Below are 53,723 nucleotides of genomic sequence, written 5' to 3' on the forward strand. Positions count from 1 at the left end.
CATCCGCCGCGTCAAGGCGCTGAAAAACCTGCTCGCCACCTCGGTCAGCATGGCAGCCGTTATCATTTTCATCGTCCAGCGCGCCGTCCACTGGCCCGAAACGTTGACGATGCTGTCAGGCGCCCTGGTGGGCGGCTATCTTGGCGGTTACCTCGTGCGCGTGCTGCCGGCCACCATCGTCCGCTGGTTCGTCATCCTCACCGGCGCCGTCATGACTGTTGTTTATGCCGTCAAATATTGGAGCTGAGGTCCGCCCCTATCTTCACTTCCGCAGCCACAGCCGCTTCAACCCTTGCCACCGTTTCACGAGGCGGATCACGACAGGCGGTGGGATTTTCCTGTTGTCGGCCACCGTCCCCTGCCTCGTGACAGGCGACCGGGGATCGAGCAGGAAGGCCACCATCACGCAGGCGCTCGTCGCCTCCACGGTCAACATCTCATCCGACAGCAGCAGACCTTGCTCGCCTTCGCCAAACGCCTGCCCGCCGGCCAGAACCGCGCCGCTAAACACATAGAAATACAGGTCGCACCCCTGCTTATGCGGGAAGTCCACCCGCACGCCTGCCTCCAGCCGGATATCGAAGAAATCGATCCGGTTGCGCACGAAAAAGGGTGCATCGCCCCCTTCCGGCCCGACAAGGTGCCGCCAACGATTGGGCATGATTTCAGGCATTGCCCCATACTGGATGCCAGGTTCGAGATCGACAGCATCGGGCCGCACGAGGATCTGCAGCATGCGCAGCGGCGGATCGGAGGCCAGCGTTTCCTCGGAGTGCCAGAAGCCGCGCCCGGCATTCATCACCATCAGATGCCCGCTGTCGCAAACCAGCCGGCCACGGGCTCTGTCTTCATGGCGCATCACGCCTTCAGGCACCCAGGAGATGATCTCGTCATTGCAGTGCTCGTGCATGGCAATGAACCGGCCCGGATGCAGGATGGATTCGACCACCATCGCCAGCGGCCCGTGCCCATGATCCCCAGGCTTCGGCTTCACCCATCCCGGCATGTTGATATGCGCGATGAACCCTCCCATGTCGCGCACGACGAAGGTACGTTCCCCCTTGAGCAGCATCGCGTCCTCCTTGCCTGCAAGCAGTGACGATACCGGTCCATTAGCGCCCCGATAGCATCAGAGGTCAATGAAGCGGCCTGCCATTGACCTGTCCCGCCCCGGCCTTAAATGCCTGCGCCGTACTTGCAACAAGGAAACCCATCGTGAGCAACGACAACACAATTCCGTTCCGGCGCCCTGACGCCCTCGCCAGATTTGCGAAGTCCCCTCTCGTCGCAGCCCGCTATGGCGGCGCGGATGAAGCGCGGCTCTCGGCATTCGAGACGCAGCACGAGGTCAGTCTTTCCGATGGCTATCGCGATTTCCTGATGCGGGAAAACGGCCTTGACTATCATATCCCCCACACCACCATCGCCACCCTGCCCGCAGAGGCGCAGCGCGATGCCTTCGTTCTCTCGGACATCAACACCCTGTTTGGCATCGGCAACGGGCATCCGTATTTCGATCTCGAGGAACTCGCCCCGGACATGGATTTCCACGACTACGGTTTCACTCCCTTCGCACATGTCGTCGGCCTCGGCGGCGACTTCTGCACCCTCGTCGAACTCACCGAAGGCAAACATACAGGCGCGATCATGTACACCGATGGCGAGCTTTTCCATGGCATGCGCAGCGGCGGCATCGCCGGAAAGTCCGCTGACGAAGCGATCGATTATTTCATCGAGAGCGGTTACTACTATCGGATCGCGACGAACTTCTCCGACCTCTTCGAAAAATATGCCCGACTGACCTGAGGCTTCGCACCGTTCCGATCATTCCCACAGATACAAAGTGCTAGGCGGCCAATATCAGACCTCCCGTGTTTTCTGATAGCGGCCAGTTTCAAGCTTCGATAGCAACGCGACAACAGCCTCATCCACACCCTGCTTCGCAGTGTCGATGGTGACGGGGCTTTGCCCCCAAGCCTCATAGTCGCGTGCAGTCACCTCTTCCCAGCGAGGCTTTACCAACCCCGGAACATCGCTTACCCGCGTTTCCACCCGTCGGCGATGTTCATTCCGGTCCGAGCAGATGATTTCTATCTCAACGGCCGGCACACCTGATCGCGCTGCGACCGACAGCCAGGCATCCCGTGTCACCTTCAGGGGATTCACGGAATCCGCAACGACAATGTTGCCGAGCGTGAGATTGTCTTCGGCAATCCCGTATCCGACCAAGTAACCTGCCGGGCCGACCTCCGAGCTCAACATGCCCGAGGCCCGGATATTCTGTTCGATCGTATCGATACGCAGATGGACGGCCCCAAGCTCCTTCGCCAGGGCACGCGCAATCGTCGTCTTCCCCGAACCCGGCAAACCGCCGAAAATGATCAGCATGAATTGGCACCTCCCGCTTGCTGATGGACTTCACGAATCCGATTTTTGTACATCCGTTGCGTCGCCCGAGGCAGCAAGAATATCATCGAGCGCCTGACGGCGCGCCCCGGCGTGGGACAATCGCCAGCGAACTGCGTCATCCGCGCCAGCCCCTTCCTTGATGTCGAGATCCACCGGGCTCACCGGTTCGCCGGTCTTCTGATCGATGAAACCCCAGCGTATCTCGGCACCCGTCTTGCGATTGACGAAGGTCATGGGCGGACCCGAAGCACCTGACATGCCGAGGCTGTCGCCGATCTGGGCGAGCACCGGCATAATGGGCGCGATCTGCCAGCCCTTCCGGGTCAGGAGATATTCGAACCTTTCCGGGTTCACCTGATAGCGCCGCCGCTCGATGAGGCCATTGGCTTCCAGATGCTTCAGCCGGTCACTGAGCGTCGCATTGGTCACGCCAGACGATTGGCGAAAATCCTCATAGCGGCTGAGGCCACAGACAAGATCGCGCAAGATAAGCATACCCCACCGATCGCCGATCGCCGCCATGACGCCGGCGATCGAGCATACCATTCCATCGAAACCCTTCGAGCGCATCGAACCCTTTCCGAAGCCCGTGAAATCGCCTGGCTCCTCTGATCATGAGAGCCACATTAGTTTGCCGGAACGGCCGTTTCAAGAAAGCCCGGCAAACAACCGCCCTGCGACAAACCGGGCGGATAATTCGCTTGCCTGACCAGTTACTCTTATTATAAGAGTTACCATATCTTTGGAGCGTGACACGCCTCCGAATGAATGCAGCGCAGGCCTGAAGCTCGATGTGGATCGGGCGCCGATTGCTGCAACGCATCACCGGTTTTGCCAAAACGGGAGGATCTCACCTTGGCGCCGAACACCACCGCTAACTTCACCAGCCCGACACTTGCATTCGCCGGCAGCGCAGTCGCAACAGGCCTCTGGTTCGCTGCCCTTGTCGCAATACCGGAGCTTCAACGCTCGGACCTGTCCATCATCGTCGCGCGCATCGCAGTGCACCTCATCGTGCTCGGCGGAACCTGGGCAGGATTGTCGCGCACCTCCCTCACCGCGTCGGAGCGGACATGGACCTGGCTGGCGATCGACGTTCCGCTCACCCTCTGGCACGGCGCGGCCTGGATTATTGTCGCAGATGGCCTTCTCCTGCCGGGAGCAGTCTCAATCCCCTTGCTGCCGCTGATGATCGTCGTGCCGACGGCCATCGTGATCACGCTTTTGTCGCGGTCAGACCGGATCGGTGTGCTGCTCGATGTTATGCCCGCCAACTGGCTGATCGGCCTCCAGGCCTACAGGGTGATCGGCGGTGTGTTCCTCGCCAACTGGCTGACCGGGACGACGCCGGGCGTTTTCGCCCTTCCCGCCGGCACGGGTGACGTGATCACCGGGCTGATGGCCTTGCCGACGGCAGCAATGCTCGCAAGCGGCCGTCCAGGCAGCACCCGGGCGGCTCTGTTCTGGAACCTCTTCGGCATAGCCGATCTGGTCGTTGCGGTCACGATGGGCGCCCTTACCACGCCCGGCCCCCTGCAGCAGCTCGCCCTTGATCATCCCAATCTGACGACCGGCACCTACCCCACCGCCATCATTCCGGCCTTCACCGTCCCCACGTCTCTCGTCCTGCACGCCCTGTCACTGCGCCAATTGCTGAGGCGCACGCGAGGCGCGGCGGCAATTGCCGTGTGACGGCGAAATATCTCCGGGTCTAGGCGCGATCCACTGGCCCGGAGCCTCCTCAGATAGGAACGCTGAGACCTACCTTGATCCTATCCATGGCGACGAACGTCCGAAACCGCTTCACATTGTTGTTGCCGAAGAATAGCCGCCGCGTCAGCGCCTCGTAATCGGCCATCGCGGGCACGGTGATGACGAGCACGAAGTCGGCTTCCCCCGTCACGTAGTAACACTGCTGGATTTCCGGGGCGGCGGCGAATTCGCGTTTGGCTGCCTCGATCTGCTCCGCCGTTTCGCTAATGACCTCGACCTCGACAAAGATGGTGATCGCCTGGCCGACGGCGGCCGGATCGATCACCGCGATATTGGCCTTGATGACGCCCTCCTCCGTCATCCGCCTGATGCGCCGCTGCACGGATGGCGCCGACAGGTTGACGGCCTCGCCGATCGTCCTTTGCGGCGTGGTATTGTCGCGCTGGAGGATCTCAAGGATCTTGCGGTCGAAGGCATCGAGCGCGGATGTCGAAGAGACAGGCATGGGCGGCGGCCCTCATGAAACAAACTTGCAAAAACGGCTCTTAATATCAGCGCAATTTTCGCCGGCTCTGCAATATGTTTCCATAACAGAGCAGCGAGGCCTTCATGTTCATCCTCAACACGACAAGCGATTATCGACATCAGCTCGAAACGGCAGATGCCGATACGCTCGGCATTGCCGCTGCCGCAGGCGTGGAAGACCACCTGCGCCACCGCGACGACAATGCCGAAACACCGCTCGTCTCCCTGCCGGCGCTGGCAGCCGCGTCAGGCGTTGCCGCGATCCATGTGAAGGATGAGGGAAAACGCCTGGGGCTCGGCAGCTTCAAGGCGCTCGGCGGCGCCTATGCCGTCATTCGCCTCGTTCTGGAGGCCGCCGAGGCAAGACTCGGACGCAAGATCGGCATGGCCGAACTGCACTCTCCGGACGTGCGAAAAGTCGCGGAAGCCATGACCTTTGCCTGCGCCACCGATGGCAATCATGGCCGCTCGGTCGCCCAGGGTGCATCCCTCGTTGGTGCGCGGGCGTCGATTTTTGTCCATGCCGGTGTAAGCGACGAACGCGTCGCCGCGATTGCCCGCTTTGGGGCAGAGATGATCCGGGTGGCGGGAAGCTACGACGACTCCGTGAAGGAAGCCACCCGCGTCGCGAAAGAACGCGGCTGGACCATCGTGTCCGACACCTCATGGCCCGGCTATGAGCGCATCCCCGGCCTCGTCATGCAGGGTTATACGGCGCTGGTGCGCGAGGCGCTGAAACAGATGCCGCAGCCGCCCACCCATGTCTTCATCCAGTCCGGTGTTGGCGGCATCGCCGCTGCCGTCGCAGGCCATCTGGCGATTGTGCTCAGGCACCAGCGTCCGGTCTTCACCGTCGTCGATCCCGCCCGTGCCGCCTGCCTGTTCGAAACCGCGCGTGCCGGCCATCCGGTCACCATTGCCCATGGCGAACCGACCGTCATGGCGATGCTGGAATGCTACGAGCCCTCCCTCGTCGCCTGGCGCATCCTGTCGCGCACAGCCGATGCCTTCATGACCGTCGATGAGGAGGATGCGATCTCCATCATGCGGCAGCTTGCCAACCCCTTGGGCAGCGATCCCGCCATCGTCTCGGGCGAAAGCGGCGGCGTCGGCCTTGCCGGCCTGTTGCAGGCGCTCGCCGATCCCGATGCGAAAGCCGCCCTTTCCCTCGGCGCGGATTCGCGCATCTTCGTGGTGAACACGGAAGGCGCCACCGACCCCGGCCGATATCACGAGATCGTCGGCCGCTCGCCTGACGCGGTCCTGTTGCGAGGCGCAGCATGAGCAACATCTCCATCGATGCATCGAGGCTCCTCGGCCGGCTTGCCGAACTCGGCGCGATCGGCCGCGATGCGGATGGCAGGCTGATCCGCCTTGCCGCCTCCGACACGGACAAGCTCGGCCGCGACCGCCTCGTCACCTGGATCGAAGCTGCCGGACTGGAACTCGCCATCGACCGCATCGGCAACATCTTCGGCATCTGGGCGCCCGCCGGCACGGAGGATCGCCCGCCGCTGCTGCTCGGCTCGCATATCGATACCGTCATCGACGCCGGCATCTATGACGGCTGTTACGGCGTGCTCTCGGCCCTCGAAGTCATCGAAACGCTGAAGGCATCAGGTCTCATCCCCTCCCGCCCTATCGCCGTCGCGGCCTTCACCAATGAGGAAGGCGTGCGTTATGCGCCCGATATGATGGGCTCGCTCGTCTATGCCGGCGGGCTTGATGTAGAGACGGCGCTTGCGGCAACAGGAACCGACGGGTCACTGCTCGGTGACGAGCTGAAACGCATCGGCTATGCCGGTGAGAAAGAGCCGGGTTTCCTGAAGCCCCACGCCTATATCGAACTCCATATCGAGCAAGGCCCGGTGCTGGAGCGCGAGGGCATCCCGCTTGGCGCGGTCGAAAACCTGCAGGGCATTTCCTGGCAGCGCGTGACGATCGAAGGTGACGCCAACCATGCCGGCACCACGCCGATGACGATGCGTCGCGATGCCGGCCATGCGAGCGCCCGCGTCATCACTTTCCTGCGCGAGCGCGCCATGGCGTCGAACACGCCGACGGTCGCGACCGTCGGCTGCATGGAATTCCAACCCAACGCCATCAACGTCATCCCCTCGCGGGCGATCTTCACGGTCGACCTGCGCGACCCGGATGAAGATCGGCTGAGAGAGGAAGAGGCAGCCCTTGCCCGCTTCCTCGAAAGCCTCGCTGTCGAAGAGCAGGTTACGATATCGGCGGAGCGGCTCGCCCGCTTCGAGCCGGTCAAATTCGACGAACAGATCGTCGCCGCGATCGAGGACGCCGCAAGAGCCCGCGCCCTGCCGTGCAAGCGCATGACCTCCGGCGCCGGCCACGATGCCCAGATGATCGCCCGCATCGCGCCATCAGCCATGATCTTCGTGCCGAGCAAGGGCGGCATCAGCCATAATCCAAGGGAATTCACCTCTCATGACGATCTCGTCGCAGGCGCCAACATCCTGCTCGATGTCGTCAGCACACTGGCGCAGGAGGAATAGCGATGGATCTCGATCAATTGGTCGCGGACATGCGCGCATGGAGACGCCACCTCCACGCCCACCCGGAATTCGGCTTCGAGGAAAAGCAGACCTCGGCCTTTGTCGCCGAAAAGCTCCGTGAATTCGGCCTCGATGATGTCGCGGAAGGCATCGGCGGCACGGGCGTCGTCGGCACACTGAAACGCGGCAGCGGCAACCGCTCGATTGCACTGAGAGCCGATATGGACGCCCTGCGCATCCCGGAGCAGGCCGACCGGCTCTATGCCTCGCGCAACCCAGGCATCATGCACGCCTGCGGCCATGACGGCCACACCGCCATGCTGCTCGGTGCGGCCAGAATGCTTGCCGAAGACGGCGGTTTCGACGGCACTGTGCGCTTCATCTTTCAGCCCGCCGAGGAATGGGGCAAGGGCGCGCTGGCGATGATCGAGGACGGCATTTTCGAGCGCTTCCCCTTCGATGAGATCTACGGCATCCACAACCTGCCGGGCCTTCCCGTCGGTCATTTCCAGACGCGTCCCGGCGCCTTCATGTCGGCGGAGGATAATTTCGAGATCGTGCTCAAGGGCACCGGCGGCCACGCCGCCCGCCCGCATGCGACGAACGAGGTGCTGGTCGCCGCCTGCGCGCTGGTCCTGAACCTGCAGACCATTGTTTCCCGCCGCCTCGACCCAACCGATATCGGCGTCGTCTCCGTCACCGAACTTCTGACCGACGGCACCCGCAACGCCCTGCCGGGCCTCGCCCGCATTCTTGGAGATGCTAGAAGTTTCCACTCCGACGTCAGCGCCGAAATCGAAAGGCAGATGCGCATCATCGCCGAAGGCACCGCACTGACCTACAATCTCTCGGCCGAAGTCACCTACACAAGGGAATTCATCCCCCTATTGAACGACCCTGCCCTTACCGAAGAGGCCTTCGCTGCCGCCCGCGACATCTTTGAGCCCGGCAGCATCGAGGTCCGAAAGGAACCGATGACGGCCTCGGAAGATTTCGCCCGTTTCCTCGATGTCGTTCCCGGCTGTTTCGTCTTCCTCGGCAATGGCGAGGCCTCCGCGCCGCTCCACAATCCGACCTTCGATTTCAACGATGACGGCCTCCTTTACGGCGCAAAATTCCACACCGGCATCGTCCGCCGACGCCTGCCGCAAAGCGGCGCCTGACCGGCGGCTCCAAGCCTTTCCGCCGTCGACGCCGCCGGCGCGGTTACCGATCGGGACGAATCCCGTTTCGCAAATCAACGTCATCAGCAGTCTTGCTCCTTGAGCCTCCTGCCCTAACTCCTTGGCTGATATAGGAGACGGCATGGACCAAGTTTTGAGCAAGAAGGCGGAGACCGGAATCGAAGGACTGGACGATGTATTATTCGGCGGGTTTACACGTCGTCATGTATTCCTGCTGGAAGGCTCGCCCGGCACCGGAAAAACAACCATCGCCTTGCAGTTTTTACTTGAAGGCGCTGATCTCGGTGAGAGCTGCCTTTACATAAGTCTTTCCGAAACCGAGGAAGAGTTGCGCGACAGCGCCGCCTCGCATGGAATGGAACTCGGCGACGGCATAAAAATCTTCGAACTCGTGCCGCCCGAAAGCCTGCTCGACGCCGATCAGCAGCAGAGCCTCCTCTATTCGTCGGACCTGGAGCTGGGCGAGACCACCAAGCTGATCTTCGAGGCCTTCGAGCGGATAAAGCCGCAGAGGGTCGTCATCGACAGCCTCTCGGAAATCAGGCTTCTCGCCCAAAGCTCGCTACGTTATCGCCGGCAGATCCTGGCGCTGAAGCATTTCTTTGCCCGGTCGGATGCCACAGTCCTGCTCCTCGACGACATGACGTCAGATAATCTCGACAAGACCGTTCACAGTGTCGTTCATGGCGTGATCCATCTCGAACAGCTTGCACCCGATTACGGCTCGGAGCGTCGGCGGCTGCGGGTCATCAAATATCGCGGCCAGTCCTTTCGCGGCGGATACCACGACTTCGTCATCAAGACCGGCGGTGTGGCGGTATTTCCAAGGCTGCGCGCAATCGAGCACAAGAAGGGCTTCGAGCGAACGACCCTCTCGAGCGGCATCAAGGAATTCGATGATCTCCTGGGCGGCGGGATCGAGCGCGGCTCCAGCACGCTGCTGATCGGCCCGGCAGGTACGGGCAAGAGCCTGTTTACTCTGCAGTTCGTCGATGCGGCGGTCAAGCGCGGCGAAAAGGCGGCTGTTTTTATCTTCGATGAAGAGCTTGGGCTGCTGTTTTCGCGCACGAGATCGATGGGTATCGATCTGGAGAAGATGCACGACGACAGACTGATCCATATCGAGCAACTGGATGCCGCCGAGCTGTCGCCCGGAGAGTTTGCGCAACGTGTCAGGGATCGGGTCGCCAGCTACGACGCCAAGACCGTCGTCATCGACAGTATCAACGGCTATCAAGCATCGATGCCGGAGGAAAACGCGCTCATCCTTCACATGCATGAGCTTCTCCAATATCTGAACCGCCAGGGCGCCAACACCTTCCTCACCGTTGCCCAGCACGGCCTCGTTGGCGACATGAAATCACCGGTCGATGTTACCTATCTCGCCGATAGCGTGGTCCTGCTGCGCTATTTCGAGGCGCTCGGAAAAGTGCGCCGCGCGGTTTCCGTCATCAAGAAACGCACCGGCAGCCACGAAGAGACTATCAGAGAATTCCACATCACCAATGAAGGGCTGACTCTTGGCGAGCCGCTCTCCGGTTTCCAGGGCGTGCTTCGCGGCGTTCCGACATTTGTCGGCGAAAGACAGCCGCTTCTTGAAAACTCAGACGAGGACGGCCACCATTCCTAACAGCGATGTCATCGGCCTGATCCACGCTCCAATCGGGCGTGATGCGCAGATTGCAGCTTCGCTCCTGCGGGAAGCGGGCGTACAACCAAAAGCGACGACCGATCTATCCTCCTTGGTCGAAAGCCTTAATGACGACGTCGCCTTTGCTGTCGTCACTGAAGAGGCGTTGCGTTCCGCCGATCTGCGCGCCATCTCCGCCTGGATCGAGCAGCAGCCGAGCTGGTCCGATCTGCCCTTCATCATCCTGACAAACAGGGGCGGCGGTCCCGAGCGCAATCCCGCAGCCGCCAGGCTGTCAGAGGTCCTTGGCAATGTCAGCTTCGTCGAACGCCCGTTCCACGCAACCACCTTCATCAGCGTTGCCCGCTCTGCCATGCGCGGACGCCGGCGGCAGTACGATGCGCGTTTGCGCATGGAGGCCCTCGATGCAGGCGAGCGCCGGCTTCAGACGGCTCTGGAAGCCGGGCGGCTCGGCGCATGGGAACTCGACCTTGCGTCAGGCGTGCTGACGACCTCGTCGACCTGCAAGGCCATTTTCGGCCACCGTCCCGAAGACCCGTTTACCTACAAGGATCTGCTAAGCTCCGTTCACCCCGAGGACCGGGAGCGCATGGAGGCGGCAGTAAGCAAGACTGTTGAAACCGGTGCCGATTATTCCATCGAATACCGGACCATATGGGCCGATGGTTCCGTTCATTGGGCCGAAATCCGGGCGCAGCTCTACAAGGATCGCTCCGGCGAGGCGATCAAGATGGTGGGTGTCTCTGCCGACATCACGGCGCGGCTGAAGGCCGAGGAGCACCAGCGGCAGCTTAATGAAATACTGGAGGAAAAGGTCGCTGAGCGCACGCGCGAGCTGGAACAGGCGCATGCCGTGGTGATGGCGGAAGTCAGCCAGCGCGAGCGCGCCGAAGAGCAGCTTCGCCAGGCCCAGAAGATGGAGGCGATCGGCCAGCTCACCGGCGGCGTGGCGCACGACTTCAACAATCTGCTGATGGCCGTCCTCGGCAACCTTGAACTGCTGCGTAAATATGTTGGAGACGACATCAGGGCCGCCCGCCTGATCGACGGCGCCCTGCAGGGGGCGAAACGCGGCGCCTCCCTCACCCAGAGACTGCTGGCCTTTGCGCGGCGACAGGACCTGCGCATTGACCCGGTCGACATGCGCGCCCTGGTGCTCGGCATGGCGGACCTGCTGAAGCGCTCCGTCGGCTCCACCGTCCTGATCGAAACCACCGTTCCCGAGAATCTTCCTCTCGTCTCGGCCGATGCGAACCAGATCGAGCTTGCCCTGCTCAATCTCGCCGTCAACGCACGCGACGCAATGCCAGATGGCGGCACGATCCGCATCGAGCTGAAGGAGGCGGAGCAGATTGCGCCGACCGATGAACTCGCCGCCGGCAGCTACGTCGTCTTGACCGTCGCCGACCACGGCTATGGCATGGACAAGGAAACGTTGCAAAAGGCGATCGAGCCATTCTTTTCGACAAAGGAGCTCGGAAAGGGAACTGGCCTCGGGCTCTCTATGATCCATGGTCTCGCCCTGCAATTGAAAGGCGACCTGAAACTTCAAAGCACGCCCAGCAAGGGCACGACCGCTGAACTCTGGATCCCCGTCTCCACATCGACCAGTGTCCATACCGAGCCTGATGACGCGATGCCGGCGGACGCAGACAAGGTCTCCGGCCCGAAGCGCATATTGCTCGTCGACGACGACATCCTGATCGCCATGAGCTCTGCCGATATGCTCACCGATCTCGGTCATGAAGTGGTCGAGGCCCATTCGGGAAAAGAAGCTCTCGAGTGCCTGGGCAGCGGCGCGGACTTCGATCTGATGATCACCGATTACTCCATGCCCGGCATGACGGGCGGAGACCTCGCCAAAGCCGTCCGCACCATAGCCCCCGGCTTGCCGATCCTCATTGCATCGGGATATGCCGAACTCCCGCCCGGGCTAGACCTTGACGTCGCCAAGCTCGGAAAGCCCTACACCCAGGATCAACTGGCCCAGGAGATCGGCAAGCTGATGGTCGCGCCCTGAGCAGGCCTGCAAACCGGTTGCCGACACGCAAATGCCTGCTGCGTCACCATGCCGGCCATTTTGCAGAAGACGGCTCATCGCTTTCGCGCTATGAAGATTATCGATAATCCTGCCCCATCCGACACGGAGATCCCTTATGGCTTTGAAGATCCTTTTCATTGGCGGCACCGGCCAGATTTCCTATCCCTGCGTCGAGCGCGCCGTGGCTCAAGGCCATGATGTCAGCGTGTTTAACCGCGGCCTGAGGGGCGATCCCCTGCCCGCTGGCGTCACCTCCATCGTGGGCGAGCTGGGATCGTCGGCCTATGTCGATCTCGCCAAGGCCAATTACGATGTCGTCGCCCAGTTCATCGCCTTCACGCCGGATCAGATCGCCCGCGATATCGAGATCTTCTCGGGCCATTGCGGCCAGTACATCTTCATCTCTTCCGCCTCGGTCTATGAAAAGCCGGCCCGCCATTATGTGATCACCGAGGAGAAGACACCGGCGGTCAACCCCTACTGGCCCTATAGCCAGGCCAAAATCGCCTGCGAGGAACTGCTGAAGAAGGCCGACAAGCTCGCCTGGACGATCGTGCGCCCCAGCCACACCGTCCGCACCGGCCTGCCCATCATGATGGGCGACAGCGACGTCATGGCCCGGCGCATGCTGGACGGCGAGCCGACCATCGTTGCCGGCGACGGCCATACGCCCTGGACGCTGACCCGCTCGGTCGATTTCGCCGTGCCCTTCGTCGGCCTGTTCGGCAAGCAGAAGGCGCTGCGCGATATCTTTCACATCACCAACGACCACGCCCATATCTGGGATCACATCCAGAAGGCGATCGCCAGGTTGCTGGGCGTCGAGGCGAAGATCGTCCATGTGCCGACAGACACGCTAGTCAAATATAATCCGGAATGGATCGGCCCGCTGACCGGCGACAAGGCCTGGACAGCGATTTTCGATAATTCCAAGGCCAAGAGTGTAGCCGGCGATTTCACCTGCGCCACAAGCCTGGACGAAATTCTGGAAGAGCCGATCATGCACCTGAAGCAGCGTTTCGCGAAGGGCCGCCCACCGAAGGGCGATTTCGATGCCCTGATCGATCGGATCTGCGCCGAGCAAAGCGCTCTCGGAGCTGCCGCATGACAGCTTAGTCAAAAGCCGTTACGCCTCGAATGCGCGAAGGCACTTCATCACCTCGCGCAGTCCCCGCGTCAGATGTTTGTCGCGCCGGATGACCATGCCGAGCTGGCGCACGAGCGGCGGCTGAACGGGTGACGTCACGAACCGGCCCCGGTCACGCTTCAGGGCAAGCCCCGGAAGTATCGACCATCCGAGTCCCGCCGCAATCAGTTCCTTGATCGCCTCGACGCTGCCGAACTCCATGGTGGGCTGGCTCCTGATGCCCGCAGCCTCAAACCATTCGTCGGTGGCCCGGCGCGTATTGCCGCCCTCATAGAGCATCATGATCTTGTCCGTGAAGAAATCAGCCGTCGGCCCACCCTCAGGCATCGCGCTCCCCTTGGGAGCCACGGCGACGAGCTCGTCCTCGTAAAAGGGTTCCATCTCGATGGAGCGGCCGGACGCCGGCAGCGTCACGACGGCGATATCGAGCGCATTGATTTCGAGATCGCGGACCATCTCGTCGGTGTTGCCGACACGAACCACGATTTCCAGACCGGGCATGCGTTTCTTGACGGCGGCGATCGCGCGGGGAAGCAGATGGATCGAGGCGGTGCCGCCGCTGCCGATCCGCACGCGCCCCACCGCACCTTGCCTGTAAGGCGTCATCGCCTCCTCGGCCGACGCGCATTCGCCGAGGATCCGGCGCGCATGGGCCAGCAGTTCGACGCCCGCCGCAGATGGCTGCGCCCGGCGGCCGACCCGCTCGATCAGCCGAACCCCCATCCTCTGTTCCAGCAATTTCACCTGCAGGCTGACGGCCGGCTGCGTCAGGCCCGCTCTTTCGGCAGCAGCCGTAAAGCTACCGAGATCGATGACGCTGACGAAGGCGGCAAGCTGGTCGAGATTCAGCATCAGAAAAATTCCTTATGGATTGCATAAGAACCATAAGCTTCCTTGCGGGCATGTGCCAGTCCATTTTGAGGCGTCCAAGACGAGTGCTGGAGATGCCTGATGACGACTAACGTGGAAATATCGAGAACTCTAGATCGCGCCCCGACCGGTGGCGTCGTACGCCGCTGCCTGATGGGCATCCGCCTTTACCTGAACAAGCGCCGCGAGAGGCTGGCGCTCTCCTGCCTGTCCGACGACGCGCTCCGCGATATCGGCCTCACCCCATCAGAGGCGAGGACGGAGGTCAACAAATCATGGTTCTGGGGATAGCAGCCGCAATTTTTTAAAATGGCGCGCTTGGACTGGAGAAAACCGCTTTGTCCCTTATGTCACTGCCATCAGGGGAAAACACCAAAGGACCGCGCGATGCACAAGAACACGATCTGTGTCTGGTATGACAAGCACGCCGAGGAGGCCGCCCGCTTTTACGCCGGGATCTTTCCGGACAGCAAAGTCGGCGCCATTCATCGCGCCCCCGGCGACTATCCGGCCGGCCAGCAGGGAGAGGTGCTGGTTGTGGAATTCACGGTTGCCGGCATTCCCTGCATCGGCCTGAATGGCGGCCCCTCGATCAAGCATAGCGAGGCCTTTTCGTTCCAGATCTCGACGGAAAATCAGGAAGAAACCGACCGCTACTGGAACGCAATCGTCGGCAATGGCGGCCAGGAAAGCGAATGCGGCTGGTGCAAGGATAAATGGGGCGTCTCCTGGCAGATCACACCGCGCGCCCTGATGGAAGCGATACAGGCAGGCGGGGCCGAGGCAAAGCGTGCTTTCGACGCGATGATGACCATGCGCAAGATCGACGTCGCGGCAATAGAGGCAGCTCGTCGCGGCTGAGGCGGCAGGTCCTGCAATTGCAGGATCACGATGCCAGGCCGACTGGTCTGATCCGTCGAACAAAAGCCGGGCCTGTTCCACGGGCATCGGCTTTCCGAGCAGAATCGCTTCGAGCATGGTCTATTATCGGCGTGTTCAGCTTGATCTCTCGCTTATGGCACTTCCGGAAAGGTGCCGCCGCTGACGGCACTGCCGTCATTTCAAGGTGAGCGAATTCAGCTCCGCGCCCCGGCATCTCCCCACAAACCCCGAAATCTTCCCCCCTCGCGAAACAGGAGTCTCCCGATGGCCAATGCCCAATGCAGTTGCGGCGCGCTCAGACTGGCGCTGCCGGAGAAACCAAATGTGGTGATCGCCTGTCACTGCATCGAATGCCAGAGACGAACAGGCGCCCCCTTCGGCGCCGGCGCCTTCTATCCGGCCGAAGCCGTCACCGTGTGTGGCTTCGGCAAGCAATACACCCGCGATGCGGCAAGCGGCGGAAAGGTGCATACCTACTTCTGCCCGAATTGCGGCTCATCGGTCTACTGGAAGGCCGAAAACCTGCCCTCAATGATCGGCGTCGCTCTCGGAGCGCTGACCGACGGGAGTCAATTCCCGGCGCCCGCCAAATCGATCTTCGAGCAGTCAAAGCACCATTGGGTGCAGCTCGAAGCTGCCGGCGAGCACTTCCAGCAAGGCAGCGCTGCGCGGCGGTCGAGCTGATGTTTCGCCCTGTGATCACAAAGATTTCTAAAATTTCTAATTGAGATTGCAGCCGGAAGATGATTCCATGCGGCCTGCGTCGCCTGATACGCCCGCCCTTCTCCGATGTCAGACCCAAAAGGCTTAAGTCGATTATGTCGATTTCAGATGCGATCTACCGCCCCTTCGAAAACCTGATCCGCCCACTCGATATTCCCTACCGACCGTTGCCGTCGAAAGGGCCGGTGACAGTGCTCCTGCACTTCATCTCGATGTTTCGCGGCATCCTGATCGCGCTCGCCCTTTGCACCATGGCGATCGAGGCCATGAATCTGACGATCGTCTGGGGCCTGTCGGTCATCGTCGATGGCGTCACGCAGCAGGGTGCCTCCGCTTTCCTGCACAATGACCGGCCGCTGCTGATCTTGCTCGGCCTGATGCTTTTCCCCGCCATCCCGATTGCCTCCTTCCTCGTCAATACGCTGAATTCGCATACGCTCGGCATCGGCATGCCGGCGGCCATCCAGTGGCAGGGCCACAGAGCGGTGGAGCGGCAGGATCTCGCCTTCTTCCACGATCTCTATGCCGGCCAGGTCGCCTCGCGCCTGCAGCAGGTGGCGTCCGCCGTCCAGCAGCAGGTTATGTCCGCCTTCCAGTCCATCCCGCGCTTCATCATGCAGATGGTCGGCTCCGTCATCCTTCTGAGCGCACTCTCCTGGCAGCTTGCGCTGCCGACCATCGTATGGATCACGCTCAACGTGCTGCTCGCGGTCAGACTGGCACCTGTCTTCACCGAACGAGCACGCCGCTCCGCCAAGCGCCGCAGCCTGATTTCCGGCGCCGTTACCGATCTCTACGCCAATATGCAGATGGTGAAACAATTCGCCGCCGAAGACAGCGAGGCGGGCGCTATCCGAGGTATCATCGGCAAGGCGATCAAGGCCCAACAAAGCGAACAGCGCATCTATCGGACCGCAGAGGTCATCGTCGTCGTCCTCAACGTGATGCACTGGCTGGCCATCCTGTCGATCGGCTTTACCGGGCTCGTTGATGGCTTCGTCACGATCGGCGAATTCACTGCCGCCGTTTATGTTCTCAACCGGCTATCCGGTCACACGTTTACGTTCCTGCAAATGGGCCAGCAGATTTTCCAGGCGATCGGTACGATCAAGGACGCCATGCCGGTCATGACGACACCGCCCACCATCACCGACCGGCCGGATGCGCAGGACCTTGTCGTCCCGAACGGTGAAATCCGCTTCGACGACGTTCGTTTCGCCTACAAATCCGGCAAGCCCGTCATCGACAACCTGTCATTGACCGTCCGTCCCGGCGAAAAAGTCGGCCTCGTCGGCCTCTCTGGCGCGGGTAAGACGACGCTCGCCAATCTGCTCCTGCGCTTCTATGACATCAAGGACGGCGCGATCCTCATCGACGGCCAGGATATCCGCTCAGTCACCCAGTCGAGCCTTCGCCGCGCCATCGGCGTCATCGCCCAGGATGTTGCGCTGCTGCACCGCTCGGTCGGCGACAACATCCGCTACGGCCGCCCGGAGGCAACGCAGGAGGAGATCGAGAGTGTCGCGAAGATGGCGAGCGCCGATATCTTCATCGCCGACCTCGCCGACAGCGAGGGCCGCAAGGGCTACGAGGCCTATGTCGGCGACCGCGGCATCAAGCTCTCGGGCGGCCAGCGCCAGCGCGTGGCGATCGCCCGCGTACTTTTGAAGAACGCACCAATCCTGGTGCTCGACGAGGCAACCTCGGCCCTCGACAGCGAATCCGAAGCCGCCATCCAGGAGCGTCTGAACCTGGTGATGGAAGGCAAAACCGTCATCGCCATCGCCCACCGCCTCTCCACCATATCGAGCATGGACCGCATCGTCGTGCTCGACCACGGCCGCATCATCGAAGAAGGCCGGCCGGAAGAACTGATCGAAGGCAACGGCCTCTTCGCGCGCCTATGGAAACGCCAGACCGGTGGCTTCATTCCGGAGGAGATTGAGGAGACAACGTCGGAATAATTGGCTCCTCTGGGGGCTGCCGGAGCTCAGTCCGGCTTCGTCGCACAGATCGCAAAACGGTCCTGCACCATGCGCTCCAGCCCGCGCAGGAAGGGCATCTTGCGCGCCTGCGCCAAGTGAATATCGGAGAGCTTGCGGTCTACGACGATATTGTCGAAGCCCGCCCGGCGCAGCAGCTCGACGATCGCTTCGGCCGGCATCTGTTTGGGGAAATAGACGCGCGAGCGGATGGCTTGATGGCGAGCCATCATCTCGGGCTTCATGTGGCTCGCCGGCGCCTTGCCGGTCAACTTCGTCCAGACCTTCTGCAGGCCCTTGACCCAGGTCTCCTTGCCCATGTTGCCGTCGACGATCAGGACCTTGCCGCCGGGCTTCAGCACGGAGAACCACTCGCGGAAGGCCGAGGGTGGATCGACCAGCGTCCAGACGAGATGGCGGTTGGTGATCACGTCGTAGCTTTCCTTGGCCTCCATGGTGTTTTCCGCATCGCCCGAGACGAAGCGGATATCGGTGCCGCGCTTCTTCGCCTTGGCGCGCGCCTGCGCCAGCATGGCATCCGACCAGTCGAGCCCGGTCACCTTGAAGCCCGCCCCATGCATGAGATGGGAAATGACCGCCGTGCCGCAGGCGAGGTCGAGTGCCGCACGCCCCTGCCCCTCGCCGAGATGCTTGCGGATCAGCCGCTGCCAGCCCTTTCGCTCAGCTTCGGAAAAGATTTCGTGGCCGACGCTCTCGTCGAACGTGGCCGCCCTTTCCGACCAGAAGTCCCGGATTTCATCGCGAATAGAATAATTTGTGTTCATCGTGTTCATCATCTTCACCCCGGCACTGCACTACTTTGGAAAAGCTCTAAAACATAAAACTTGATTCCAAAAGTCAATTTTTCTATGCCTCGAGACATTACCAAGGACGGGGAGAGTTTCCAGATGAAATTTATGAAATTGCTTGCGGTATCCGCAGTTGCAGTTGCGGGCCTGCTGCCACTTTCGGCTTTTGCCGATCCCTTCACTATCAAGGATGTGGCGGGCCGTGATGTCACCTTCGACAAGCCGGTCGAGCGCGTGATCCTTGGCGAAGGCCGCATGCTCTATGCCGTCGCCCCGATCGAGAAGGACGATCCTTTCGCCAAGATCGTCGGCTGGCGCAATGATCTCTGGACGACCGACAAGGATGGCTTCAACGCCTATGTCGGGAAATTCCCTAGGGGTAAGGACCTGCCCTTCCTCGGCAACCTGACGGATGGCACGCTGCAGACCGAGACGGTTGTGGCGCTTCACCCCGATGTCATGCTGCTGCCGATCGGCAACAAGAAGGCCGCCGACGAGGTGAAGCTCGAGGACACGCTGAACAAGATCGGGGTGAAGATCGTCTATATCGATTTCCGCGAGCACATTCTCGACAATACCGAGCCGAGCCTGGAGATCCTCGGCAAGCTTTTCGGCCATGAAGACCGCGCCCAGGCCGTCGCCGCTTACTGGAAGCAGCAGATGGCACGCGTCACCGACAAGCTGAAGGAAGCCAACCCCAAGAAGCCTAATGTCTTCATGTATCGCGCCGCCGGCCTCGTCGAGTGCTGCGGCACCTTCGGCCCCGACAATTTCGGCCTGATGGTGGATTGGGCCGGCGGCCACAATCTCGGTTCCGATTTCCTGCCCGGCTATACCGGCTCGATCAACGCCGAACAGGTCGTCGCTTCCAATCCTGACGTCGTCGTCGTCACTGGCTCGAACTGGAGCCAGACCAAGGATGCCAAGGATTTCGTCAATGTCGGTCCGGCCGCTGCCGCCACCATCGACGACAGCCGCAAGGCGCTCGACGCACTGATGCAGAACCCGGCCTTCACCGGTTCCAAGGCCGTTGCCGACGGCAATGTGCATGCGATCTGGCACCAGTTCTACACGAGCCCCTACCAGTTCGTCGCCGTGCAGCAGATGGCCAAGTGGTTCCACCCGGACCTCTTTGCCGATCTCGACCCGGATGCGACCTTCAAGGAATTCCACGAGAAGTTCCTGCCCGTCGCCTATCAGCCGGGTTACTGGGTCGACGCCAAGGCCGGAAAGTAAGGCGAGATGGCAGAGATCGCCGCCGTGCCGATCGAAGCAGAAGCAGGCGGGGCGCGTTACCGCGCCCTCGCCCGCCGCAAGCTTGTGATCCTCTTTGCCATGACGGCAGCGCTCTGCCTGTCCTTCGCCGTCGATCTCGCCTGGGGGCCGGCCCGCTACGGCCTCGGTGAGGTCGTCACCGCCCTCCTCTATCCCGACTCCGTCTCGGCGCAGGTCCGCGCCGTCGTCTGGGATATCCGCATGCCGGTCGCCGTCATGGCGATCGTCGTCGGCGCATCGCTCTCGGTTGCCGGGGCGCAGATGCAGACGATCCTCGCCAATCCGCTGGCAAGCCCCTTCACGTTAGGCATTTCCGCCGCCGCAAGCTTCGGTGCGGCCCTTGCCATCGTCACCAGCGTGCCAATCCTGCCGGTCGCGGCTGGCCTTCTGGTGCCGGTCAATGCCTTCATCATGGCGCTCGTCGCCACGCTCTTCATCCATTTCATCTCGCAGGCGCGCGGCGTTTCGGTGCAAACAGTCGTGCTGCTCGGCATCGCCCTCGTCTTCACCTTCAATGCGGCTCTCGCCTTCCTGCAATATCTTGCGTCCGAACAGGCGCTCTCGGCCGTCGTCTTCTGGACCATGGGCAGCCTCACCAAGGCCACCTGGCCGAAGATCTGGATCACGCTTGCCGTGCTGCTTTTCGCCCTGCCGCTCTTTGCCCGCCATGCCTGGGCGCTGACGGCGATCCGCCTCGGCGAGGACAAGGCGGCGAGCTTCGGCGTCAATGTGCGCCGCATCCGGCTGGAAACGATGCTCATCGTCTCGCTGCTGGCGGCCGTTCCCGTCAGCTTCGTCGGCACGATCGGCTTCGTCGGCCTCGTCGGCCCGCATATCGCCCGCATGATCCTCGGCGAAGACCAGCGCTTCTTCCTGCCAGGTTCGATCCTTTCAGGCGCCCTGCTGCTCTCGCTGACCTCTGTCGTCTCGAAGTCGATCATTCCGGGCGTCGTCTTCCCGATCGGCATCATCACGGCGCTGGTCGGCGTGCCCTTCTTCTTCTCGCTCATCCTCTCGAACAGGAGCCGCTCATGGTAGCGCTTCAGCTGCAGTCGGTCGGCGCCTACCACGGCCGCAAGCTCTTCGTCGAAAACGTAACGACGCCCAAAATGACGGCCGGCGAGCTCGTCGCTGTGATCGGCCCGAATGCCGCCGGCAAGTCCACCCTCTTCAAGCGCATCACCGGCCTCCTGAAAGGGCCGGGAAACGTGCTGGTCGAAGGCGCAAAGACAAAGAACGCCATCAGCTACATGCCGCAGGATACCTCGGCCAATGCGGTGCTGACGGTCTATGAATCGATCCTGCTTGCCCGCAAGCAGGGCCAGTCCTGGGGCGTCAGCGATCAGGATCTCAGGCTCATCGACGACGTCATGAAGGCGCTGAACATCGAGGCGATCGCCTTCCGCGATCTCGGCGCCTTGTCAGGCGGCCAGCGCCAGCTCGTCTCCATCGCCCAGGCGCTCGTGCGCGAGCCGGAGATCATGCTGATGGACGAGCCGACCAGCGCGCTCGATCTTCATCGTCAGGTGGAAGTGCTTGATTTCATGCAGCGCCAGGCCCGCAAGCGCGGCATGATCGTACTGATCGCCATCCACGACCTGAACCAGGCGCTGCGCTTCGCAGATAAGGTACTGATCATCCAGAACGGCCGCATGCGCGCCTGCGGCAAGCCGCGCGAGGTCGTCACCGTCGACATGCTGCGCGAGGTCTACAAGATCCACGCCCGCATCGAGAAATGCTCCAGGGATCATGACCACGTCATAGTCGACGGCACCGCGCATTAAAGCATGTCGCGCAAAAGCGGGAAGCGGCCTTCGGATAATCCGATGCTTGAACAAAAACCTTAAAGCGGCAGAGATGATTCCGTTTTCCTTCCGCCGCTCTAAGGGGGCGCCGGAAATCCGGCGCGCCCATGTTTCAGACCATTATCGACCGCGCGGCAGCGTCTGCTCCTGCCGCATGCCGTCCACGTCCTGAGCCTGGCGAAGCTCGCGCTCAGCGCGCTCCGTGGATTCCTCCACCGTGCGGTGATGTCCGGTCGGCATGATGTCGTCACGCAGTTCCTGATCGAGCGGTGCCTCGTCGTTGAGATCATAGGCACGAACGCGCGGGGAATTCGGATCGAGCCGGCGGGTATGACGTCCCATCGGCGTGGCCGGGCCGGCCATACCGGCCGCACCGGCTGCAAAGACGTCATCCTGCACAGCACTTGCCTGCCGGGCACGCTCGGCATCATCAGCTTCACGAGCCTGGCTTGCATCATATTTCGAGGCTGCAAAAGCCTCGTTCGACTTGCTGATATTCCAGCCCTCTGCGCGCCAGAGGTCCGCACGTTCGTCCATGTCGATGGAGCCTTCGTCGTCGAGAATGTCGTATGCGATACCGTAGGTGGCATCATCGACCTCGACGGAGATCAGAAAGCCGCCCCGGCGCAGGCCTTCGGCATAGACCGACCGGTCTTCATCCGGAAACAGCCAGTCCTCCAGCTTCGACCAGAAACCGCTGCGGTCGTCGCCGGCAACGCCTGCCTTGTCGCCATCCGCTTCATATCCCCGCATCATTCTGACACCGGTGATACCCAGGTTCTTCAGCCGGTCGATCGCCCTGTCGGCGTCATCGCGGCTGTCGAAGAAAGCGGTCAGCGTACTGCGGCCCCCGCCGCCTGAGAATTCGGGGGCGCTGTCATTATGGAGATTACTCATTGGGATTCCTCCTCCAGGTCTTTCCTCATCGCAAACGGTCGAAAAAGCTCGATGTTCCCAAACGCTCGCGGAAATGCGATCTGCCTATGAGCGCAATGTCCTGAACGCGGCCCGGACTTCCTGGGCGAAGAGTTCCGGCTGCTCCCAAGCCGCAAAATGCCCGCCTTTTGCAGCCACGTTGTAATAGAGCAACTGCGGATAGGCTCTGCCGAGCCAGTGTCGCGGCGGCCGGTAAACCTCGCCGGGAAAGACCGTGACCGCGACCGGAACCTTGACCGGCTCCAGCTTTGCGCCGGCCGCGACATTCTCCCAATAGATGCGCCCGCTCGAAGGCCCGGTATTGGTGAGCCAGTAGAGCGTGATATTGTCGAGAATGGCCTGGCTGCCGAGCGCCTGTTCAGGATCTCCGCGGGTAAACACCCAGTCGGCGATCTTGTCATAGAGCCAGGCCGCAAGCCCCACGGGAGAATCCGCAAGCCCGTAGCCGATCGTTTCCGGCCGGGTTCCCATGATCGCGGCATAGCCGAAGCCATTGGCGAGGAAATCCCGGGCTTCCATGAAGATCACTTTCTCCTCCGCCGACAAGCTGTCAGGCGACGCCGCCCCGCTCATCAGCGCCTGCGCCGCATCCGGCGGAAAGGTGGTCGCGCGCTCGACCCTGTTGACGTGGATGCCAAGCAGCCCCTCCGGCGCCTGCCGCCCCAGCGCATCGCTGATGATCGCGCCCCAGTCGCCGCCCTGCGAAACATAGCTGGTATAACCGAGCCGTTTCATCAGCGTGTCCCAGGCGGTCGCGATGCGCTGCGGGTTCCAACCCGTCTCCTTGGGCTTGCCGGAAAAGCCGAAGCCGGGGATCGAGGGGATCACCAGATGGAAGGCATCGTCAGCCGTGCCGCCATGCGCGGTCGGGTCAGTCAGCGGGCCGATCACGTTTAGCAGTTCGAAGACCGATCCCGGCCAGCCATGCGTCATGATCAGCGGCAGGGCATTCTCGTGGCGGGAGCGGACATGGATGAAATGGATATCGATGCCATCGATCTCGGTCACGAATTGCGGAAAACCGTTCAGCCGCGCCTCGGCTTTGCGCCAGTCGTAGGAAGACTGCCACTCATCCACCAGCGCCCTCAGCCTCTCCGGCTGCACGCCCTGCGAACGGTCGCGCACGGTCTCACCATCTGGCCAGCGGGTGGCGGCAAGCCGACGCTGGAGATCGGCAAGCGCGGCCTCGGGAATATCGGCCCGGAACGGCCGGATTCCGCCAGCGAGCGCCTCTGCATCGACGGGATCGGCCGCGCCCGCAGGCGACGACAGCACCGCCGTCAACCCGGCCGCCGCGCCCGCAAACAAGAGCGAACGCCGTGACATGCCTAGTCTTACGATTGATTGCCCTGATTTCATGACTTGCCTCCATTCCATCGGAAGGTTCGCAGCCGCATTTCGGACGCCTGACATCTTGCGCCTGAAATGCGCCGGAAGCGATCTCAGGCTTCGTCCGGCCCGGCGCGGTAGACCAGGAACTTGTTGCCTTCTGGGTCGCGGAAATAGGCGCAGTAAGGCCCCTCGCCATTCTCCCCGCGTGGCCCCGGAGCGCCCTCATCCGTTCCGCCGGCCTGTAGTGCCGTTGCATGAGCCTCGCGCACCTTTGCGCGGGAACGCGCCTCGAAGGCCACCATGCTGCCATTGCCGGCACGTGCCGGCCTGCCGTCGAAGGGCTTCACCACGCCGAATTCCAGCGTGCGCTCGCCGTAATAGACGGCCCGGCCCGGCTGGACCAGAAAACGGCCGATGCCGAAGACGGCCATGAGCTTGTCGTAGAATTCCCCCGCAGCCTCGAGATTGTCGGTGCCAACGGTCGAGTGACCCGGCAGACCGCGCACCCTTTCGGGCTGAGCGATTGTCAGATTTACGGTCATATCATTCATGTCTCATCATCCTTTCTTGGGGACGCGGGGCCATCCCCCGGCGTCGCTGATGGCGATGATGTACGGCGCGGGCCGATCGCCCGGTACCGAGGGAAAATGAGAGGCAGACTCTCATGGCCGCGGTCTACCGACGGCAGGCGCGATGCACGATCCTTGTCATCGAGAATTCACCCCGATCGCAGCCATGAGGCTTCTGAGCGAGCATGGCCGCCGGAGAGGAAGGACAACGGATATGTTGACATCATCACTTGGACCATTGCTCGTAGCCGCTGCAATCACAGGCGCCACACTCACCCCCGTAAGTGCCGGCACGACCGAAGCCGCAACCCCCGAAATCGGCACCATTGCCGTCGGCGGGGATATCACGCTGCGGCGACTCGTCGTGCACAATCCGGCGCCGAAAGGCACCGTGCTCTTCCTGCACGGCTTTCCCGAAACCTCGCTCGTCTGGCGCGACATTGCAGCCGCGCTCGGCGACGAATTCGAGGTGCATGCCTTCGACTGGCCGGGATATGGCCTGTCATCTCGGCCCGCAGCCGAAAACTTCTCCTATTCACCGCGTGCTTATGCCGGCGTGCTGAAGGCCTATATCGACAAGGCCGGCATCGACCGATCCACACTGACGATCTACGCCGCCGATATCGGCGCCCTGCCCGCCCTGCTCCTGGCCATCGACGAGCCCGATATCGCAAGGCGCATCATCGTCGGCGACTTCGCCCCCTTCAATCGGCCGGCCTATATGCATGAGCGCCTGCAGAACCTGAAGGCCGAGCCGGCGGCTTCCAGGACCCGCGCCGCCATGAACCAGACGAGCGACGAAATCCTTGAGAACGCTTACCGGCGTGGCCTGCCTGACGACAGGCAGTTCGATCTCGCCGCCGGCGTCAAGGAAGACATGGTCCAAGGCTGGAGCCATGGCGCCCTCACCTCCGCCGATGCCTTCTACCATTATTATGCGGCCTTCACCCGCGATCAGGATCTGCTTGAAGCAAACCTCGGAAAGCTCAAGACGCCGGTAAAGGTGATATGGGGCGAAAAGGATATCTATATCGACAGCCGGATGGGCGCGGAATTCGCCGAGAGGACCGGCGCGACACTCGATATCCTGCCCGGCATCAGCCACTATCCGCACCTGCAGGCGCCGGAACGGGTTGTTGCCGAAATCCGCGCCCTACTGGATTGAGCCATAGGTCCGGCAGGCCTCCCGCAACCGCGGCAGCGTCCAGTCGATGAAGGAGCGCACCTTGAGCGCCAGAAAGCCCTGGCGCGAATAGACGATATGGATCGGCTGCGGCGCCCCGGCATAGTCATCAAGGATCGGCACCAGAGCCCCGGAGGCAAGTTCGCCGGGGACCTGGTAGTCGAAAAGCCTGGCAATACCGGCTCCGCCGACGGCGGCGGCAACGCAGTTCGCCGCCGTATTGACCTCGATGCGATGGCGCGGCACCACCTCCACCGGCCGGCCATCGATATCGAAGGTCCAGAAGAAGGTCCTGTTATTGAAGATAATACCGTCATGATCGGGCAGTTCGCCCGGATGCTGCGGACATCCGCAACGCCCGAGATAATCGGGGCTCGCGCAAGTCAGCAGCCGAAATTCGGCTACCTTGGCGGCATAGAGCGAACTGTCTGCCAGCGCCCCCAGCCGGATGGCGATATCCACCTGCTCGCTGACGAGATGAACGGTGCGATCGAGCGACAGAAGGTTGAGAGACACCTCCGGATGCTCAGCCAGAAAACCGAGCGCGATCGGCAGCACATAACGGTTGCCGAATTCCACCGGCATGGTGATCGTCAGCGTTCCCCGCGGCCGCTGATACTCACCGGAGGCCCGGCGCTCCGCCTCCTCCAGTTCTGCAATGATCTTGCGCGCCGCATCCACATAGTCGCGCCCGGCATCGGTGAGTTGCAGGTTCCGGCTTGTGCGGATGATGAGATTGGCGCCGAGCAACCGCTCCAGCTCGGCCACCTTGCGGCTGACGCTCGGCAGCGGCGCATTCAGCCGCTTGCTGCCCGCCGACAAACTGCCGGCATCGACAACGGCAAGCAACACGCGCATGGCATCCAGCCGATCCATCCCTGCCCATCCTGCCACAGGGAGAGGCAGCCGATCACCGGCATCCACGGGCCGCGCCATACGCCGCCCTCGTCCCGAAGCCTTCCCCCGGCAAAATCTTAAACCTTCGGAACTTCAGCCGATAGTATCGATCGATATCCAGCGCGGGTCAGACGAGAAGTTTCACCCTGCGTCTCAGCAAAACATATTTCAAAGATTCAGGTTGAGCATCGCCTCAGAGATACCGCGGGACCTTGCTTTCCAGCAGGCTGACCAGCATCGGATCCATGAACTCGTAATCATCGGGAATGTCGAGGCAGACAATGCGCTTGCCGTTCAGCGACCTACGGAATTTGCGGGTGAGTTTGCTGCGATGCGCCTTCTCCATCACGAAGATGATGTCGGCCCATTCCACCTGTTCGGCATCAAGCGGATTGCAGGCATCGTTGTTTGTCCCCGCCGACGACACCTCGATGTCCTCACGAGTAGAGAACACCTGCTCGGCGGTCGGGCTTCGCAGCTTGTTCTGACTGCACACGAACAGGACATTTCGAGGTTTGATCGACATTCGGGGCCCTACCATGCAGCGGAGTCGAACGGATGATTTGCAATCAGCATAAGCACCATCCTCGCCCCCGGCAAAGCAGATTCCGCTGCCGGGACACCGCGGGAAAGGCCGCCTCCGCCCCCCGAATCCCATCACGCGTTCGTTACCACCTCGCCTGTAACAACCCGCCCTCTCCTTGCGAATACCGGACGTGCCCCGCTGAAACAGGGGCGTTTCAAGCAACGGAGACTACCAATGTTGAAGACTTCCATCAGCACCGCCCTTCTTGCCGGCGCGATCACGTCCGCTCTTGCCACGATGGCCAGTGCCGCCCCGCTGACCAAGGCTGAGGCCGCTGCTGCAACCGCAGCTCACAAGGAGAAGTGCTACGGCGTTGCGCTGAAGGGCCAGAACGATTGCGCTGCCGGTCCAGGCACCACATGCCAGGGCACCTCGGTCAAGGATTTCCAGGGCAATTCGTGGAAATTCGTCCAGGGCGGTACCTGCGCCTCGCTCGATATTCCCGGCGGCCGTCATGGCTCGCTGAAGCCGCTGACACGCGACATCTAAGCCCAAAAGCTCAGGAAAGCGGAGGCGAACATGGCAAACGTCAGCATGACGAACAACCTTCCCATGGAGACGGAAAGCACCCTCCGCTTTCCGACACTTTCACTCGCCGGCCAGGCCGGTACCAGCTTCAAGCCGGAACATCTTGCGGCGATCTCAGCCGTATCCGGCCCGCTGGGCTTCTTCGAAGTCCATGCCGAAAATTACATGGGTGGGGGCGGCCCGCCGCATCGCGCGCTCGAAAGAGTGCGCCGCGACCACCCGATTTCATTGCACGGCGTCTGCATGTCGCTCGGCGGCCCGCAGCCGCTCGACAAAGAACACCTCAGGCGCTTCAAGACCCTCGTCGATCGCTACGAGCCGGCGCTGATTTCAGAGCATCTCGCCTGGTCGACGCATGTCGATACCTATCTGAACGACCTGCTGCCGCTGCCCTATACGGCCACAACGCTTGCCCATGTCTGCGATCATGTCGATCAGATGCAGAACGCCATCGGCCGGCCGATCCTGCTCGAAAACCCGTCCACCTACGTACTCTTTGCGGAATCCTCCATGAGCGAGACGGATTTCATCCGCGAGATCGCCCGGCGCAGCGGCTGCGGCCTGCTGCTCGACATCAACAATGTCTTCGTCTCCGCCACCAATCACAGCTTTTCAGCACTGGAATACCTGCGCGATTTTCCGCTGTCCGGTGTCGGCGAGATCCACCTCGCCGGCCATGCCGAACAGGAGGATGACGAAGGCGAACTGCTCTTGATCGACAGCCATGACGGGCCGGTGGCCGATGCCGTCTGGCAGCTCTATGAAATAGTCATAAACAGCTGCGGACCGATCCCGACCCTGATCGAATGGGACAGCAAGATCCCCGGCTGGCCGGTGCTGCGCGCCGAGGCGCTGGCCGCACAGGCGATCCTTGATCGGCACGCCAGTGACCGGGAGACCTTCCATGCCCTCGGCTGATATCCTGCCCATGCGCCGATCCGCGCCTGACTTCGCGGGACAGTTTTCCGCAGCCCTGCTTGTTCCCGATGCACCGGCCCCTGACCTGGTGACAGGCCCACGCGGCAAGCGGGCGGAGAAACGCTACAATGTCTACCGCAACAACGTGACCGTCAGTCTGATTGCCGCATTGTCGTCGATCTTCCCGGCAGTCGAACGCATCACCGGGGCGGATTTCTTCCGCGCAATGGCGCGCTTTCACGTGCGCGCAACGCCGCCCAGCTCGCCGCTGCTCTTCGAATACGGCCGGGATTTCCCCGATTTCATCGACCGCTACGAATACGCGCAGGACATGCCCTGGCTGTCGGATGTGGCACGTATCGAGCGCGCCTGGCTGGATGCCTATCACGCCGCCGATGCGCCAGCACTCAAGCCGGAAACCCTTGCGGCCGTACCGCCGGAAGAACTGGGTGCCGTAACCTTCCAGCCGCATCCGTCGACGCGGCTGATCGCATCGGCCTATCCCGCCGTGACCATCTTCGCCATGAACCGCGGCGCCGGACCGGTCGGCCGCGTCGAGAACGGGCCCGAGGAAGGTTTGATCACGCGCATCGACGACGAGGTGACGGTTCGCCACCTGCCGCCGGGCGGAACCGCGTTCCTCGGCGCGCTGCTCTCAGGCGAATGCCTTGCGGCAGCCGTCGCGGCGGGGCTCGAGGCGGAGCCGGCCTTCGATCTCTCCGGCATGATCGGCGAGATGATCGCAGCCCATGCCTTTTCCAACATCAGGGCCTTCTCCCATATCGAAATGGAGATTTCCAATGTCTGATATGCTTGATTCCATGCCTCGCAATGGGCCTCGCCACGGCGCTCTCTCCCCGCTGGCAAGGCTTGTGGCGACGGCTGACGGACTTGTCCGCGCCGTCGCCCAGCCCGATATTGTCCAGGCTGTCATCCGCGTGGCGCTCGCCGTTCCCTTCTGGCGCTCCGGCATCCTGAAATGGGATGGCTTCCTGCAACTGAACGATACGGCAATCGACCTCTTCACCCAGGAATTCATGCTGCATCTGCCGGGCGGGCCTTACCCCTTCCCGATGCCTGCGGTCATGGCCTTCCTGTCTGGCTGCGGCGAGATCATCTTCCCGACGCTTCTCGTCTTCGGTCTCGCCACCCGCTTTGCCGGCCTCGGCCTGCTGTTCATGACTTGCATCGTGGAGCTGACCGTTCCCGATGGCTGGCCCATCCACATCACCTGGGCGGCGATGGCGCTTGCCATCATGCGCTACGGCCCGGGCCGCCTGTCGCTCGACCATCTGATCGCGCGGATGTCTGGCGCTGCCAACAGCTAGAATTCACCACAGCAGCGATCCACATAAACACCCGCCCGGCTCCTCATCGCGCCGGGCGGCTTTTGCGCTTTGTTGCCGCACTACTCTTGCCGTTTGCCCGCCGATGCGCTCAATAGGCGCCGACGCCGGCTCTGCCTCACGTGCCGCGTCATCAAAATTTTCAGGATGACGGTAACAAATACGTGGCCCCGTGCGTAGAGGTGAGTAGCGGATGAAATATTCGGCCCGCGAAGAGGAATGGGCTGCCTGGATGCGCGCGGCAATCGCCGGCGACGCGCTGGCTTATGACCGTTTCCTGAAGGCCGTAACACCCTATCTGCGTTCGATTGCGCGCAGGCGCTGCGACCAGTTCGGTGCCCCGCCGAGCGAGGTGGAAGACGTGGTGCAGGAAGTTCTGCTGGCAGTACACCTGAAGCGCGGAACCTGGGATATTTCACGGCCGATCGGCCCGTGGCTTTCCACCATCGTGCGCAACAAGCTGATCGACAGCCTGCGCCGGCGTGGCCGCCATGTCAGCGTGCCGATCGAGGATGTGATGGAAACGCTGGAAGCCGACCACCAGGAGGATGGCGCCGACCGCATCGACGTCGACCGCATGCTGGAAGGCCTGCGCGACCCGCAGCGCGAAATCGTGCGGTCGATCTCACTCGGCGGCGCCGGTATCCGCGAAACGGCCGAGCGGCTACAGATGACGGAAGGCGCCGTGCGAGTGGCGCTGCACAGGGCGCTCAAAGGATTGGCGGCCCTCTATCGGAGCAACACGCGTGAAAACGGATGACCTGATCAACATGCTGGCAAAGGATGCGCGCGTTCGCATCCGCTTTGGCCGCGTCTTCATGATCGCACTGGTCATCGGCGTGGTGATTTCAGCCGCACTTCTCATCTCCACAATCGGCATCCGCAGAAACATGGCCGAGATGATCGAGACGCCGCGGGTCCTTTTCAAGCTCGGCACCACCCTGCTGATCGCCGTGACGGCCACCCGCCTCGCCTTCCGGATCGGCAAACCGGGCGTCTCGCTGCGCTCGGCGGCCCTGACGCTCATCCTGCCGCTGGCAGTTCTGATTGCCGGCATCGCCACCGAACTTCTCGTCGTGCCGCAGGCGAACTGGGCAAGCAGCATGGAGGGGCGTTTCTCCGCCTTCTGCCTGTTCTACGTGCCGACCCTTTCGATCGCGCCGCTTGCCGCCATCCTCTATTCGGTCCGCCAGGGCGCCCCTGAAAATCCGGGCACGGCGGGTGCGGTGGCAGGTCTTGCCGCCGGCGGCATTGCGGCCGCCATCTATGCCTGGCACTGCCCCGACGACAGCCCGCTGTTTCTGGCGACATGGTATTCGATCGGCATCCTGGTGGCGACGGCAGCCGGATTCCTGCTGGGCAGAAAAATCCTCCGCTGGTAGCGACGCACGACGCTCTAGCGCGTCCGCTTGCCCGTCAGCGCCTGCCAGGCGAGCCGCAGCGTATCGAGGCGGGAGCGAATGCGCTCCTGTTGCGGGATGGCCAGCCGGTTGCGAAAATCGGCAAGCGCCTGGGCTTCAAGCCTGCTTCCGAGTTTTTCCGGCAGATGCGGCACGGGTGCGCCCGTCAGCCGGTCGATGACAGTCCAGTCGTCGCCGTTCCGGCGCTCGATGTCGTAACGGTTCATTGCGATCAGGATATCTCTAAATTAGGGGTGTGGATCACAAGAAAGCGGTTTTCCCAGCGACATGCAATCGGCAAAATGTGAGTGAACGTCAGAAAATACGCTCATGGTCAAAATTGCGTTGCCAAAGCGTGATGTCATGCGTTGGATTTCGCCGTTCTCGTCTTGCCGAGGCGCTTGCGCACCTTTGCGGGCCTGGCCTTCAATTCGGCCTCAGCATATTTCAGATCCATGAGAGGCAGGGGCTTGGTGTTGATCGTGGCGATCTCAGCCTCGAGCGTGTTCAGACCCACGATGATCTCGTCGAACATTCTTGCTTCCCCGTGTCTTGCTTCCATACGCCCGTCCTCCCCTACGGTTCACTTCGCAGGCGCTACGGTAGCATCCGACAAAATGGCAGACCAATCCCACATTGGAGCTAACCCGAATGAACCTCATTTACCGTCTTTTCGCCATCGTCGCGACATGCATTGATAGCAATACGGACTTAAGATGCTTTGAGCGTTGGGAAACCAATTCCTGGAGGATACCATGCACGAGATGACCCCATCGGAAATGCTGAGAGATCCGCTGATCCGCCAGATGCTTCGCGCCGACAAGATCAGCCTGGCATCCTTTGCGGCCCTGCTCGACGCTGCCGCCCGTCAGCACGCCCGTCCTGCAAACGACAGCAGATTTGCGACGTCGAAGATGCCGGATACCTGGAGCGTCGATGCCGCGGCCTATATCTGATTGACCGTTTTTTGCCGATGCCCGTCCGACTCCGGGCACCCCTGAGGCCCGCTCCCAAGTGAGCGGGTCCTTTTTTTTGCGACGGCGCGAGCCTCGAAAGTCTTCTTGAAATCCGCCGATTTGTCTCAAACGCCTGATGATGAAGGCGGCAGGCCCTCATGCACGCCTGCCGCCTCCCACCTCCGAGCGTCCGCCGCCTAGCGCTCCAGGAGGGAGGGCCACCATAGCCCGGCATTGTGGCCTTTCGGGCAGTTTGCCCTGAAGATATTCCCGGTGTCGTCTGGCGGTCACATCACCCATCTGGAGCAGCGGGATTGCTTTCGGGCATATGTCGTTGAAAGCGTTGGAGGAGATTAGGCCGCACCTGTGGATAAGCTGTGGAAACCCTGTGGATTGCAGGCCGCATACGGGCGCAGTCCGGCACCGGGCGTTGCCATTTCGTTCCAAATGCGGTCTTCTGAACCTGCTTGCCATCGGCCTCCGCCGCAACTGACGCCGATGCAGCCACAGGGCGCTCCGACATCAGGTCGTAGAGCGCCCTTTCTTTTGCCCGCGGCAAATAAGTCACGTGCTCAACATTCACGCATTCCGCAATTCCGAATTTCATAATTCACGCGTATAGTGTGTTGGAGGGTCTCAATCTCCGTGCCTTGAGGGGTCGAGGACAATGAACTGGAACACGTCATCGGCATTCGCGCCGGTCGGGCTGGTTTTGCGCGGTCGGGAAACGCACACCGTCGTGCGTACGCTCGGCGACGCCGCATACCTGCTGATCCGGGACTGGCCTTTCGATGATGGCGAGGAATATATGATCGCCGTCAAAGCCTGCATCGACGCCATCTGTGGAGACGTTGCCCCGGAACAATTCCGGGAAGCATTTTTGCGTGCCGCAGACGAAGCGGGCATCGCCGCGCTGACCATTGTCCATTGATGGGCGTCCATTGAGGCAAAAGACATAGACCGCATTGATTTTCTCGGCAAAACCGTCATCTGCTGCCGGCGCCGCAATGACGCGCGCAGATTCGAAGACCCGAGAAACAATGAAGGCAGCAGCAATCATTGGCGCAATCGCCTGCATGGCCTTAACGAAGGCCTCAGTTGCGCAGTCGAACCTAGATGTCTCCCCGCTCCAGCCGGACTATGTCGCCGTCATGCAGGCGCTCGACAAGAACGGAGTCCAGGTCGATCCGACCGTCACGATTATCCATCACGACGGCATGTTTCTAAGCGAGACGCTGCGGGGTGGACGGGCCAGCATCGGCTTCGGGCCTGATAGGAACGATCCCGTTCTGCGCTGGAGCAGGCAGGCGGATGGTGAGATCACGTTCCTGGAGCTTCTTCTTCGCGACCACAAACCGGATGCCACGAAGACAGAAACGCCTCAACCACTCCAAGAAGTCTCGACCATTGCCGGCGAGCGCTGTACATGGCTCCAAACGGCGAGCAAGCCGCCCGCGCCGGGAACATTCATCGCCCGCGAGCAGAATTGCGCCACCGAGGACGGCATCGTCATCGAAACAAGGCTGCTGACCCCGAATGACGTGCCGCTCTACCACACCCGCCTTGCAAGGCTCGACCGCCGCGCCGTCACTCCCGCGGAGATCTATCCGCCATCGGAAATCCTGACTCCGGAATTCTGGCTCAAACCGATCCGCAGCGAAAATACCGATCCCTCCCAGCCCGATTTCGACATCACGCTGGGGAGCGTAGGCGGCTCAACCATGCGGTTGTTGCGGCATTATCCCTGGTACTATCGGGAACAGCGGGACCGCGGCGGCTCCGTCAGCATCAGGATCTGGAGCAAGCGCGAAGATCAGGGCATCTCCTATCGGCAGGCAAGCGGCTATCGCAGGCTCATGGCCGGACGTCCAGCAGACGACGGCTCCCCGCCTTTGAAATTCGATGAGGCAACCGGAAAGGCCTCGCTCGGCAAGAGCGAAACAATCCTCGGCGAGACCTGCGAATGGTTTGATTTGATGCCGGGAGTTCACGACGTCGGAAACAGCCAGTGTCTCACAGGCGACGGGCTGCCGCTCAAGCTTGATATCAGCGGAATGAATCTGGCCTTCCCTTACACCGCCACATCATTACGCCGCCGCCCTGTCGCTCTCTCAGAGATGCGCTTGCCAGCCGAAGCCTTTTCGCTGGAAGAATGGGGATTGCCTGCGGCGCAGTAAGCCGATGCAGGATGTCGGTTTGCGTTGTGCTGTGGGATACCCTCTCTGCCCTGCCGGGCATCTCCCCCACAAGTGAGGAGATCGATAAGTGGCCTGACCTTCGAACTCGTTTGACGTCTAGCAGAACTGCATCGGTAGTAGCTTGGGCAAGCCGGTGCGCCCAGCCAATCTCCCTCCTTGCGGGGGAGATGCCCGGCAGGGCAGAGGGGGTATCCCACGGCACACCCTATCGAATCGAAACGACGTCGTAGAGAAAAACCCGACAGAGCAGCGCCCTTCCCTCACAAAACACACCCGAATTCCACGCACCTCCGCTAAAAATCGCCTTGCATCCAAGCGACAGCATAAAGACATAGGAAATACGCATACCCGGTGTCGCAATCAGCCCGGCACTTTCGTCTTAAGGCAGAATTCCTTCTTTCAGATATGGATATAGGAACACCATGACCAGTGAACCCTTGCTTTCAGAGATCGAAGAACAGGCCGAACTGCCGGTCGAAGACCATAGTGCCCGCAACAGGCTGGTGATCGGCCTGCTGCTCGTCTCCGCCTTCGTGGTCATCCTCAACGAAACCATCATGGGTGTGGCGATCCCGCACCTGATGGCAGATCTGAAGATTCCGGCAAGCTCCGCCCAATGGCTGACCTCGGCCTTCATGCTGACCATGGCCACCGTCATCCCCGTGACTGGCTATCTCCTGCAGCGGCTGAACACGCGTCCGGTCTTCATCCTCGCCATGTCGCTCTTTTCCGCCGGCACGCTGGTCTCTGCCCTTGCCCCCGGCTTCCCCATGCTGGTCGTCGGCCGCATCGTCCAGGCCTCGGGCACGGCGATCATGATGCCGCTGCTGATGACGACGATCATGAACCTCGTGCCTCCGCATTCGCGCGGCAAGACGATGGGCAATATCTCGATCGTCATATCCGTGGCGCCTGCCATCGGCCCGACGATTTCAGGCCTCATCCTCTCTTCGCTCGACTGGCGCTGGCTCTTCCTGCTGGTGTTGCCCATCGCGCTTGCGGCTCTCGCGCTCGGCGCCTCGAAAATCGAAAACGTCACCGTGCCGTCGAAGGCGCCGCTCGATGTCATCTCGGTCGTACTCTCGGCCATCGGCTTCGGCAGTTTCGTCTTCGGCATCAGCGAGCTCGGTGCGCCCGAAGCGGGTGCGACGCCGCTCGATCCCCGCCTCATGCTCGTCGCCGGTGCCGCCGTCATCGCCATCTTCATCTGGCGGCAACTTCATCTCCAGAAGCACGAGCGGGCGCTGCTGGACCTGCGCACCCTTCAGACGAAGACCTTCACGATCGCCGCCGGCATGATGGCGATCCTGATGATGTCGATGTTCGGCGTCTTCATCCTGTTGCCGATCTATCTTCTGTCCGTGCTCGGCCAGACGACGCTCACGACCGGCCTGCTGCTTCTGCCCGGCGGCCTGATCATGGGCCTCTGCGCCCCCTTCGTCGGCAGGCTGTTCGACCGCTACGGCCCTGCCCGCCTCGTCATCCCCGGCGCCATCCTGTTCAGTGGCGTGATGTGGAGCCTGACCTTCATCTCCACGACGACCCCGGTCTGGGTGGTGCTTGCTATCCACATCGTGCTCAGCATCGGCCTTGCCCTGATGTTCACGCCGCTCTTCACCGTCAGCCTCGGCTCGCTGCCACCGAAACTCTATTCCCATGGCAGCGCCATCATCGGCACCACCCAGCAGGTCGCCGGTGCCGCCGGCACAACGCTCTACGTCGCCATCATGACCTGGCGCGCAGGTATCCTGACTCAAGGGGAGGCAGATGCCGCAACGGCAGCCGTCGGCGGCATGCAGTCCGCCTTCTTCGTCGGCGCGCTGATTTCGCTGGCGGCCGTCGCCGCATCCCTCTACGTGAGACGCCCGCCCAACCAGCCTGAGGGACAACCGATGGGCGGGCATTGAACGCCTCCGGCGAGCCTAGCGCGCATAATAGCCAGGCTGATCGAGATCGTCGATGAGGCTGCGATAAGTCGGCTGCCAGCCGAGCAACCAGCGTGTATGGGCGCTGGAAGCCGCCATGTTCGTCGCCGCCATATTGGCAAACCAGCCGAAGTGTTCGTGAGGGCGAGACTCCACCGGCAGGCCGAGCTGGCGTCCAATCACCTCGGCGATCTGCCGGAACGGCACTGCCTCATCGGCGACTGCATGATAGGCCGCTTCGGTCACGCCGCTTTCCAACGCCAGACGGTAGAGGCGGGCCGCATCCAGCCGGTGCACACCCGACCAGCAGTTCCTTCCGTCATCCGGATAAGCGGACACGCCGGTCTCACGAGCAATGCGCACCAGTATCGGGATGAAGCCATGGTCGCCGATGCCGTGTACGCTCGGGGCAAGACGCATCGTGGCCGCGCGTATCCCCTGCCCGGCAAGCGCGCGGGCGGCAGCTTCCGATTTGCGAGGCGATGCCGGGTTCGGCAGGTCCGCTTCCTTTGCACCCAGCGGAAAGCCCAACAGGCCGGATGTGACGATGAGCGGACGATCCGATCCGGCAAGAGCGTTTCCGAGCGCATGGATGGCGCGCTCGTCCTGCGCCGCATTGTCGAGAAATTTCGAGAAGTCATGGTTGAAGGCGGTATGGATCACGGCATCGGCCTTGGAGGCGGTATCGCTAAGAAGGTCGAGGTCATCGAGCGATCCCGGAACGAGCTTTGCGCCGATGATCGCAATGGCCTTTGCTTTTGCGATCGAGCGGACAAGCCCGCTGACCTTGTGACCGGCGCGGATCAGCTCCTCGACGATGGCGGTGCCGACCCAGCCGGTCGCACCCGTTACGAATATGTGCATTGCTACGATCTCCATTGCCGGGCGCCCATCGGGCAACCCTGTTTGAAGTTGGGGTGGTTGTGCGGGAACTAGTCGAAGTCAGGCCACGCGAATCGACAGCTCGATGTCGTCGGCAAACGACGTGGACATGTATCCGTCTGCGGGCGACCGGATACGGTCGAGATATTGCGGGCAGTAATCGGCATCGTCTGCGATGACGAGCGCGCCGGGCCGAAGCCGGCTTTCGACCAGCGCCAGTACCTCCGGATAGAGCGACTTCGCTCCGTCAAGCAGAAGCAGGTCGATACTATCTGGAAGATCGGTGCTTAATGTCTGGAGCGCATCGCCTTCGCGGATCTCGACGAGATCGCCAAGGCCGCCTTCGGCAAGGTTCTGTCGCGCCCGCACGACCTTGGAAACCTCGAATTCGCTGCTGATCAGCCGCCCGCCGCCATTGTCGCGAAGGGCAGCGGCAAGATAGAGCGTCGAGATGCCGAAGGACGTGCCGAATTCGACGATGGTCCTGGCATTGGTGCTGCGCGCCAGCATGTAGAGCAGCTCTCCGGTCTGGCGCGAAACGGGCAGCCACAAGTCTTTCATGCGTTCGTAGAAATCGAGATATTCGGTCTTGCTATGCATGAGCCGCTCCCGCTCATTGCGGGAGAGCGCGGCCATGGCCGGGCTGGTGGCCTTGTCGGCCTCAGCAAACAGCTGATCGAGAAGTGGCGCGAGCGGTGCGCTTGCGAGGGTGTTCATCAGAGAAATCCTTCATTTCGGATGGCTTGCTTTCGAAATGAAAATACGAATAATCCGTCGCATTCGCTAATCGCATTTGCGGAGCGCCGGTATGGCCGATCGTCCAAGCCACGGAATTTCTTCAAGAAAAGCGCCGAGACAGGCGCGCTCGAACGAGCTCGTAAACGCCATTCTGCAGGCTGCTGTTCAGGTTTTGGCGCAGGAAGGCGCGCAGCGTTTCACGACCGCCCGGGTGGCCGAAAGGGCGGGCGTCAGTGTCGGCTCGCTCTATCAATATTTCCCCAACAAGGCCGCGATCCTGTTCCGGCTGCAGAGCGACGAATGGCGGCAGACCTCGCATCTTTTGGGCGAAGTCTTGAACGACAGCGCCCATCCGCCCCTCGACCGGCTGCGGTCCCTCGTCCACACCTTCATTCGCTCCGAATGCGAGGAAGCCGCCGTCCGGGTGGCGCTGAACGATGCGGCACCCCTCTATCGTGACGCCCCGGAAGCGCAGGAGGCACGCCAGGCCGACGACCCCATTATCGAGCAGTTCATGCGCGAAGCGCTGCCCGATGCATCACACGCTATCCGGACCATGGCCGGAGACCTGATCATGACGACGATGAGCACGGTCGGAAAGGAATTTTCCGAGGCAGCGCATGACGAGAGCGAGATCTCAGCCTTCGCAGACGCGATGGCAGACATGTTCTGCGCCTACCTCCGTAGCCTGGGCTAACTGTTGAGGCCGCTCAACGGCTCAATGGTACGTCACAACCGGATCGAACATCCTTTGCAGGAACGAGCGCTGCGCCTCCTGCGCATATTCCCGGGGAATCTCGTGCCCACATTCGAAGACGTGGAGCATGACCGACACCCCTGCGTCGGACAGCGCATCGGAGAACAGCTCGGCCTGGGCAACGGGAGCACGCTCATCGAGCCTCCCGTGCAGCAACAAGGTTTCCGCCCGGATTTTCGGCGCGTGATGCAGGGCCGAGCGGGCCAGGAAGGCTTCGTTCGACAGGCCGGCTTCCTGCTCGATCGCCCACCGCAAGCCTTTCGAACTGGACTCATAGACAGCCTTGAGGTCGTAGACCCCGCTGCGCAGAATGACGGCTCTGAGATCCGGAACCTGGGCTGCGACCATGGCCGAGGCGACGGCTCCCCGGCTGTTTCCATAGAGAACGATACGATCAGGATCGACACAAGGCTGTTCCCGCAGGAAGGAGAGCGCGGCCATGATCGCCTGCTGGGTGTTTGGGCCGCAGAAATCCGCCGGTCCATCCGAAGCCCCGAAGCCCGGCTGCGAGACCGCCGCCGCGGTGATATTCAAACGGGAACAGAACCGAAGCAGCGTGCCCGTATCGACGGCTTCTCTCGCGCCGATGAGGCGGCCTCCCTGATTTCCATGGACGAACAGGATGGCGCCCGCAGGCGCTTGGCTCTCAGGCTGCGCTTGAAAAAGCTCCACGCTTGCCCCGTCACCCCTATCGATGAGGTGGCGTGTCACATCAGGCATTTTCACCCTCGCATTCACGTCCAATGGTGAGACAAGACAGAAGGCGGACCTCACCACTGAGGCCGCCGGCCGCTCCGCCGGCGAAACTCGCATATGCAGACCAGCAAGTCTCCCATAAATTTCCTCGGGAATTGTCGGCATGCTGTCGCCTGCTTCGTCCTCAGGCCGAGATCTGGCCCTGATGGCGCGGATCACCAAGAGGAGAGACACCCATGAGAAAGATCATCGCTTCCACATTCGTCAGCCTCGACGGCATCATGCAGGCACCCGGCGGCCCTGACGAGGACCCCGTCAACGGTTTCAGGTTTGGTGGCTGGGTATTCCCCTATGCTGACGACACGATGGGATCCGTGATCGGCGAGCTCTTCGCAAAGCCCTTTGCCCTGCTGCTCGGCCGCAGGACCTATGACATCTTCGCCGCCTACTGGCCCTATCAGGACGACGACATCGCCAGGGCCTTCAATCCCGCTGTGAAATATGTCGCGACGCATCGGCCTGAAACCCTCACCTGGCAGAATTCGCAATCGCTTGGACCCGACATCGTCGCGGCATTGCGCAAGATCAAACAGGAGGACGGGCCGGACCTGCTCATCCAGGGATCGGGCAATCTCATCCAGACCCTGCTTGCCAACGAGCTGATCGACGAAATGACCGTGCTGACCTTCCCGCTGCTCCTCGGCAAGGGAAAGCGGCTGTTCGAGGGCGGCGCGGCGCCGGGTGCCCTCAAGCTCACGAGATCGGTGGTGTCGAGCACCGGCATCGTCGTCGCGACCTATGAGCGGAACGGCGCAGTCCAGACCGGCTCGTTCGCGTCCGATCAACCGTCCGAGGCCGAGCTCGAACGCCGCCGGACCTGGCAGTAGCCGTGCCGCCAGCGGCGGGACAAAACGCCGACGACAGTCATTCGCGCGCGACGCATTGTCCTCGATGGGCCCTGAGTTGTTCAATCAGACATCCCACCTTCGCGAAAAACGAGTTCCAGCAGAATGGCGCCAGGTGTGCGCACGAAGAGGCGCCGTTCGCCGAGTTCGGCGAGATCCATGGTGGAATAGGGAATTTCGTTCCTGTCGAGCTTCTGCCGAAAGGCCTCATAGCCTTCGAGGCGGAAGCCGATATGGTCGATTGTCTCTGCGTCCCGGCCGACGGCCCTGCCGCCGCCGGGAATGAGGTGTACGATCGGCCCATCACCACTGTAGAGCCAGTAGCCGGCAAAGCCGAAATCCGGACGGTAGCCGACCGTCAGCCCCAGCAGATCCTGCAGGAACTGCCTTGTCCCTTCCAGATCCGCCGTGCGTAACGTCACATGGTCGAGCTGCATGGCATCACCCGATCGCCCCGCCGCCATCGACACGTACCGTCGATCCTGTGGCAAAAGGCGTCACCATCAGGAAGAGCACGGCATTGGCAATATCGGAGGGCTGCCCGACCGTCTTTGCCGGCAGGCTGCCAGCGACGCGCTCGAACATCGCATTGCGGTTGCTCTCATCCATCTTCGACCAGAGTGGCGTGTCGATCATTCCAGGCGAAACCGCATTGACCCTGACCGGTGACAATTCCAGCGCCAGACCCCGCGCCAGCGATTCCAGCGCCGCATTGATCGCCCCCTGCAGCACCGACGAAGCAGACGGGCGCTCGCTGAGGAAGCCGGAAATGAAGGTCAGCGTGCCGCGCTCGGCAAGGCGGGCAGCGCGTGCAACGCGATAGGCGCCCCAGAACTTGCTGTCCATGGCGCGCGCCGCATCATCGAGCGGAAGCTTGCGAACCGGCCCGCTTGCCGTCTGGGCCGCGGAAATGACGATATGGTCCCATGCCGCATGGTTCGCGAAGAAAGCCTCGACACTGGCATTGTCACCCGTATCGAGCACCGCCGTCTCGACCTTTCCGGCGATCGATCGCGCGGCTTCCTTGAGCTTGTCCGCCGAACGCGAGGCAATCGTCACCTCCGCTCCCGCAGCGGCGGCCTGTTGCGCAACGGCAAGGCCGATGCCGGAGCTTCCGCCGACGACGAGAACGCGTTGTTTGGCCAGGGATATCATCTGCTCTCTCCAGTTTGCGGCGATCCCGCCGTGGTTTCGATGGGGAGAACCTAGCGCGACAACGCTATTGCCGGAATAGGTGTTGTTGTCGACTATCTCTTGCGATATCAGCAAGAATATGAGCGACAATTTCCTCGACATGCTCGTCTTCGTGCGTGTGGTTCAGGCCGGCAGTCTCTCGGGCGCGGCCCGCGAGCTGAACTTCTCGCTGACCGTCGTCAGCCGCAAGCTGTCACGACTGGAAGAGAGGCTGGGCGTCCGCCTCGTCAACAGAACGACGCGCTCCCTGTCTCTTACCGAAGAAGGCGCGCGCTTCTACGAACGCTGCACAAAAATCCTCACCGAGATCGACGATGCCGAAACCGAGGCGACGAGCGGCAGGGATACGGCAAGTGGCCTTTTGAAAGTAACCGCCACCTATGCCTTCGGTCGCCGCTGGCTGGCGCCGATCCTGCATGAATTCCAGCAGACCCATCCCGATCTCACCGTCCATCTCGATACCGAGGATGGCCTGGTGAACATCGTCGAGGCCGGCTACGATCTCGCGGTTCGTTTCGGCGCGCTGTCCGATTCCAGCCTGATCGCCCGGCAGATCGCCCCCAACCGTCGTGTCATCTGCGCTTCCCCTGTCTATCTCGATCGCCGCGGCCGCCCCGAGGTGATCGACGATCTGCTCGCCCACGACGTCATCGCCTTCGGCGATCCGCCCAACACGCACTGGATCTTTGCGGATGGGCGCAGTGCCAATGTCACAGCCAGGCTCACCACCAACAATGGCGAACTCGCCCATCGCTGGGCGCTGCTCGGCGCCGGGCTCGTGCTGAAGTCGATCTGGGATATCAAGGACGATATCGACAGCGGCGCGCTGGAGGTTGTTCTACCGGACGCAAAGCTGGCCGCAGCCCCGATCCACGTCGTCTTCCCTCACAGCCGGTTGGCCGCAGCCAAAGTCCGCCTCTGCATCGATTTCCTGTCGCAGCGGCTGCGCAAGGCATCGCCGGCAGAAGTGTCCACGGATCACGGCTGATCTGTCGAAAAAGTGATTTCGTTCCAACCACTTCTGCCTTAAGTGGGCTTGCCACACACAGGGAATGCCCATCTTCTGCCCGATTGTTGGCGCTTTAGTCAGCCAATGCCCCCACACAGACTGCCCGCACGCGCTGGCCCCAAGACTGCGCGGCGAGACAGTGTTTCAATCAGGTTTCAAGGACGCCAGAATGCCGCTGAAAACATCTTCCCGCTGGATTGCACCGCTCGCCGGTCTGCTGGCGCTCTCGGGAAGTGCAATTGCCGTGCGCGCCGAGCCGCTGCCGGCGCCGCCCGTCACGCAGGCCAGCCCGAAGCCCAACTATACGGTTCCCGCCCGCCGCCCCGCGCATATCGTCCGGCAGGATACGGGCGCGTCGCTGTCGGCGCTTTTTGATTCAGTCAGCGGCAATCAGGCCAAGGTGCTGAATGAAATGGGCGGCCTGACGGTTTCGATGAACAACGACATCGCCGATGCGGTCGAGGCCTATTACGCCCAGCCGAAGGCAAAGCTCATCTGGGTCGACGGCAAGGGACCGACCCCCAAAGCCGCACAGGCCCTGAGCCTTCTGAAACAGGCCGATGACTGGGGATTGAATGCCGGCGATTATGCTGTCGCCCCTCCTCAAGGAGGCGACCGCGCGAAAGCGCTGGCCGAGTTCGAAGCCTCCCTCTCAGCCAAGATGCTGATGTTCCTTCAGGACAATTTCCGGGGCCGCATCGATCCTAACAAGCTGTCGAACTACTATGACTTCAAGCGCAAGCCCGTCGATCTGAAGGGCACGATCGCCCAGCTCTCCGCCACGCCTGATCTGATGGTGGTCTTCGACCGCCTGCTGCCGAGCAATCCGAAATTCGCCCAACTCGCCGCCGAACTGCACTACCTGCGCACATCAGGCCAGGGCGGCGATAGCGCCGTCAACATCAACAAGGTTATCGTGGCCATGGAGGAAATGCGCTGGCTGCCGCAGGAATTCCCCGAGCGCTACGTCTTCATCAACCAGCCGGCCTATATGGCCTACTATTATGAAAACAGCACGCTGACACTGTCGATGAAAGCGGTGATCGGCCAGCAGGACCACCAGACGAATTTCTTCGACGCCTCGATCAAGACGGTGGAATTCAACCCTGACTGGGGCGTGCCGCAATCGATCATCCGCAACGAGATGCTGCCGCACCTGAAGCGCGATCCTGCCTACCTGGACAAGGAAGGCTACGTGGTTTCGGTCAAGGGCAAGACGATGCCGTCCGCCAAGGTCGACTGGTCGCAGCCGCTCGAAAATATCGGCGTCGTCCAGCCGCCGGGTGCTGACAATGCGCTCGGCCAGCTGAAGATCCTCTTCCCTAATTCGCACGACATCTACATGCACGACACCCCCGCCCGCGGTAAATTCGCCTCGCAGGACCGTATGTTCAGCCATGGGTGCGTGCGTCTGGAAAACCCGAAGGCGATGGCCGCCGCTGTCCTGAAGACCTCGGTCGAGTTCGTCGATCAGCAGATCGCCGACGGTGCAAAGAAGGACATGCCGGTTCCGGAACAGGTTCCAGTCTACGTCTCCTATTTCACCGCATGGCCGACAGACGATGGCGTCGTCCACTATTTCGACGACATCTACGGCCGTGATGCCGAGACCTTGACGGCGATTTCGGCAACGACTGCGAGCCGCGCTCAATCCTAAAGAGAGAGAGACAATCAAGGCCTGAGCCGACGGCCTTGCTGCGCAAGCAGACGGCGAAACCGCACCGCCCTCACCTGTGCAGCGCCCGACAATTGTGGCATAACATGCCGATGGCGATACATGTCTTGGCAGTCCATCGTGATACTGTCGGGACGGAACAGGCCGCAGGCGGTTCGCTTGCAGGAGCCTATTCCGTAGGTGTCCTCTGCTGGCTCTTGTCAGCCGGCGTCTACATCGCAGCCAAATGGGTCTCCGCCGAAATGCCGCCCTGGGCGCTCTGCTTCTGGCGCGTGCTCATCGCCTTCGCGATCCTGCTGCCGATCGTGCGCCACCATTTCGGCGACATGCTTGCGCTGATACGGGCGCGCGGCCTGGAACTGCTTTTCATCGGCGGTATGGGCCTGGCCATCTGTCAGGGCCTGATCTTCGTCGGCCTCGAACATGCCGACGCCACCACCGCCGGCATCATCATCGCGCTGATCCCGATCATCACCATGATCCTCGCCCGCCTGATGCTGTCAGAGCCAATGGGAAGCTGGCAGGTGGCCGGCTCGGTCCTCGCCTTCCTCGGCATCGTCGTCATCATCGTCAAGGGCAGCCCGGACGCGCTGCTGCGCCTCGATCTCAATCCCGGCGAACTCTGGATCGTCGCCGGCGCCTTCTGCTTCAGCCTCTATACGGTGCTGCTGCGCAAGGCGAAATTCGATCTGAACCGGCTCGCGCTGCTCGTCCTGCTGCTGGGCTTCGCCGCGCTGACGGCGCTGCCCTTCTATCTCTACGAACTCGCCTCCAACGAACGCTCGACACTCAATGCCAGCGGCCTCATCGCGCTCGCCTATGTCGCGATCCCCGGCGGCGCGGTCATGTATTACCTCTTCAATCGCAGCATCGAGGCGCTCGGCGCCGCCCGCGCCGGAGTCCTCCTCTACATCCAGACGATCTTCATCGCCGTACTCGCCTACCTAATCCTCGGCGAAAAGCTGCAAACCTATCACCTCGAAGGTGCGGCCCTCATCATCGCCGGGCTGTTGCTGATCATTCTGTTGAAGCCGAAGGAAAAGGCCGCGGGAGCCTGAAGGCGCGCGGCGAGGATCAAGGCACTCAGCCCTTCACACCTGCCCCATAGCGCAGCCCATCCACCAAGAGCGCAATCATCCGCCGCGTCGCCGCCGGATCATCCCCCTGCCCTAGATTGGAAAGCTGCGCGCCGGCGCGGATGAGTTCGCTTGCCTCCACATCGCCGCGTGCCGCCCCCACCGCAACAGCCCTATCCAGCAGGCCCTGCAGAGCCGGGATCATGTGTTGGTCGAAATAGATCGGCAACGCCTCATAGGCTGGATTGCCGGAATGGAGTGCAGCGGCAAGGCCGCGCTTGGCCATGATGAAATCCGCAAAGCGCTGCATCCAGCGCGACAGCGCCTCTCCCGGTTCATATTCGGCGGCAAGGGTGGCGGCAGATCCGGCGCAGGCATCCACCTCGTTGCGCACCACCGCCTTGATGAGATCCGAGCGCTGGGGAAAATGGCGATAGACCGTGCCGACGCCGACGCCCGCTTTTTCCGCGATCTCGCGCACCGGCGCATCCACTCCCGAGGTGGCAAACACATCCAATGCCGCTTTCAGCAGCAGATCGAGGTTGCGCCGCGCATCCGCCCGCACCGGCCTTTCATGGCCGCTATCAGCCTCACGCGCCTCGACCGGGCTGTACATCCCGTCAGTCACATCAACACCTCTTGCAAAGCGGAACATTGTTCCGTATAAACGGAACCGCGTTCCGGATGCGCTCTTATAACCTGTTCAACAGTACTTTGCCAGATTCCAATCATGCCCGCGAGGGCATGGCCAGATTAAAGGAAACGAAGATGCAATACCGTCCCCTTGGCCGCACCGGCATCAAGGTCAGCCCCTATTGCCTTGGCGCCATGATGTTCGGCGCCATCGGCAATGCCGATCATGACGACTCCATCCGCATCATCCACAAGGCACTCGATACCGGCATCAACTTCATCGACACCGCAGATATGTACAGCCGCGGTGAATCCGAGGAAATCGTCGGCAAGGCGCTGAAGGGTCGCCGCGACACGATCGTGCTCGCCACAAAATGCTTCATCCCGATGGGAGAGGATCCGAACCAGCAGGGCAGCTCGCGCCGCTGGATCTACCGCGCGGTGGAAGATTCGCTCCGCCGCCTGCAGACCGATTATATCGATCTCTTCCAGATGCACCGCCCGGCGCCCGATACCGATATCGAGGAAACACTCTCGGCCCTCACGGACCTGATGCGCGCAGGCAAGATCCGCGCCATCGGCTCCTCCACCTTCCCCGCCTCTGATATCATCGAGGCGCAATGGGTCGCAGAAAAGCGCGGCCTCGCCCGCTTCCGCACCGAGCAGCCGCCCTACTCCATCCTCCATCGCGGCATCGAGCGCGAAGTCCTGCCGACCCTGGAACGCTACGGCATGGGTGCCCTTGTCTGGAGCCCGCTCGCCATGGGCATGTTGACCGGTCGCTACCGCCGGGGTGCGGCCCAGCCTGACAGCACCCGCGTTGCCTATTTCCCCAAGCAGATGTCGAACGAAAACAGCCTCGATGCCGTCGAGCAGCTCATTCCCTTGGCAGAGTCGGCAGGCATCAAGCTCACCCATATGGCACTCGCCTTCGTCACCACCCATCCGGGCGTCACCTCGGCGATCCTCGGCCCCCGCACCATGGAACAGCTGGATGATCTCCTGGCCGGCGCCGAAGTGCGCCTGACCGACGAAATCCTCGACGCGATCGACACCATTGTCCCTCCGGGCACCGAGACCGGTCCGCTCGAAGCCAATTACCAGACCCCGGCCATCAAGACCGCCGGCCTGCGCCGCCGCCCGCTTTCCGAGCGCTCCGCCGCCTGACAAGCCTGCGAAGGCTCCGCTATTCCAGCGGGGCCTTCAGCACATCGGCAATGTGGTCGAGGCCGGATTAGGTCGCGGCTGATCAAACGTCCGCGGCGGGCAATTGCTGCAGCCTGCGTTGCGCTTCTTCCACCTCGACGGCGAGTTCTTCCAGAAGCTCGTCCCACATATCGAGCGCCCGCAGCCCGTCACGCGTGCGGAACAGATAGTCGGCCGAGCTGCCGATGCTGCCTGCGGCCGTCGCAAGCCGCTGAACGGTCGCTTCCCTGGAAAGCCGGCCGGCATAGGTGTTTGCCAGCGGGTTCATGGTGAAAGCGATGCCGCTTCCAAAACGGGCGCCCTCTTCATCAAGCAGATCGACCCAGCGCGGAATATAGGCCTCGGCCACCATCTCCCGCCGCCACAGAATCTCCAGTTCGTGCACGACATCATCTTCTTCCAGACGCAAAGCCACGCCATCGCAGGCGCCGCCCGCATCCAGCCCGAGTACGAGGCCCGGATTGTCGGGCGAGCCGCGCCCGGAGACGGTGGCAAGGCAGAAGGACCGGCGCCAGCCCTCGATGCGGGCTTTCCGGCTTTCGACGCTCAGAATGATCGGATTCCAGATCAGCGAGCCATAGGCGAAAATCCAGACATCGCCCTCCGGCCGCTCGGCAAGCATCGATGCGAGCGATGCTCGCCGCTCCTCGTCGCTCAAAAGTCGGAGCGTCGGCGCCTCCCCGGCAATCAGGTCAGCGAAAGTGCCGCTCAGCAGCAGTTCGCGCGACAGGATTTCCTCGCCGCAGCAGGCGATCGCATCTGAGCTTTTCTTGTTGATGGTCATGACACTCCAATTCCCGGCCATGGACATCAGCAATGGCCCCCGCTTTGCCGCCATCATCCACGCCTTGGGCGCGGGATAAAGCCCGCCGGCGCAGACACTGTGTCTCCACAACCGGAACAATCAGAGCCATCTTCACCCTCCCTCTTCCCACCACAAAGATCAGCACCACATCGCTCTGGATGACACTCCGGGAAATGGGAGCCCGACATGAGCGAAATCGGCCGTCTGCTCGGCGCCGGCAAGGAAGCGGAAGTCTATGAACATGGCACGCTGGCGCTGAAGCTCTACAGGCCTGGCCGCCCGAAGGCCCCAGCCTTCCGCGAGGCCGCCAATCTGGCCGTCGCCGAGCGGCTCTCGCTGCCCGCACCGAGGGTCCACGTCGTCGGCGATTATCACGGCCGCTGGGGCCTCTTGATGGATCGCGCGCCGGGCTTAAGCCTTGCCGATGAGATGATGCCGGAACCGCCGCTCTCAGCCATCAAGGAGATGGCAGCACTCCACCAACGCCTGCACAACGAACCCGGCGCCGGCCTTCCCTCGCTGAAATCAAGGCTGTCGGCCAATATCGAAAGCGCCGAACTTCTGACACCGGACCTGTGCGACCGACTGCTTCTTCTGACTGCCGCCCTGCCTGACGGCGACCGCGTGTGCCACGGCGACTTCCATCCCTGGAATATCCTGGGCTCCGGCGACGACGCCATGATCGTCGACTGGCTGGACGCCTGCAGCGGCAACCCGGCCGCCGATGTCTGCCGCACCTATCTACTGATGCGCCGCGTGCTCCCGGAAATCGCCGAAGCCTATGTCGTCATCTATGCAAAGGCGGCTGAGTTATCTCCGGACGAGATCTTCACCTGGCTGCCAGTCATCGCCGCCGCCCGTCTTGCAGAGGGTGTGCCCGAAGAGAATGAAGACTTGCTGCATCTCGCAGCACTCGCCCCCGTAGAGGCATAGGCAGGTCCCTTTCAAAGAAGGCCAGCGCATTGCGAGGCCCTGCCCGCCTGAGAACATCAGGCTTAAGAGGGCTGCTGATTTCGATGGCCGTCTCAAATGCTTCGTTTTCCGTTGCGAATAACTCGCAATTATGTTTTGCTAATGCAAGTGATTAGCAATCGCAATTTCAAGCAGATTTTGGAAAGATCGTTGGGGCGGTCGTGGCTGAGATCAAGGGAATCGACGATATGACGAGGGAAGAGATAGAGCAGTTGCTGCAGAAGCTCAGCGATATGCTCCACGCCTCGCCGATCGCCCACGCGGAAGGTAACAGCCTGTCGCAGGCAATGGAAAACCTTGCCGATCTGCTGCAGAATTACGATGCCATTTCCGGCGATGCGGATGAGATGGCAAACCGGATCGCTGAAGCGATAAAGATGGTCGGACAGGCCGATTTTATCCGTCCCGACGAAACGACAATCCACTAAGCATGGACCCCTATGTCAAGCTGCCGCTGCTGCTTCACGCAGCACAAGCCTCGCAAGTACCGCGGATCTCGATCGTCGTCTTCGCCGGCTTGAATTTCTGGCTGCGTACCCAGCCCATCAGCCGATGATCCACCTCATGGTCGTGGAATTCGATCACCTGGCCGCAGCTTTCGCAGATTGCGAAGGCGACGATGCCGTGGCTGTGGCAATCCTCGCCGGGATGGGCGCAGGCGACGAAGGAGTTGATGCTTTCGAGCCGATGCACGACGCCATATTCGAGCAGCTTTTCCAGCGCCCGGTAGACCTGAAGCGGCGCACGAAAACCCTGGTCGCGCAGCTTGTCGAGGATCGTATAGGCGCTGAGCGGCCCCTCGGCCTTTTCGAGCACGTCGAAGACGAGTGACTGGTTGCGGGTGAGCTGAGGTGCGTTCATGAGCCTTGTCCTTGCAGGTCCCTGCGCCCGCGCCAGGCGGGAAGCAGGCTCAGAATGAAGAGAATGAGGGCCGCCACCACGATCGACGGGCCTGACGGCGTGTCATACGTCAACGAGCCGAAGAGCCCACCGACGACGGCGACGGCGCCGATCAGTGAAGCGAGAATGGCCATCAGTTCCGGCGTCGAGGAGAAACGTCGCGCCGTTGCCGCCGGAATGATCAAGAGCGAAGTGATTAGCATGATGCCGACGATCTTCATGGCAATGGCGATGACGACGGCCATCAGCAGCATGAAGAACAGCCGCGCCCGCTCGGGCTGCAAGCCCTCGGCTTCCGCCAGTTCCGGATTGACGGTGGCAGCAAGCAGCGGCCGCCACAGCCAGGCGATGGCCGCCAGCACGAAGATGCCGCCGCCCCAGATCAGCGCGATATCAACAGTCGAAACCGCCAGAATATCGCCAAACAGGAAGGCGATGAGATCGATGCGCACCCAGCTCATGAAGGCGACCATGACGAGGCCGATGGCAAGGGTTGCATGCGAGAGGATGCCGAGCAGCGCATCGGCCGACAGCGCCTGGCGCTTCTGGAGGAAGAGCAGCAGGATCGAGACGACGGCGGCAACAACGAAGACGGCAAGCGTCAGGTTGAAATCAAAGAGCAGCGAGAGTGCGACGCCGAGCAGCGCCGAATGGGCGATCGTATCCCCGAAATAGGCCATGCGCCGCCAGATGATGAAGCAGCCGAGCGGCCCCGTCGTCAGCGCCAGGCCGACACCGGCGAGAATGGCGCGCACGAAGAAATCGTCAAGCATGACGGTTCTCCCCGTTCTTGGCCCCGCTCTGCGAATGGGCATGCGCCTCCGCATGCGCATGATCCCCGTCAGCGTGCGCATGGGCATGAGCGTCCGCGTGATCGTGCGAATGCGCATGATCGTGCCCGTGGTCATGGTGATGCCCATCTTCGGGATGGCAATGATCCGTCACCGAGCCGTCTTCATGCAGCACGCGTCCGTCAGGCAGATGCGTATGGTCGTGATGATGGCTGTAGACGGCAAGCGTCGGCGCTGCCCGGCTGCCGAAGAGACGCACATATTCCGGGCTCTGGCTCACCGCCTGCGGCGTGCCGCGGCAGCAGACATGGCCGTTCAGGCAGATGACGGTATCCGTCTCCGCCATGACGACATGGAGATCGTGCGAGATCAGCAGGATGCCGCAACCGGTCGTATTGCGGATCGACTTGATGAGCTCGTAAAGGGCGATCTCGCCGGCGAAATCCACCCCCTGCACCGGCTCGTCGAGCACCAGAAGATCGGGCTTGCGGGCAATGGCGCGCGCCATCAGCGCCCGCTGGAATTCGCCGCCGGAGAGATGCTGCACCTGCGCATCCAGCATATGCGCCATGCCAGCGGCTTCGAGCGCGGCCATGATATCGGCCTCGGGCAATGGCCCGGTCAGCGTCATCAGCCGGCGCACGGAAAGCGGCAACGTCCAGTCCACCGCAAGCTTCTGCGGCACATAGCCGACCTTGAGGCCGGCAATGCGGGCCACCCTGCCTTCGTCCGGCTTCAGCACGCCGATCGCAGCCTTGGCGCTGGTCGATTTGCCGGAGCCGTTCGGGCCGATCAGCGTGACGATTTCGCCGCGCGAAACGGAGAAATCCACACCACGCACCAGCCACCGGCCGCTGCGGCGAATGCCGACATTCTCAAGCGAAACCAGCGGTTCGGCCCGGATACCGGCGGCGCTGCCAGCGGGGTTATTTGCGGGAGAGAGCATCAAATTTTCCGAAAGTGGTGTTGCGTCCTGCTATTGCACACGTTATAGCATAACGCAATTGATGTAATAACATAACAATTGCAATTCAAGCGGAGCATGCTGATGAAACTGGCGGTGGGCCTTACCCTCGCAATCCCGGCCTTCCTCTTCGCCGGGTCCCTCCAGGCGGCCGATGCACCCGTCGTCGTTACCTCGATCAAGCCGGTCCATTCGCTGGTTTCGGCCATCATGCAGGGCGTCGGCAAGCCGGAGCTGATCGTCGATGGCGCAGCCTCCCCGCACACCTATAATCTGAAACCCTCCAATGCCCGCGCCCTGCAGGAAGCCAAGGTGATCTTCTGGGTCGGCCCCGGCCTCGAAGCCTTCCTCGAAAAGCCGCTGGAATCGCTGGGTTCTGACGCCATTGTCGCCCGGCTCGACAACGCGCCGGGTCTCGTGAAGCTGCCCTTCCGCGAAGGCGGTGCCTTTGAGGCGCACGATGATGGCGACGAGCACGATAATGCTTCCGCTGACGAACATGCCGAAGCCGGTCACGACCACGATCATGCCGAGGCAGATCATGACCACGACCACGGTGACCATGGCGCCTTCGACACCCATCTCTGGCTCGACCCCATGAATGCCAAGGCGATGGCCACCGAGATCACCACCACGCTGGTTGCCGCCGACCCCGCAAATGCGCTGACCTATGAGGCCAATGCCAAGGCGCTGGATGACAAGCTCGATGCGCTGGACAAGGAAATCGCCGCGACGGTGTCAACGGTGAAGGACAAGCCCTTCATCGTCTTCCACGATGCCTATCAATATTTCGAGCACCGCTACCATATCCGCGTCGCCGGCTCGATCACCGTCAGCCCGGAGACCATTCCCGGGGCGGAGCGCGTCTCGGAGATCCACAAGAAGGTCGGCGATCTCGGCGCCACCTGCGTCTTCGCCGAGCCGCAATTCGAACCCCGCCTCGTCGATGTCGTCATCGAGGGCACCAAGGCGAAATCAGGCGTGCTGGACCCAGAAGCCGCCACCCTGCCCGCAGGTCCCGATCTCTACTTCACCCTCATGCGCGGCATCGCTGACAGCATGAAGAACTGCCTTGCCAGCGCATGACGGGAAAATCGGAAACGATTTTCGATAAGGATCATGCGCCACTGAAAATGCATAGGCCTGGCGGAAGATCGGTGCCGATCTTGCCCCCGGGATGCAGTAGGAAACAGTGACAGTGCGCCTCCGCGCCCTGCCGGACTTGCAGCTCTCCCCGCGAGCGCTGCGGCGAAAGAAGGCGGCGACACCCCCGTTCCGCCTTTTTTTGTCAAAAATAAATGTTACGTTATAACATAAAGCGAGATTACAATGGACAACAGACTTCCAGTCACCGTGCTCTCTGGCTTCCTCGGCGCCGGCAAGACGACGCTGCTCAATCATGTTCTCGGGAATCGCGAGGGCATGCGCGTCGCCGTCATCGTCAACGATATGAGCGAGGTGAATATCGATGCCGCCCTTGTGCGCGATGGCGGCGCCAATCTTTCTCGTACCGAGGAGCAGCTGGTGGAGATGACCAATGGCTGCATCTGCTGCACTCTCCGCGATGACCTCCTGAAGGAAGTGCGCCAGCTCGCCGAGCAGGGCCGCTTCGACTATCTGCTGATCGAATCGACCGGCATTGCCGAGCCCCTGCCCGTCGCCACCACCTTCGAATTCCGCGACGAGAATGGGGCAAGCCTCTCGGATGTCGCCCGCCTCGATACGATGGTGACCGTCGTCGATGCCGCCAACCTCCTCGCCGATTATGCCTCGGCCGATTTCCTCGCCGACCGCGGCGAAACCGCCGGCGACGGCGACACAAGGACGATCGTCGACCTGCTCGTCGAACAGATCGAATTCGCCGATATTGTCGTGCTGAACAAGATCGGCACGGCGAGCGAAGAGCAACGCGATGCTGCCCGGAAGATCATCACCGGCCTAAACCCGGATGCCCGCCTCATCGAGACGGATTTCGGCAAGGTATCGCTGAAGGATGTGCTCGGCACCGGCCGCTTCGATATCGACAAAGCCGAGACCCATCCGCTCTGGTACAAGGAGCTGCACGGTTTCAAGGACCACGTGCCGGAAACTGAGGAATACGGCATCCGCTCCTTCGTCTACCGCGAAAGGCGCCCCTTCCACCCCGTGAAATTGCAGGCCTTCCTCGACCGCACCTGGCCGGGCGTGGTGCGCGCCAAGGGCTTCTTCTGG

The 53,723-nt window shown here is 61.9% G+C and carries 60 protein-coding genes (2 of these 60 cut by a window edge); 37 read left to right on the forward strand and 23 right to left on the reverse strand.

Annotated elements, in window-relative coordinates:
- Positions 1 to 247, forward strand: partial view of a sulfite exporter TauE/SafE family protein gene (locus tag AC1DTN_RS10285; protein WP_477920743.1) — the final stretch only. The gene continues 515 nt to the left of window position 1, outside the view; 247 of the gene's 762 nt are visible here — the last part of the coding sequence; its start codon lies off the left edge, out of view; its stop codon occupies positions 245 to 247.
- A gap of 15 nt (positions 248 to 262) precedes the next feature.
- On the opposite strand, the gene AC1DTN_RS10290 is transcribed toward AC1DTN_RS10285, so the two are convergent.
- Positions 263 to 1,072: a pirin family protein gene (locus tag AC1DTN_RS10290; RefSeq protein WP_477920744.1), complete on the reverse strand. Its 810-nt coding sequence runs from the start codon at positions 1,070 to 1,072 to the stop codon at positions 263 to 265.
- Positions 1,073 to 1,215: 143 nt separating this feature from the next.
- Between AC1DTN_RS10290 and AC1DTN_RS10295 the strand changes: the two genes are divergently transcribed.
- A complete protein-coding gene (locus AC1DTN_RS10295) occupies positions 1,216 to 1,806 on the forward strand; it encodes an SMI1/KNR4 family protein (RefSeq protein WP_477920745.1) in 591 nt (196 codons plus the stop codon).
- A gap of 54 nt (positions 1,807 to 1,860) precedes the next feature.
- On the opposite strand, the gene AC1DTN_RS10300 is transcribed toward AC1DTN_RS10295, so the two are convergent.
- Together AC1DTN_RS10300 and AC1DTN_RS10305 are read right to left on the reverse strand one after the other, a co-directional pair.
- Positions 1,861 to 2,388: a P-loop nucleotide/nucleoside kinase family protein gene (locus AC1DTN_RS10300; protein WP_477920746.1), complete on the reverse strand. Its 528-nt coding sequence runs from the start codon at positions 2,386 to 2,388 to the stop codon at positions 1,861 to 1,863.
- A gap of 30 nt (positions 2,389 to 2,418) precedes the next feature.
- Complete coding sequence (locus AC1DTN_RS10305) at positions 2,419 to 2,979, reverse strand: winged helix-turn-helix transcriptional regulator (protein ID WP_113321321.1); 561 nt, start codon at positions 2,977 to 2,979, stop codon at positions 2,419 to 2,421.
- 285 nt (positions 2,980 to 3,264) lie between these two features.
- Between AC1DTN_RS10305 and AC1DTN_RS10310 the strand changes: the two genes are divergently transcribed.
- Complete coding sequence (locus tag AC1DTN_RS10310; protein ID WP_477920748.1) at positions 3,265 to 4,101, forward strand: hypothetical protein; 837 nt, start codon at positions 3,265 to 3,267, stop codon at positions 4,099 to 4,101.
- Positions 4,102 to 4,150: 49 nt separating this feature from the next.
- Here the strand turns inward: AC1DTN_RS10310 and AC1DTN_RS10315 are convergent, their stop codons facing one another.
- Complete coding sequence (locus tag AC1DTN_RS10315; protein WP_007818262.1) at positions 4,151 to 4,627, reverse strand: Lrp/AsnC family transcriptional regulator; 477 nt, start codon at positions 4,625 to 4,627, stop codon at positions 4,151 to 4,153.
- Between the two features lie 104 nt (positions 4,628 to 4,731).
- Between AC1DTN_RS10315 and AC1DTN_RS10320 the strand changes: the two genes are divergently transcribed.
- From AC1DTN_RS10320 to AC1DTN_RS10345, 6 genes are all read left to right on the forward strand, one after another.
- Positions 4,732 to 5,931: a diaminopropionate ammonia-lyase gene (locus AC1DTN_RS10320; RefSeq protein WP_477920749.1), complete on the forward strand. Its 1,200-nt coding sequence runs from the start codon at positions 4,732 to 4,734 to the stop codon at positions 5,929 to 5,931.
- Positions 5,928 to 7,166, forward strand: coding sequence for an allantoate amidohydrolase (locus AC1DTN_RS10325; RefSeq protein WP_477920751.1), 1,239 nt, complete (start codon positions 5,928 to 5,930; stop codon positions 7,164 to 7,166). Before AC1DTN_RS10320 ends, AC1DTN_RS10325 begins: the two co-directional genes overlap by 4 nt.
- Positions 7,167 to 7,168: 2 nt before the next feature.
- Positions 7,169 to 8,329: a M20 aminoacylase family protein gene (locus AC1DTN_RS10330; protein ID WP_477920752.1), complete on the forward strand. Its 1,161-nt coding sequence runs from the start codon at positions 7,169 to 7,171 to the stop codon at positions 8,327 to 8,329.
- Positions 8,330 to 8,471: 142 nt separating this feature from the next.
- Positions 8,472 to 9,980, forward strand: coding sequence for an ATPase domain-containing protein (locus tag AC1DTN_RS10335; protein ID WP_477920753.1), 1,509 nt, complete (start codon positions 8,472 to 8,474; stop codon positions 9,978 to 9,980).
- Positions 9,946 to 12,021: a PAS domain-containing protein gene (locus AC1DTN_RS10340; protein ID WP_477920755.1), complete on the forward strand. Its 2,076-nt coding sequence runs from the start codon at positions 9,946 to 9,948 to the stop codon at positions 12,019 to 12,021. The genes AC1DTN_RS10335 and AC1DTN_RS10340 overlap by 35 nt, the downstream gene beginning before the upstream one ends.
- Positions 12,022 to 12,157: 136 nt before the next feature.
- Positions 12,158 to 13,150, forward strand: coding sequence for an SDR family oxidoreductase (locus tag AC1DTN_RS10345; protein ID WP_477920757.1), 993 nt, complete (start codon positions 12,158 to 12,160; stop codon positions 13,148 to 13,150).
- A gap of 18 nt (positions 13,151 to 13,168) precedes the next feature.
- Here AC1DTN_RS10345 and AC1DTN_RS10350 read toward each other — a convergent pair whose 3' ends face one another.
- Positions 13,169 to 14,041, reverse strand: coding sequence for a LysR family transcriptional regulator (locus AC1DTN_RS10350; RefSeq protein ID WP_477920759.1), 873 nt, complete (start codon positions 14,039 to 14,041; stop codon positions 13,169 to 13,171).
- Between the two features lie 99 nt (positions 14,042 to 14,140).
- Here AC1DTN_RS10350 and AC1DTN_RS10355 point away from each other — a divergent pair, with 99 nt between their 5' ends.
- From AC1DTN_RS10355 to AC1DTN_RS10370, 4 genes are all read left to right on the forward strand, one after another.
- Complete coding sequence (locus AC1DTN_RS10355; RefSeq protein WP_439015754.1) at positions 14,141 to 14,350, forward strand: DUF1127 domain-containing protein; 210 nt, start codon at positions 14,141 to 14,143, stop codon at positions 14,348 to 14,350.
- A 96-nt stretch (positions 14,351 to 14,446) separates the two neighbouring features.
- Positions 14,447 to 14,920, forward strand: coding sequence for a VOC family protein (locus AC1DTN_RS10360; protein ID WP_439015755.1), 474 nt, complete (start codon positions 14,447 to 14,449; stop codon positions 14,918 to 14,920).
- A 285-nt stretch (positions 14,921 to 15,205) separates the two neighbouring features.
- On the forward strand, positions 15,206 to 15,625 hold the full coding sequence (locus AC1DTN_RS10365) for a GFA family protein (protein WP_477920760.1): 420 nt from the start codon (positions 15,206 to 15,208) through the stop codon (positions 15,623 to 15,625).
- Positions 15,626 to 15,759: 134 nt separating this feature from the next.
- Positions 15,760 to 17,628, forward strand: coding sequence for an ABC transporter ATP-binding protein (locus AC1DTN_RS10370; RefSeq protein ID WP_477920761.1), 1,869 nt, complete (start codon positions 15,760 to 15,762; stop codon positions 17,626 to 17,628).
- A gap of 26 nt (positions 17,629 to 17,654) precedes the next feature.
- Here AC1DTN_RS10370 and AC1DTN_RS10375 read toward each other — a convergent pair whose 3' ends face one another.
- On the reverse strand, positions 17,655 to 18,440 hold the full coding sequence (locus tag AC1DTN_RS10375) for a class I SAM-dependent methyltransferase (RefSeq protein WP_477920763.1): 786 nt from the start codon (positions 18,438 to 18,440) through the stop codon (positions 17,655 to 17,657).
- 114 nt (positions 18,441 to 18,554) lie between these two features.
- Here AC1DTN_RS10375 and AC1DTN_RS10380 point away from each other — a divergent pair, with 114 nt between their 5' ends.
- From AC1DTN_RS10380 to AC1DTN_RS10390, 3 genes are read left to right on the forward strand one after another with little or no spacing between them, the layout of a single operon-like run.
- Positions 18,555 to 19,691 carry an ABC transporter substrate-binding protein gene (locus AC1DTN_RS10380; protein WP_477920764.1) on the forward strand — a complete coding sequence of 379 codons (1,137 nt, stop codon included), beginning with the start codon at positions 18,555 to 18,557 and terminating at the stop codon, positions 19,689 to 19,691.
- 6 nt (positions 19,692 to 19,697) lie between these two features.
- Positions 19,698 to 20,768 (forward strand): FecCD family ABC transporter permease, encoded by a 1,071-nt coding sequence (locus AC1DTN_RS10385; protein ID WP_477920766.1) that lies wholly within the window; start codon positions 19,698 to 19,700, stop codon positions 20,766 to 20,768.
- The gene (locus AC1DTN_RS10390) at positions 20,762 to 21,514 is read left to right on the forward strand and encodes an ABC transporter ATP-binding protein (protein ID WP_310387292.1); all 753 of its coding nucleotides are present in this window, start codon (positions 20,762 to 20,764) and stop codon (positions 21,512 to 21,514) included. The genes AC1DTN_RS10385 and AC1DTN_RS10390 overlap by 7 nt, the downstream gene beginning before the upstream one ends.
- A gap of 141 nt (positions 21,515 to 21,655) precedes the next feature.
- Here AC1DTN_RS10390 and AC1DTN_RS10395 read toward each other — a convergent pair whose 3' ends face one another.
- From AC1DTN_RS10395 to AC1DTN_RS10405, 3 genes are all read right to left on the reverse strand, one after another.
- Positions 21,656 to 22,432 carry a hypothetical protein gene (locus AC1DTN_RS10395; protein WP_439015762.1) on the reverse strand — a complete coding sequence of 259 codons (777 nt, stop codon included), beginning with the start codon at positions 22,430 to 22,432 and terminating at the stop codon, positions 21,656 to 21,658.
- Positions 22,433 to 22,516: 84 nt separating this feature from the next.
- Positions 22,517 to 23,830, reverse strand: a complete 1,314-nt coding sequence (locus AC1DTN_RS10400; RefSeq protein ID WP_477920767.1) for an epoxide hydrolase family protein — start codon at positions 23,828 to 23,830, stop codon at positions 22,517 to 22,519.
- 83 nt (positions 23,831 to 23,913) lie between these two features.
- Positions 23,914 to 24,354, reverse strand: coding sequence for a VOC family protein (locus AC1DTN_RS10405; protein WP_113183435.1), 441 nt, complete (start codon positions 24,352 to 24,354; stop codon positions 23,914 to 23,916).
- Between the two features lie 232 nt (positions 24,355 to 24,586).
- Between AC1DTN_RS10405 and AC1DTN_RS10410 the strand changes: the two genes are divergently transcribed.
- A complete protein-coding gene (locus AC1DTN_RS10410; protein WP_477920768.1) occupies positions 24,587 to 25,537 on the forward strand; it encodes an alpha/beta fold hydrolase in 951 nt (316 codons plus the stop codon).
- On the opposite strand, the gene AC1DTN_RS10415 is transcribed toward AC1DTN_RS10410, so the two are convergent.
- Together AC1DTN_RS10415 and AC1DTN_RS10420 are read right to left on the reverse strand one after the other, a co-directional pair.
- The gene (locus AC1DTN_RS10415) at positions 25,526 to 26,431 is read right to left on the reverse strand and encodes a LysR family transcriptional regulator (protein ID WP_310387302.1); all 906 of its coding nucleotides are present in this window, start codon (positions 26,429 to 26,431) and stop codon (positions 25,526 to 25,528) included. The two genes, AC1DTN_RS10410 and AC1DTN_RS10415, sit on opposite strands and share 12 nt — an antisense overlap.
- Positions 26,432 to 26,645: 214 nt before the next feature.
- Positions 26,646 to 26,978, reverse strand: coding sequence for a low molecular weight protein tyrosine phosphatase family protein (locus AC1DTN_RS10420; RefSeq protein ID WP_477920770.1), 333 nt, complete (start codon positions 26,976 to 26,978; stop codon positions 26,646 to 26,648).
- 234 nt (positions 26,979 to 27,212) lie between these two features.
- On the opposite strand from AC1DTN_RS10420, the gene AC1DTN_RS10425 reads away from it, so the two are divergent.
- From AC1DTN_RS10425 to AC1DTN_RS10450, 6 genes are all read left to right on the forward strand, one after another.
- Positions 27,213 to 27,527: a BufA1 family periplasmic bufferin-type metallophore gene (locus AC1DTN_RS10425; protein ID WP_018115181.1), complete on the forward strand. Its 315-nt coding sequence runs from the start codon at positions 27,213 to 27,215 to the stop codon at positions 27,525 to 27,527.
- A 30-nt stretch (positions 27,528 to 27,557) separates the two neighbouring features.
- Positions 27,558 to 28,484 carry an MNIO family bufferin maturase gene (gene bufB / locus AC1DTN_RS10430; RefSeq protein WP_477920772.1) on the forward strand — a complete coding sequence of 309 codons (927 nt, stop codon included), beginning with the start codon at positions 27,558 to 27,560 and terminating at the stop codon, positions 28,482 to 28,484.
- Complete coding sequence (locus AC1DTN_RS10435; protein WP_477920774.1) at positions 28,471 to 29,292, forward strand: HvfC/BufC family peptide modification chaperone; 822 nt, start codon at positions 28,471 to 28,473, stop codon at positions 29,290 to 29,292. Before bufB ends, AC1DTN_RS10435 begins: the two co-directional genes overlap by 14 nt.
- Positions 29,285 to 29,812 carry a DoxX family protein gene (locus AC1DTN_RS10440; RefSeq protein ID WP_477920776.1) on the forward strand — a complete coding sequence of 176 codons (528 nt, stop codon included), beginning with the start codon at positions 29,285 to 29,287 and terminating at the stop codon, positions 29,810 to 29,812. Before AC1DTN_RS10435 ends, AC1DTN_RS10440 begins: the two co-directional genes overlap by 8 nt.
- Before the next feature lie 211 nt (positions 29,813 to 30,023).
- The gene (locus tag AC1DTN_RS10445) at positions 30,024 to 30,590 is read left to right on the forward strand and encodes a sigma-70 family RNA polymerase sigma factor (protein ID WP_113323895.1); all 567 of its coding nucleotides are present in this window, start codon (positions 30,024 to 30,026) and stop codon (positions 30,588 to 30,590) included.
- Positions 30,577 to 31,212 carry an NrsF family protein gene (locus AC1DTN_RS10450; RefSeq protein ID WP_477920778.1) on the forward strand — a complete coding sequence of 212 codons (636 nt, stop codon included), beginning with the start codon at positions 30,577 to 30,579 and terminating at the stop codon, positions 31,210 to 31,212. Before AC1DTN_RS10445 ends, AC1DTN_RS10450 begins: the two co-directional genes overlap by 14 nt.
- A 14-nt stretch (positions 31,213 to 31,226) precedes the next feature.
- Here the strand turns inward: AC1DTN_RS10450 and AC1DTN_RS10455 are convergent, their stop codons facing one another.
- Positions 31,227 to 31,457 (reverse strand): hypothetical protein, encoded by a 231-nt coding sequence (locus tag AC1DTN_RS10455; protein WP_113323897.1) that lies wholly within the window; start codon positions 31,455 to 31,457, stop codon positions 31,227 to 31,229.
- Positions 31,458 to 31,591: 134 nt separating this feature from the next.
- A complete protein-coding gene (locus AC1DTN_RS10460; RefSeq protein WP_310387318.1) occupies positions 31,592 to 31,765 on the reverse strand; it encodes a hypothetical protein in 174 nt (57 codons plus the stop codon).
- Positions 31,766 to 31,985: 220 nt separating this feature from the next.
- On the opposite strand from AC1DTN_RS10460, the gene AC1DTN_RS10465 reads away from it, so the two are divergent.
- The 4 genes from AC1DTN_RS10465 (at position 31,986) to AC1DTN_RS10480 (ending at position 36,291) form a co-directional block, all read left to right on the forward strand.
- Positions 31,986 to 32,186, forward strand: coding sequence for a hypothetical protein (locus tag AC1DTN_RS10465; protein ID WP_439015771.1), 201 nt, complete (start codon positions 31,986 to 31,988; stop codon positions 32,184 to 32,186).
- A gap of 667 nt (positions 32,187 to 32,853) precedes the next feature.
- Positions 32,854 to 33,117, forward strand: a complete 264-nt coding sequence (locus tag AC1DTN_RS10470) for a DUF982 domain-containing protein (protein ID WP_007817636.1) — start codon at positions 32,854 to 32,856, stop codon at positions 33,115 to 33,117.
- A 109-nt stretch (positions 33,118 to 33,226) separates the two neighbouring features.
- Positions 33,227 to 34,363 (forward strand): hypothetical protein, encoded by a 1,137-nt coding sequence (locus tag AC1DTN_RS10475; protein ID WP_477920779.1) that lies wholly within the window; start codon positions 33,227 to 33,229, stop codon positions 34,361 to 34,363.
- Between the two features lie 443 nt (positions 34,364 to 34,806).
- On the forward strand, positions 34,807 to 36,291 hold the full coding sequence (locus AC1DTN_RS10480) for a DHA2 family efflux MFS transporter permease subunit (RefSeq protein WP_477920780.1): 1,485 nt from the start codon (positions 34,807 to 34,809) through the stop codon (positions 36,289 to 36,291).
- A gap of 15 nt (positions 36,292 to 36,306) precedes the next feature.
- Here the strand turns inward: AC1DTN_RS10480 and AC1DTN_RS10485 are convergent, their stop codons facing one another.
- Both AC1DTN_RS10485 and AC1DTN_RS10490 read right to left on the reverse strand, forming a co-directional pair.
- Positions 36,307 to 37,173 carry an SDR family oxidoreductase gene (locus tag AC1DTN_RS10485; RefSeq protein ID WP_477819316.1) on the reverse strand — a complete coding sequence of 289 codons (867 nt, stop codon included), beginning with the start codon at positions 37,171 to 37,173 and terminating at the stop codon, positions 36,307 to 36,309.
- Between the two features lie 78 nt (positions 37,174 to 37,251).
- The gene (locus tag AC1DTN_RS10490) at positions 37,252 to 37,908 is read right to left on the reverse strand and encodes an O-methyltransferase (protein WP_477920782.1); all 657 of its coding nucleotides are present in this window, start codon (positions 37,906 to 37,908) and stop codon (positions 37,252 to 37,254) included.
- Positions 37,909 to 37,999: 91 nt separating this feature from the next.
- On the opposite strand from AC1DTN_RS10490, the gene AC1DTN_RS10495 reads away from it, so the two are divergent.
- Entirely contained in the window at positions 38,000 to 38,626 is a 627-nt protein-coding gene (locus AC1DTN_RS10495) for a TetR/AcrR family transcriptional regulator (protein ID WP_477920784.1), read from the forward strand.
- Positions 38,627 to 38,647: 21 nt separating this feature from the next.
- Here AC1DTN_RS10495 and AC1DTN_RS10500 read toward each other — a convergent pair whose 3' ends face one another.
- Positions 38,648 to 39,406, reverse strand: coding sequence for an alpha/beta hydrolase family protein (locus AC1DTN_RS10500; protein ID WP_477920786.1), 759 nt, complete (start codon positions 39,404 to 39,406; stop codon positions 38,648 to 38,650).
- Positions 39,407 to 39,618: 212 nt separating this feature from the next.
- Here AC1DTN_RS10500 and AC1DTN_RS10505 point away from each other — a divergent pair, with 212 nt between their 5' ends.
- Positions 39,619 to 40,269 (forward strand): dihydrofolate reductase family protein, encoded by a 651-nt coding sequence (locus tag AC1DTN_RS10505; protein WP_477920788.1) that lies wholly within the window; start codon positions 39,619 to 39,621, stop codon positions 40,267 to 40,269.
- Positions 40,270 to 40,349: 80 nt separating this feature from the next.
- Here AC1DTN_RS10505 and AC1DTN_RS10510 read toward each other — a convergent pair whose 3' ends face one another.
- Together AC1DTN_RS10510 and AC1DTN_RS10515 are read right to left on the reverse strand one after the other, a co-directional pair.
- Positions 40,350 to 40,724: a VOC family protein gene (locus tag AC1DTN_RS10510; protein ID WP_439015778.1), complete on the reverse strand. Its 375-nt coding sequence runs from the start codon at positions 40,722 to 40,724 to the stop codon at positions 40,350 to 40,352.
- A gap of 4 nt (positions 40,725 to 40,728) precedes the next feature.
- The gene (locus tag AC1DTN_RS10515; RefSeq protein ID WP_477920790.1) at positions 40,729 to 41,442 is read right to left on the reverse strand and encodes an SDR family oxidoreductase; all 714 of its coding nucleotides are present in this window, start codon (positions 41,440 to 41,442) and stop codon (positions 40,729 to 40,731) included.
- Between the two features lie 85 nt (positions 41,443 to 41,527).
- Between AC1DTN_RS10515 and AC1DTN_RS10520 the strand changes: the two genes are divergently transcribed.
- The 3 genes from AC1DTN_RS10520 to AC1DTN_RS10530 all read left to right on the forward strand — a co-directional run bounded on the left by AC1DTN_RS10520 (position 41,528) and on the right by AC1DTN_RS10530 (position 45,223).
- Positions 41,528 to 42,469: a LysR family transcriptional regulator gene (locus AC1DTN_RS10520; RefSeq protein ID WP_477920792.1), complete on the forward strand. Its 942-nt coding sequence runs from the start codon at positions 41,528 to 41,530 to the stop codon at positions 42,467 to 42,469.
- Between the two features lie 190 nt (positions 42,470 to 42,659).
- Positions 42,660 to 44,147, forward strand: coding sequence for a L,D-transpeptidase family protein (locus AC1DTN_RS10525; RefSeq protein WP_477920794.1), 1,488 nt, complete (start codon positions 42,660 to 42,662; stop codon positions 44,145 to 44,147).
- A 110-nt stretch (positions 44,148 to 44,257) separates the two neighbouring features.
- Positions 44,258 to 45,223, forward strand: a complete 966-nt coding sequence (locus AC1DTN_RS10530; protein ID WP_477920795.1) for a DMT family transporter — start codon at positions 44,258 to 44,260, stop codon at positions 45,221 to 45,223.
- Positions 45,224 to 45,248: 25 nt separating this feature from the next.
- Here the strand turns inward: AC1DTN_RS10530 and AC1DTN_RS10535 are convergent, their stop codons facing one another.
- Positions 45,249 to 45,857, reverse strand: a complete 609-nt coding sequence (locus tag AC1DTN_RS10535; RefSeq protein WP_477920988.1) for a TetR/AcrR family transcriptional regulator — start codon at positions 45,855 to 45,857, stop codon at positions 45,249 to 45,251.
- Between the two features lie 152 nt (positions 45,858 to 46,009).
- On the opposite strand from AC1DTN_RS10535, the gene AC1DTN_RS10540 reads away from it, so the two are divergent.
- Positions 46,010 to 47,041 carry an aldo/keto reductase gene (locus AC1DTN_RS10540; protein WP_477920797.1) on the forward strand — a complete coding sequence of 344 codons (1,032 nt, stop codon included), beginning with the start codon at positions 46,010 to 46,012 and terminating at the stop codon, positions 47,039 to 47,041.
- An 82-nt stretch (positions 47,042 to 47,123) separates the two neighbouring features.
- On the opposite strand, the gene AC1DTN_RS10545 is transcribed toward AC1DTN_RS10540, so the two are convergent.
- A complete protein-coding gene (locus AC1DTN_RS10545; RefSeq protein WP_477920799.1) occupies positions 47,124 to 47,864 on the reverse strand; it encodes a gamma-glutamylcyclotransferase in 741 nt (246 codons plus the stop codon).
- A 207-nt stretch (positions 47,865 to 48,071) separates the two neighbouring features.
- On the opposite strand from AC1DTN_RS10545, the gene AC1DTN_RS10550 reads away from it, so the two are divergent.
- Together AC1DTN_RS10550 and AC1DTN_RS10555 are read left to right on the forward strand one after the other, a co-directional pair.
- Positions 48,072 to 48,818, forward strand: a complete 747-nt coding sequence (locus AC1DTN_RS10550; RefSeq protein ID WP_442206087.1) for a phosphotransferase family protein — start codon at positions 48,072 to 48,074, stop codon at positions 48,816 to 48,818.
- 200 nt (positions 48,819 to 49,018) lie between these two features.
- Entirely contained in the window at positions 49,019 to 49,285 is a 267-nt protein-coding gene (locus AC1DTN_RS10555; protein ID WP_477920801.1) for a hypothetical protein, read from the forward strand.
- A 34-nt stretch (positions 49,286 to 49,319) separates the two neighbouring features.
- Here the strand turns inward: AC1DTN_RS10555 and AC1DTN_RS10560 are convergent, their stop codons facing one another.
- The 3 genes from AC1DTN_RS10560 to znuC are packed head-to-tail and all read right to left on the reverse strand — an operon-like array spanning position 49,320 to position 51,494.
- Entirely contained in the window at positions 49,320 to 49,718 is a 399-nt protein-coding gene (locus AC1DTN_RS10560) for a Fur family transcriptional regulator (protein ID WP_007814087.1), read from the reverse strand.
- Positions 49,715 to 50,530, reverse strand: a complete 816-nt coding sequence (gene znuB / locus AC1DTN_RS10565; RefSeq protein ID WP_113320639.1) for a zinc ABC transporter permease subunit ZnuB — start codon at positions 50,528 to 50,530, stop codon at positions 49,715 to 49,717. Before znuB ends, AC1DTN_RS10560 begins: the two co-directional genes overlap by 4 nt.
- Entirely contained in the window at positions 50,523 to 51,494 is a 972-nt protein-coding gene (gene znuC, locus AC1DTN_RS10570) for a zinc ABC transporter ATP-binding protein ZnuC (protein ID WP_477920803.1), read from the reverse strand. Before znuC ends, znuB begins: the two co-directional genes overlap by 8 nt.
- A 102-nt stretch (positions 51,495 to 51,596) precedes the next feature.
- On the opposite strand from znuC, the gene AC1DTN_RS10575 reads away from it, so the two are divergent.
- Positions 51,597 to 52,598, forward strand: coding sequence for a zinc ABC transporter substrate-binding protein (locus tag AC1DTN_RS10575; RefSeq protein ID WP_477920804.1), 1,002 nt, complete (start codon positions 51,597 to 51,599; stop codon positions 52,596 to 52,598).
- A 243-nt stretch (positions 52,599 to 52,841) separates the two neighbouring features.
- Positions 52,842 to 53,723: the 5' portion of a zinc metallochaperone GTPase ZigA gene (gene zigA / locus AC1DTN_RS10580; RefSeq protein WP_477920805.1), read on the forward strand. Its footprint extends 324 nt past the window's final position; only the first 882 of its 1,206 coding nucleotides appear in the window; the start codon lies at positions 52,842 to 52,844; the stop codon falls past the right edge of the window.

The sequence above is a fragment of the Rhizobium sp. 01T444 genome, assembly GCF_056398305.1.

What these genes read in the sequence shown, in the direction of transcription:
- AC1DTN_RS10290 (WP_477920744.1), bottom strand. Translation starts at nt 1,072, where the DNA reads ATGCTGCTCAAGGGGGAACGTACCTTCGTCGTGCGCGACATGGGAGGG.
- AC1DTN_RS10300 (WP_477920746.1), bottom strand. Translation starts at nt 2,388, where the DNA reads ATGCTGATCATTTTCGGCGGTTTGCCGGGTTCGGGGAAGACGACGATT.
- AC1DTN_RS10305 (WP_113321321.1), bottom strand. Translation starts at nt 2,979, where the DNA reads ATGCGCTCGAAGGGTTTCGATGGAATGGTATGCTCGATCGCCGGCGTC.
- AC1DTN_RS10315 (WP_007818262.1), bottom strand. Translation starts at nt 4,627, where the DNA reads ATGCCTGTCTCTTCGACATCCGCGCTCGATGCCTTCGACCGCAAGATC.
- AC1DTN_RS10320 (WP_477920749.1), top strand. Translation starts at nt 4,732, where the DNA reads ATGTTCATCCTCAACACGACAAGCGATTATCGACATCAGCTCGAAACG.
- AC1DTN_RS10325 (WP_477920751.1), top strand. Translation starts at nt 5,928, where the DNA reads ATGAGCAACATCTCCATCGATGCATCGAGGCTCCTCGGCCGGCTTGCC.
- AC1DTN_RS10330 (WP_477920752.1), top strand. Translation starts at nt 7,169, where the DNA reads ATGGATCTCGATCAATTGGTCGCGGACATGCGCGCATGGAGACGCCAC.
- AC1DTN_RS10335 (WP_477920753.1), top strand. Translation starts at nt 8,472, where the DNA reads ATGGACCAAGTTTTGAGCAAGAAGGCGGAGACCGGAATCGAAGGACTG.
- AC1DTN_RS10345 (WP_477920757.1), top strand. Translation starts at nt 12,158, where the DNA reads ATGGCTTTGAAGATCCTTTTCATTGGCGGCACCGGCCAGATTTCCTAT.
- AC1DTN_RS10350 (WP_477920759.1), bottom strand. Translation starts at nt 14,041, where the DNA reads ATGCTGAATCTCGACCAGCTTGCCGCCTTCGTCAGCGTCATCGATCTC.
- AC1DTN_RS10355 (WP_439015754.1), top strand. Translation starts at nt 14,141, where the DNA reads ATGACGACTAACGTGGAAATATCGAGAACTCTAGATCGCGCCCCGACC.
- AC1DTN_RS10360 (WP_439015755.1), top strand. Translation starts at nt 14,447, where the DNA reads ATGCACAAGAACACGATCTGTGTCTGGTATGACAAGCACGCCGAGGAG.
- AC1DTN_RS10365 (WP_477920760.1), top strand. Translation starts at nt 15,206, where the DNA reads ATGGCCAATGCCCAATGCAGTTGCGGCGCGCTCAGACTGGCGCTGCCG.
- AC1DTN_RS10370 (WP_477920761.1), top strand. Translation starts at nt 15,760, where the DNA reads ATGTCGATTTCAGATGCGATCTACCGCCCCTTCGAAAACCTGATCCGC.
- AC1DTN_RS10375 (WP_477920763.1), bottom strand. Translation starts at nt 18,440, where the DNA reads ATGAACACGATGAACACAAATTATTCTATTCGCGATGAAATCCGGGAC.
- AC1DTN_RS10380 (WP_477920764.1), top strand. Translation starts at nt 18,555, where the DNA reads ATGAAATTTATGAAATTGCTTGCGGTATCCGCAGTTGCAGTTGCGGGC.
- AC1DTN_RS10385 (WP_477920766.1), top strand. Translation starts at nt 19,698, where the DNA reads ATGGCAGAGATCGCCGCCGTGCCGATCGAAGCAGAAGCAGGCGGGGCG.
- AC1DTN_RS10390 (WP_310387292.1), top strand. Translation starts at nt 20,762, where the DNA reads ATGGTAGCGCTTCAGCTGCAGTCGGTCGGCGCCTACCACGGCCGCAAG.
- AC1DTN_RS10395 (WP_439015762.1), bottom strand. Translation starts at nt 22,432, where the DNA reads ATGAGTAATCTCCATAATGACAGCGCCCCCGAATTCTCAGGCGGCGGG.
- AC1DTN_RS10400 (WP_477920767.1), bottom strand. Translation starts at nt 23,830, where the DNA reads ATGAAATCAGGGCAATCAATCGTAAGACTAGGCATGTCACGGCGTTCG.
- AC1DTN_RS10405 (WP_113183435.1), bottom strand. Translation starts at nt 24,354, where the DNA reads ATGAATGATATGACCGTAAATCTGACAATCGCTCAGCCCGAAAGGGTG.
- AC1DTN_RS10410 (WP_477920768.1), top strand. Translation starts at nt 24,587, where the DNA reads ATGTTGACATCATCACTTGGACCATTGCTCGTAGCCGCTGCAATCACA.
- AC1DTN_RS10415 (WP_310387302.1), bottom strand. Translation starts at nt 26,431, where the DNA reads ATGGATCGGCTGGATGCCATGCGCGTGTTGCTTGCCGTTGTCGATGCC.
- AC1DTN_RS10420 (WP_477920770.1), bottom strand. Translation starts at nt 26,978, where the DNA reads ATGTCGATCAAACCTCGAAATGTCCTGTTCGTGTGCAGTCAGAACAAG.
- AC1DTN_RS10425 (WP_018115181.1), top strand. Translation starts at nt 27,213, where the DNA reads ATGTTGAAGACTTCCATCAGCACCGCCCTTCTTGCCGGCGCGATCACG.
- bufB (WP_477920772.1), top strand. Translation starts at nt 27,558, where the DNA reads ATGGCAAACGTCAGCATGACGAACAACCTTCCCATGGAGACGGAAAGC.
- AC1DTN_RS10435 (WP_477920774.1), top strand. Translation starts at nt 28,471, where the DNA reads ATGCCCTCGGCTGATATCCTGCCCATGCGCCGATCCGCGCCTGACTTC.
- AC1DTN_RS10440 (WP_477920776.1), top strand. Translation starts at nt 29,285, where the DNA reads ATGTCTGATATGCTTGATTCCATGCCTCGCAATGGGCCTCGCCACGGC.
- AC1DTN_RS10445 (WP_113323895.1), top strand. Translation starts at nt 30,024, where the DNA reads ATGAAATATTCGGCCCGCGAAGAGGAATGGGCTGCCTGGATGCGCGCG.
- AC1DTN_RS10455 (WP_113323897.1), bottom strand. Translation starts at nt 31,457, where the DNA reads ATGAACCGTTACGACATCGAGCGCCGGAACGGCGACGACTGGACTGTC.
- AC1DTN_RS10460 (WP_310387318.1), bottom strand. Translation starts at nt 31,765, where the DNA reads ATGTTCGACGAGATCATCGTGGGTCTGAACACGCTCGAGGCTGAGATC.
- AC1DTN_RS10465 (WP_439015771.1), top strand. Translation starts at nt 31,986, where the DNA reads ATGCACGAGATGACCCCATCGGAAATGCTGAGAGATCCGCTGATCCGC.
- AC1DTN_RS10470 (WP_007817636.1), top strand. Translation starts at nt 32,854, where the DNA reads ATGAACTGGAACACGTCATCGGCATTCGCGCCGGTCGGGCTGGTTTTG.
- AC1DTN_RS10475 (WP_477920779.1), top strand. Translation starts at nt 33,227, where the DNA reads ATGAAGGCAGCAGCAATCATTGGCGCAATCGCCTGCATGGCCTTAACG.
- AC1DTN_RS10480 (WP_477920780.1), top strand. Translation starts at nt 34,807, where the DNA reads ATGACCAGTGAACCCTTGCTTTCAGAGATCGAAGAACAGGCCGAACTG.
- AC1DTN_RS10485 (WP_477819316.1), bottom strand. Translation starts at nt 37,173, where the DNA reads ATGCACATATTCGTAACGGGTGCGACCGGCTGGGTCGGCACCGCCATC.
- AC1DTN_RS10490 (WP_477920782.1), bottom strand. Translation starts at nt 37,908, where the DNA reads ATGAACACCCTCGCAAGCGCACCGCTCGCGCCACTTCTCGATCAGCTG.
- AC1DTN_RS10495 (WP_477920784.1), top strand. Translation starts at nt 38,000, where the DNA reads ATGGCCGATCGTCCAAGCCACGGAATTTCTTCAAGAAAAGCGCCGAGA.
- AC1DTN_RS10500 (WP_477920786.1), bottom strand. Translation starts at nt 39,406, where the DNA reads ATGCCTGATGTGACACGCCACCTCATCGATAGGGGTGACGGGGCAAGC.
- AC1DTN_RS10505 (WP_477920788.1), top strand. Translation starts at nt 39,619, where the DNA reads ATGAGAAAGATCATCGCTTCCACATTCGTCAGCCTCGACGGCATCATG.
- AC1DTN_RS10510 (WP_439015778.1), bottom strand. Translation starts at nt 40,724, where the DNA reads ATGCAGCTCGACCATGTGACGTTACGCACGGCGGATCTGGAAGGGACA.
- AC1DTN_RS10515 (WP_477920790.1), bottom strand. Translation starts at nt 41,442, where the DNA reads ATGATATCCCTGGCCAAACAACGCGTTCTCGTCGTCGGCGGAAGCTCC.
- AC1DTN_RS10525 (WP_477920794.1), top strand. Translation starts at nt 42,660, where the DNA reads ATGCCGCTGAAAACATCTTCCCGCTGGATTGCACCGCTCGCCGGTCTG.
- AC1DTN_RS10530 (WP_477920795.1), top strand. Translation starts at nt 44,258, where the DNA reads ATGGCGATACATGTCTTGGCAGTCCATCGTGATACTGTCGGGACGGAA.
- AC1DTN_RS10535 (WP_477920988.1), bottom strand. Translation starts at nt 45,857, where the DNA reads ATGTACAGCCCGGTCGAGGCGCGTGAGGCTGATAGCGGCCATGAAAGG.
- AC1DTN_RS10540 (WP_477920797.1), top strand. Translation starts at nt 46,010, where the DNA reads ATGCAATACCGTCCCCTTGGCCGCACCGGCATCAAGGTCAGCCCCTAT.
- AC1DTN_RS10545 (WP_477920799.1), bottom strand. Translation starts at nt 47,864, where the DNA reads ATGACCATCAACAAGAAAAGCTCAGATGCGATCGCCTGCTGCGGCGAG.
- AC1DTN_RS10550 (WP_442206087.1), top strand. Translation starts at nt 48,072, where the DNA reads ATGAGCGAAATCGGCCGTCTGCTCGGCGCCGGCAAGGAAGCGGAAGTC.
- AC1DTN_RS10560 (WP_007814087.1), bottom strand. Translation starts at nt 49,718, where the DNA reads ATGAACGCACCTCAGCTCACCCGCAACCAGTCACTCGTCTTCGACGTG.
- znuB (WP_113320639.1), bottom strand. Translation starts at nt 50,530, where the DNA reads ATGCTTGACGATTTCTTCGTGCGCGCCATTCTCGCCGGTGTCGGCCTG.
- znuC (WP_477920803.1), bottom strand. Translation starts at nt 51,494, where the DNA reads ATGCTCTCTCCCGCAAATAACCCCGCTGGCAGCGCCGCCGGTATCCGG.
- AC1DTN_RS10575 (WP_477920804.1), top strand. Translation starts at nt 51,597, where the DNA reads ATGAAACTGGCGGTGGGCCTTACCCTCGCAATCCCGGCCTTCCTCTTC.